This window comes from Deltaproteobacteria bacterium (genome assembly GCA_009692615.1).
In the GTDB taxonomy this organism is placed as follows: Bacteria; Desulfobacterota; Binatia; order UBA9968; family UBA9968; genus DP-20.
Genome location: SHYW01000014.1, coordinates 1 through 56,726, shown reverse-complemented (window position 1 = coordinate 56,726; position 56,726 = coordinate 1). Strand labels below are relative to the sequence as shown.

The following is a 56,726-nucleotide window of genomic DNA, read 5'->3' as shown; positions in this document are numbered from 1 at the left end:
CCGAAGACATTTCACCGCGCTGCCGATTGACGGCGCCGCTGGCGGAAGATCGCCGCTAGATTCCGTCGCAAGAAATTAAATCTTTTGAACAGCGGGTGCGGCGACGCCGCGCGTTTGCCAGTAGTAGACCAGTAGTCCGGCCGCGATGCCGCCTAGACTCACGTAGCGCGTGGCGTCGTTGGCGAAGCCGATGCTGATCAGGCAGAGCAAGATTGGCGCTAGGCTTAGGGCGACCACGCCGGCGATGCCGCATGGGATGCGATACGGGCGGGCCATTTGCGGCTGCTTGATGCGCAGCCAGATGAGGGCGGTGAATTCGATGATCAGCGCCGCGGCGTAAAGAAACATGTCGACTTCGATCAATTCTTGAAAAGAAAACGGAATCAGTAACGCGACACCGATGCTATTGATCAAGATCGCTTTCCACGGTGTGGCGAACTGCGGATGGCGGACAGCGAGGGCGCGCGGCAGCATGGCACGCTCGGCCATGGCGAAGGGCACCCGCGCCGAGGTGCAGAGCAGCGCGTTCAACATACCGGCGGCGCTCACCAGCCCCGTCAAGGTCAGCGCTGTGCCGAGCCATGGGCCGCCGATGGCGGCAGCAACCCTTGGGAAGTCGCCTTCTTTCCATGAATGCGTGTTGGGATCGACGCCGATGGCGACCGCTACCGGCAACAAGTAGGCGGCCGTGACTAACACGACCGTAACGATCATCGCGCGCGGGTAAACGCGTTGGGGATTGGCCACGTCGCCGGCGCAGCAGCCGGCGTTGTCCCAGCCGGAAGTATTCCAAAGCAAGGTGCTGAGCAGCAACGGCCAGTTGGTCTTCACACTATGCTTCAACCACTGGGTCGGATCGACTTGCGGCGCGCCGAGGACGACCATGGCGGCGAAGGGCGCGAGCACGAGCAAGGTGAAGAGCAGCGAACTCACACCGACCAAGCGCGTGCCGCGAATATTCAACCAGGTGACGACAACGATCAGCGCCGCGCCGATGAGCCAGCGTTCGAGGGGCGCCATGTCGCCGCGCAAATAGGCGAGATAGTCGACGAACATGACCGGATAGAGCGCGTTGTCGGCGAAACTACAGAGCCAGCTCAGCCAACCTTCTTGGAAGCCCCAGAATCTGCCGAAGGCTTTCTCGACCCAAATTACATAACCGCCATCTTCCGGCAACGCGGCCGATAGTTCGGCGGTCATCAGCGCGGTGGGGAGACTCCAGAGCCAAGGCAAAAGCAAAATTCCAAGCAGCACCAACAACGGCCCGCCAGCGCCGACGGCGTCTTCCAATCCGTAGGCGCCGCCGGCGACGCAGAAAAACGTCAGCGCTACTAACGTGCCGACGTTGAGCGCGGGCTTTGCGAGGGCTGATGACGATGCGCTACTGGGTAAGGTTTGTGACGGCACGGGTTTGTCGTTGGTGAATCGTTTTGCTTTTGCACCATAGCGACGGCGCGCGGGGTTTGTCAATTTCACGGAGTCGGCAAAAGGTCTTTGTCGGCGCCCAGCAAAGCTGCTAAGCTCCGATCTAACAATTCCTTTTCTTTCAACTACCAAACCATGAGTCCAGCCGCGCCAACGAAACGTCGATCGATCCAGCAGATGCGCACCCAGGTCGTCGACCAAGTTCTCGACCAAGAACTTGACGAGCTTAGCGGGTCGAAACGGCTGCTCCAGTCGTCGCTCAAGATCGGCGTCATGGTGGCGCGGGATTTTTTTCAGCATCTGGTCAAACTGCAAGCGATGGCGCTGGCGTTCAAAACCCTGCTGTCGCTGGCGCCGTTGTTAGCGGTGGTGTTTTCCCTGCTCAAGGGTTTCGGCGTGCACAATCGCATGGAGCCGGCCCTCGCCGAAGCGCTCGAACCGCTGGGCGACAAAGGCCGTGAGATCACCGCCAACTTGATCGGCTTCGTCGACAAGATGAGCGCCAGCGCCTTGGGCAGTGTCGGCTTGATCGCGCTGTTTATCACCGTGCTGTCGCTGATGAGCACCATCGAAGAGGCGTTCAATCACATCTGGCGGGTCAAGTCGCGGCGCAAGCTGGCGCGCCAGTTCAGCGATTACCTGAGTGCGATCTTGGTCGGTCCGGTGCTAGTCTTCGCCGCCGTGACGATCACGGCGACGCTGCAACACAACGCTTTCGTCAGTTCGCTGGTGGAATTGCAAACCTTCGGCAAGGTGGTTCTCGCGCTCTTGCGGTTGGTGCCCTATCTGACGCTGTGGGGCGCCTTCAGCTTCGTCTATATCTTCATTCCCAACACCCAGGTGAAAATTCGCTCGGCGTTGGTCGGCGGCTTGGTCGCCGCGCTGCTCTGGCAGACCGTCGGCTGGGGCTTCGCTCGGTTTGTCGCGACATCGACGCAGTATTATGCGATCTATTCGAGCTTCGCAATTCTCTTGCTGTTTCTTCTCTGGGTCCAGATCGGTTGGGTGATCGTCTTGCTCGGCGCCCAGGTCGCCTATGCGCACCAGCATATTCATTTTTTTCAAGGCGATCGGCTGCTGTTGGCGCAAAGCCCGGCGGGTAGAGAAAAACTCGCGCTTCATACCATGCTGCTCATCGGGCGCAATTTTTATTACGGCATCGATCCCAAGAGCGTCACAGATCTGGCGGCGGATATGCAAATCCCGGCGGGCTTGGTCAAAGAATTTTTGGAAATGTTCGCCGACACCCGGCTGGTTTTGCCGATCGTCGACGGCGAAACTTACGTGCTCGGCCGCGATCCTGAAACCATTTTTATCAAAGAGATTCTCGACTGCGTGCGCCATTCCGGCAAGAAGCTAAAAATCGCCGCCGACCGCAGCGACGCGGAAACCGAAATCAACACGCTGCTCCGTGATGTCGACGACGCGATGACGAAATCGTTGGCGGGAAAAAGTTTGCAAGCGGTGATCCTCAGTTTGCCGGTGCCGGATGCTGACGCCTAGCGCAGCGATTATTCTCTTACCCCTCTTTGGAAAAGAGGGGCCAGGGGAGATTTTCTTACTCACAATTGGCTCCGTCATTCCAAAGGCCGACCGCGGCACGACAACGATAGCAGCCCCGCCCACTCAACCAAATCCCCCTCGGTCCCCCTTTTCCAAAGGGGAAAGGTTCGGAGACTCACTGCGAATTTAATTCTGGCCTGAGAGACTAGCGATTGCGGAACAATCCTTTGAAGAACGAGCCGAAGCCTTTTTCAACAGACTTTGGCAGGGCGGATTCGGCGAGCTTTTCGCTGTTGACGTTCACCGAAGGATTGTCCGCTGGGCCGGTGACTTTGAGCGGCACGACGATTTTTCCTTGCTTGTCTTTCAAGAAGGACGCGGCGCGGGCGCGGCCGGCGCGCGCGGAGGCGCGGGACGAGAGGGCGGTGTTGAGCGCTAGATTCAGCGTCGGTTGTTCGAGCGTCATGGTGCCGGCGCCGTCGACTTCCATTTGCGGATTGATCAAGTAGAGCCGGGAGAAATCGGCGATGCCGTCGTGCAGGGTGAAGTCGGCTTCGAGTTTTTGAAAAGTTGTCGCTTGGCGTTGTTCGTCCTTCGACAATCCGATCATGCCGGTGACGCGCTGGATTTTTTTGATCAGTTCGACGTTGGTCAGTTCGCCGTCGCGGGCGGCGAGTTTGCCGCTGCCTTGTAAGCGGCGCGCGAGCGCACCGCCGCCCAAGGGCAATTTGAGCTTCACATCGCCGCTCAAGCTGCCGTTGCCGGCGCGTTGGCTGCGAAACTTGACGTTCTTCAATTCACTGTGCAATTGGCTGGCGAGGGCGTTGGATGGACCGGCGAGGATCAGGGCGATGTCCATGGCGCCGCTGACTTCGACGCCGCGCGGCGCCAGGCCGGCGTTGGCGAGGATTTGCATAATCGCTTTGGCCTCGACGTTGTCGCCACGCAGGGTCAGATTGACCCGCGGCGTGGTGGCGAGATTGCTCACGGTGCCTTGCACCGGGAAGGTCAGCTCGGAGATTTTTAGCCGGTTGTTTTTCAGTTCGATGAGCGCTTTGTCTTCTTGGTAATCGAGCTCGCCATCGAGGAAAATGTTTTTGACGCCGGGATAGTTGAACGCCAGACGAAACGGAAAGGGCGCCGCGCCGGCGAATTCTTGCAGCGAGAGTTCGATGCCGCGAATCTGCAGCGGCGCGCTGCCGCGGCTGATGACGTTGAGTTCGCCGTCTTGCACGCGCACGCGGTTGGGAATCGCCAGCGGCACCGGCGCGCGGGCGGCGGGTTTGATCGCGTCAGATTTTTTTCGCGCCTCGCGGCGAGTTTCCGTGGGGTTTTTTCTAGCGCCGGCATCGGCGTAGTTGAACGAGCCGTCAGGTTGTTTGAGTAGATTGAACACCGGCTTGACGAGCACCAGCTCAGTGATCTCGAAGCGGCCGCGTAGGAGCGGCCAGAAGCGCAGCTTCAAGCGCAGTTGCTGCGCTGTGAACAGAGTATTGTCGGCCGCCGCCGCGCTGTCGGAGACTTTCAGATTGGACAGCCGGATCGCCGGCGTCGGGACCAGACTCAAGTGCACTTCGCCGACGTCGATGCGGTGGTTGAGCGCCTCTTCGAGTAACGGCAGATAAGTCCGTTTGAACAAACCCAAGTCGACGAAGTGGGGCATCACCAGCAGTACGGCGAGCAAAAAAACCAAGATGCCGAGGCCGATCCAGCCCGCTTTCTTGAGTTTGAGACGGCGCAACGGCGCGGTGATGGGGGGCGATGACACAACTTCAGTCATGGACAAACCTTACGTTGCTTCGAACTATACGACATTGCCGGCGCTTTCCCAACGCCGTTCCTGTAGCCAGGGCACGAACTATTTGTTAGCATGGCGCACGTTGTAGGGTCAGCATCGAATTGGAACTCGCGCTCGAAATTCTCCCTCAAGTTTTGCTTGACGGCATCGTGTTAGGCTTCATGTACGCCCTGATCGCGTTGGGCTACACGATGGTCTACGGAGTTTTGGAATTCATCAATTTTGCCCATAGCGAAATTTTCGTCCTCGGCGCCTTTGTCGGCGTCGAAGTTTTATTGCTGTTGCAAAGCGCCGGTCAGCTCGCGACTTTGCATCCGGCGGTGATTCTTTTTCTGGTCATCGCCACGGCGATGTTCATCAGCGGTCTCGCCGCCATGGCGCTGGAGCGCATCGCCTACCGTCCGCTCATGGGCGGGCCGCGATTGGTCGCGCTGATCTCCGCCATCGGCGCGTCGTTTTTTCTCCAAGACGGTTTGCGCTTGTTCGAAAGCCTGTGGCGCAACACCTTTTATCTCAACTACCCGAGCTTGGATTTTCTCGACAAAAATATTCCGATCGCCGCGGCGCTGGTGATTCCCGTCAAATCGCTGCTGGTGATCGTCACGGCGCTGCTGACGTTGATAGGCCTGCACATCTTCGTCAACAAAACTAAAATGGGCACGGCGATTCGCGCCGTGGCGCAGGATCCCGATACCGCGTCGCTGATGGGCGTGCCGGTCCATCGGGTGATCGCTTTGACTTTCTTCGTCGGCGGCGCGCTCGGCGGTTTGGCCGGTGTGCTGTTCGGCATCCATTACAGCTTGGTCAATCCTTACAGCGGCTTTGTCCCTGGCATGAAAGCGTTCACCGCCGCCGTGCTCGGCGGCATCGGCAACATTCCCGGCGCCATGGTCGGCGGCATGTTGCTCGGCCTGCTTGAAGCTTTCGCGGCGTCGTATCTCTCTTTGCTCACCGACGGCGCCTTCGGCGCGGAGTACAAAGATGTCGTGGCGTTCTTGGTGTTGATCCTGATTTTGATTTTTCGCCCCAAAGGCTTGCTCGGCGAAACCGTGCGGGAGAGCAAGGCATGAGCCCGCCGTGGATACTAGCCGGCTTGTGCGCTTATATCGCCGCGAGCTGTACGCTGGCGTATTTTTTTCCGCAGTCGGTGCTGGCTTTTCTCCTGGTCGAAGCGTCGTTGCTGTTGCTCTACTACGCGCGCGCCAGTGACAAATCAAAAATTATCCTCGGTGCCTTGGTGCTGGTCGTGCTCTTACCGGCGCTCGGAACGGTCAACGCCTACTATTTGGAAGTCGCCGTGCAGATCGGCATCTACGTCGCGTTGGCGTTGGGCCTCAACATCGTCGTCGGCTTCGTTGGCTTGCTCAATCTCGGCTTTGTCGCCTTTTACGCCATCGGCGCCTATCTCTGGGCGGTGTTCGGTTCGCCCCACGCCAATCAATTCATCGCCGGTGGTTTTTTTCCGCTGTCGCCCAATTGGTTTTTCGTCTTTCTGATTTTGAGCATCGTCGTCGGCGCGCTCACCGGCGCATTGCTCGGATTGCCGGTGTTGCGTTTGCGCGGCGATTATCTAGCCATCGTCACCCTCGGTTTCGCCGAAGTGGTGCGCGCTCTGGTCAACAATCTCGACAAGCCGATAAATCTCACCAACGGCCCGCGCGGCATCGCGCCGATCGCCAAGCCGCCGCTGTTTTTCAAGCCGCTATTGGAATACTTCGGCTTAGAAATTGCCGACGCCAAGCTCTATCCGTTGTATTTTTATTTTCTCGTGCTCTTGCTGGTCTTTGTCATCATTGTCGTCACCCGGCGCTTGGAAAATTCGCACATCGGCCGGGCGTGGAAAGCGATCCGCGAAGACGAAATCGCCGCCAACGCCATGGGCGTGCCGGTGGTGCGCATGAAACTGTTGGGCTTCGCGGTCGGTGCGTCCTTCGCCTGCGCAGTCGGCGTCTTGTTCGCCGCCAAGCAGGTGTTTATCAATCCCGAGAGTTTTACTTTCATGGAATCGATCGGCGTGCTCGCCATGGTCATCGTCGGCGGCATGGGCTCGGTGCCCGGCGCGATCCTCGGCGCCACTGGCGTGACGATTCTCAATCTACAGCTACTCAAAGGCTTGTCGATTTGGCTGAACAGCCTGCGCCAATCGGGCGCCGTGCTGTCGCTGCCGTTCTTGGGCGACTTATCGCTCGCCAATCTGCCGGCGCAGTTCGAGCCGGCCAAATACGAGCGTATGGTGTTCGGTTTGATTCTAATTCTCATGATGATCTTTCGCCCGCAAGGAATCCTGCCTCCGAAACAGGAGCAGGGGAAATAGCCAAAGTAAATTCGAAGCACGAAACTCGAAATCCGAAACAATTTCGAATGTTCAAAAAAACACAAAATTCCAAACAACTTCAAATCGGATTCGGCGTTTTGGATTTTCTCCGTTTTTGGGTTTATTTGGTTGCGGTTTGTTTCGGTCCGCGGGGCCGCTTTCGTGCTTCGGATTTCGGATTTAGTTTCAGTGGCGTCCCTTCGACTTGGCTCAGGACATGCTTGGCGCGAAAAACTTTTCCCGAGTCGTTGTGTTCGGGAACCGCGAAGTAGAAGTTAACTATGGCTTTGCTCGAACTACGCGATATCTCAAAACGCTTCGGCGGCCTGCAGGCGTTGGCGCGGGTCAATATGGCAGTCGAAGATGGCATGATCGCGTCGCTCATCGGTCCCAACGGCGCCGGCAAGACTACGCTGTTCAATACTTTAACCGGACTCTATCGGCCGGACGAAGGGGAGATTCGCTTTCAAGAGCGCTCGCTGATCGGCATGAAGCCCGATCGCATCACCGGCGCGGGCATCAGCCGGACGTTTCAAAATATTCGCCTGTTCCGGCAAATGACTGTGCTCGACAATGTGCTGGTGGGCATGCATTCGCGTCTGCACATCAGCCTGGGAGAAATATTTCTCGGCGCGAAAAAATTTCACCTGGGCGAAAAAGATGCGGCGCGCAAAGCCCAGGCGTTGATCGAGCTGGTTGGTTTGAGCGGGCGCGAGTATGAATGGGCACAGCAGCTTTCCTACGGCGAGCAACGCCGCTTGGAGATCGCCAGAGCGCTGGCGGCGGAGCCGCAATTATTATTGCTCGATGAGCCGACCGCCGGTATGAACAGCAGCGAAGCCCAAGCGCTGATGGCGCTATTCAAACAATTGATGGGCAGCCATGTCAAAGCGATTCTCTTGATCGAACACAACATGCGCGTGGTCATGGGTATCTCCGACCGCGTCCACGTGCTCGACTACGGCGAGAAGATCGCCGAGGGCGATCCCGATCAAGTGCGCCGCGACGCGCGCGTCATCGAAGCCTATCTAGGCCACGGGGCTTGGGCCGATAATGCTAAGCGTTAATGACATTCATGTTTACTATGACGCGATTCACGCTTTGAAGGGCGTGTCTTTCGCCGTTGAGAAGGGCGAGCTGGTGACTTTGCTGGGCGGCAACGGCGCGGGCAAAACCACCACCCTGAAAACCTTGTCGGGATTGTTGCGGCCGAGAACCGGCTCGGTGCAGCTCGACGGCGCGCCACTGGAAAACGTCGAAGCCCACGAGATAGTCCGGCGCGGCGTCGCCCATGTGCCCGAGGGGCGAAAAGTTTTTCCACGCTTCACGGTATTGGAAAATTTGCACATCGGCGCTTACACGCGGGCGCGCCATGAACTGAGCGCTGAATTGGATTTCGTCTTCGCAATGTTTCCGCGCTTGCGCGAGCGGCAAAAACAATACGCCGGCACGCTGTCGGGCGGCGAGCAGCAAATGCTCGCCATTGGCCGGGCGCTGATGGCGAAGCCGAAATTACTCTTGCTCGACGAGCCGTCTATGGGACTAGCGCCGAAGATCGTCGAGCAAATTCTTGAGAACATTCAAGCGATCAACAAAGCCGGTGTGACCGTGCTGCTGGTCGAACAGAATGCGGCCATGGCGCTGGCGATTTCGCATCGTGGTTACGTCTTAGAGACCGGCGCGGTGATTCTCGCCGGCACGTCCGCGGAGTTGGCGGGCAACGATCTGGTGCGCCAGGCTTATCTTGGTGGGTGAGATTCGGAATAAGAATTATTAACCGCAAAGAACGCAAAGTACGCAAAGAAAAATTACCATCGCGCTTTCATCAAAATTGTATAACCGTTAGACTCGACGAACGTGCAGTATCAAACTCGACAATTTAATTTTGGCGGCAGCGTCACTCCGGCAGTCAAGTTATTGTTGATCGTCAATGTCGGCGTGTTCGCGATTCAAACTCTCGCCTCGCTGATCGGCAACCATTTAGAATCCCAGCTGACGTTTTACCTGGGGTTGGTGCCGCCGCTGGTTTTACAGAACCTTTATCTCTGGCAGCTGTTCACTTACCAGTTTCTCCACGGCAGCGTGATGCACTGGTTGTTCAACATGCTCGCGGTGTGGATGTTCGGCGCCGATCTGGAACGGCGCTGGGGTCCGAGCTTTTTTCTCCGTTACTATTTCATCTCCGCCATCGGCGGTGGCTTTCTCAACACGGTCTTTTTGCCCAATCAAATGATCCCCAGCATCGGCGCCTCCGCCGGTGTCTACGGCATTCTGCTCGCCTACGGTCTGATCTATCCCAATCGCATCGTTTATTTTTACTTTCTCTTTCCGATCAAGATGAAATATTTCGTCTGGATCATCGGCGCCCTCGCTTTCTACAATTCGATCGGCTCCGGCCAAAGCGGCATCGCCCACCTCGCCCATCTCGGCGGCATGGTGTTCGGCTACCTCTACCTGCGCACTGGCAATCCCTGGGTGAACTTCAAAAACTACCTCGACCGCCGCCGTCTGAGTCGCTTGAAGAAACGCTTCCAGATTCTCCCCGGCGGCAAGGGCGACGACGATGAACCGACGGTGCATTAAATTCTTGATTCTGATTCGATAGGATCTTCGCTCAAATAGTCGAACGATCAAGGCCTCGATTGGCCGGAATCTGCTCGCGGGGGGTGGCGCAGCGTGTTCCTATTGAGTCGAGTGCCTCAGGGAAGAACTGTAGCTAGATTTAACGGCACATTATCGGCATAATAACGGCATTATCTCCGCAACATATTTTCATCCGTACCTGCCATGGTGAAGAAACAAGACGGTTTCCATCCAGGATTTGCTATTACGCCAGCTGTTGCCAACGGTCTCATGCGGATTGAAGCGGTTCGCCAGGCCATCGAAACCCTGCCGATCAATCCTCGCGTGCTAGCCAGTTTGCGCGAGACGGCGCGACTTTTTTCAACGCATTATTCGACCATGATCGAAGGCAACCGGCTGACGCAAGAGCAGGTCGTTAAAGTGATCGAAGCAGATCAAGGCTTCGCCGGCCGCGAGCGCGATCAGGCCGAAGTCAAAGGCTACTACGCCGCGTTGGATGTAGCGGAGCGGATAGCCGAACGGCGCGATAAGATATCGGAATCGATAATCCAGAAACTGCATGCGCTGGTCATGGCGGGCGGCAAAACGCGTGTGAAGCCGACGTCGTATCGCAACGGCCAGAATTTCATTCGGGACAGCCGCTCTGGCGCTATCGTTTACATGCCGCCGGAGGCCAAGGATGTGCCGGAACTGATGGCGCAGTTGGTCGCATGGATCAACCAGAAGGACGACCTGCCCGTGCCGATCACAGCCGGGATCGCGCATTATCAATACGCGACAATTCATCCTTACTACGATGGCAATGGGCGAAGCGCGCGCCTGCTTACGACGCTCATTCTCCACCGCGGCGGCTACGGCCTGAAAGGATTGTATGCGCTCGAGGAATATTACGCCCGCGATCTCAAGGCCTATTATGAAGCCCTGACTGTCGGCACATCGCACAACTACTATTTGGGTCGGGCTGAGGGCGACATCACAAAATGGGTGGCGTACTTTATCGACGGCGTGGCCGACGCTTTTGAGAAAGTGCGCGACCAGGCTGTGCGTGAAGCCCGGCGAGGCGGCAAAGATCAAACGAGAGCCCTGCGCGATTTGGATGCGCGCCAACGCAAGGCGCTGAGCTTATTTGAAAAAAGTAGCGGAATAACCGCCCGCGATATCGCCGAATTGTTCGGCTACAAACCGCGCACGGCGTCACTTCTCTGCCAACGTTGGGTGGAGAGGGGTTTTATAGAAATGACCAATCCGGCGAAAAAATCGCGGAGCTACAAACTCAGTGACAGATATGCGGCGATCGTTGAGGGCGAAAATAAGGAGACAAAAATACCGGAGGGTCGGTAGCGAGAAAGAAAAGATCCCTTTCTGTCCATCGCTTTCGACAATTCGATCGGCTCCGGCCAAAGCGGCATCGCCCACCTCGCCCATCTTGGCGGTATGGTCTTCGGCTATCTCTACCTGCGCACCGGCAGTCCCTGGGTGAACTTCAAAAACTACCTCGACCGCCGCCGTCTCAACCGATTGAAGAAACGTTTCCAAATTGTCCCCGGCGGTAAGAGCGACGACGACGAGCCGACGGTGCATTAGTCCTGCAAAAAACTATTAGCAATAGCGTCGCCGATCGCGCCATAGACAGACGATAGCTTGTCCTACTACAATCAGGACGCCATGCTGCCCTTCGCGATTCAACTCAAAACTGGCGCAGCCGTATATGACCAAGTGCTATCGGCCGTGAAGCGGGCGTTGATTAGCGGTCAACTCAAGCCCGGCGATCGATTCCCTTCGGTTCGGCTGCTCAGCCAAGAGCTGCGCATCAGTCCTAATGTCGCGCATAAGATTGTCAGCACTTTAATAGAAGAGGGTCTGCTGACGGTTCAGCCGGGTGTCGGCACGACGGTGGAAGCAACCAAACCAGCGACAGCGCAACAGAAGCAAGAATTGATCGAGCCAGAAATTGAACGGCTGGTGGTCGACGCTCGTTTGATTTCATTAGAGTTAGAGGATTTGTTGCCGGCGGTAGAAAAGATCTGGCGCCGATCGGTGCGGGAGGAGAATTGACTAACGCCATCGAATCTTCCGGATTAGGAAAATCGTTCGGCGCGAACGCCGCGGTAAAAAGTCTCGACCTCGCGGTGCCCGAAGGGTCGGTCTTCGCGTTTTTCGGTCCCAACGGATCTGGCAAGACGACCACCATCAAGATGGTCATGAACATCATCCGGCCGAGCCAGGGTGAGGCTTCGGTGTTGGGCGTCAAGTCGACCGAGCTCGGCGCTAAAGATTTTGCTCAGATTGGTTATGTGTCGGAGAACCAGGAAATTCCCGAATGGATGACCGTCGGTCGGCTGCTCAACTATTGCAAACCGTTTTACCCGACTTGGGACGATGGGTTTTGCCAACGTTTGCTCAAGCAATATCAATTGCCGCTCGATCGTCCGCTGAAAAGCCTGTCGCGTGGCATGAAGATGAAAGCGACTCTGCTTTCGTCGCTGGTTTATCGCCCGCGCTTGTTGGTTCTCGACGAGCCCTTCAGCGGCCTCGATGTTTTAGTCCGCGACGAGTTTGTCCGCGGCGTCCTCGAACTGTCCGAGCAGGAAAAGTGGACGGTGTTCGTATCGTCTCACGACATCGATGAAGTGGAACGATTGGCCGATTGGGTCGGAATCATGAAGGAGGGCGAGCTGCAACTCTGCGAGCCGGTGGCCGCGCTTCAAGCGCGCTTCCGCAAGATCGACGCAGTGCTAGCGTCGGATGTTACCGATCTCGGCCAAGTCCCCGAGAGCTGGCTGCTAGTGGAACGGGCCGGCCATCGTTTGAGCCTGGTGGCGAGCCAGTATCGCGACGGCGGCACGGAACAAGAACTACGCAGCCGCATCGCCGGCTGCGAACGAATCGACGCCAGTCCAATGTCGTTGCGCGAGATCTTTCTCACCCTGGCACGGACCTATCAGCTGTGAATTTAATCCACCATCAATTTTGCAAGGACTGTTTTCGCCTGCGCGTGCCGGCGGCGTTGTGGCTGCTGATAGTGTTACTTCGCGCCGCGTTGATCACCCCGGGGATCGCCGAGCCGGGGAACGATCCGTTTTTGCAGATGATGTTTCGGACTCTCACCACGCTGGTGCCTTTGCTCCAGACGATTCTCCTTTTGGTGATCGTCCCGCTGCTGCTGCATGAAGAGCCGCTGGTTGGGACCACGGCCTTCTGGTTTACCCGGCCGATCGACGGCTGGATGTTGTTCAAGAGCAAGATGCTCTTCGTCGTCGCGCTGTTGATCCTGCCGCCACTTTTGACCGAACTCGTGGTCTTGGCGGTTCACGGCGCGGGCGCGCAGCAGGTCGCTTTGGCGGTGCCGGAAATCTTGCTTGAGGATGGCAAGTTCTTGGTTTACGTAATCGTGCTCGCGGCGTTGACTCAAACCTTCGCGCGCTACGCGCTACTCGGCGTGTCCGGCTTCGTCGGTTTTTATCTCTTGATCATGGTTGGGGCATTCCTCGCGTGGTACTTCGACTTGCCGGATTTTCTTAAGCGCGGCGGCGGCGCCAACCGCGCCGATTCCGCCTATGTTGTGAGTGCGATTTTTCTGATGACGATGGCAGCGATCATTCTCATCGATCAATACCGAAAGCGGGATACCCGCCGGGCCTGGATGCGAGTTGGCTGCGCCTTTCTGGTTTACTTGGCGCTCGATCATTATTGGCCGGCGACATTTCTCCGTCACCATCAACAGCAGCGCCGTGAGGCCGGCATCGATACTTCACAAGTCAGTGTCGCTATTTCGAACGATCCGAAGTCGCGTCGCGTCAGCGATGTTTTTCGTGTGCGCAGCACCGACGAAGCCAAGAAGTCGATCTCGGGACGGTTGGAAATTGCCGGCTTGCCGCCCGGTTATGTGGCGGAACCTGGCAAGATCATGGCTTTGCTAAAATTTCCCGATGGTAAGAGCGTTGCCCATGAAGGTTTCGAATATTCCCGCTTCGAGCGCAACTGGAATCGCACCGTCATTGAACAAGTGCTTGCCACCGGGAAGATTCTCAACGTGGATAAATCAAAGAATGCGCCAGTCAACCTGCTTTCGGTCAACGACGATCTGTTCGGCAAATATGCCGGCGTCGCTGGAGTGATTGCGGCCGAGGTGGAATTCATTATCAAGCGATATGAGGTTGCCGTCACCTTTCGGCTACAACCGAAGGCGCGTTATGACCGGGGCTCTCAACATGCAGTGATCACCCAAGTGCTCAAGCAGACCGGCGGTGCGACGGTATTGTTGCGCGAATCCGAGATATCGTTATTCTTTGCCGGCGATCGTCGGCATGACGAAATGATGATGAGCTTTCTTGGCCGGCCGATCATGTACATTTTGCGCAACCGAGAAAAGGCCGAAGCCCTTTGGCCGGTGGAGGAACCCGGCCCGGGATTTGCAATTTTCGATTTATTTCAGAAACGACTGCGGACGACGCCGCTAGCGTTGCGCTATTCGGCATTGACGAGCGACGGCCAAAAGCTCACCGAGATCAACGATGCTTGGCTCGCCAACGCCGAGCTGGTTCGCATCGAAGAAAAGGAAGTCGGGCGCTTCAGCAAAACGATCCGGCTCGATGGATTTAGGATGGGCGCTCAATAGATTTTTGACTGCAAAAGTTACTCCGACATCTTTTCCCTCGAAATCAAAAACACCCCGAGGTTCACCCGCAGGATAGCGGCGATTTTGCGCGGGGTGATTTTTTCTACGTCTTTTAATAGCTGGGCGGACAGCTGCAGGATGAACAGCGACGAGCCGTTGATCGGCGGTGTGATCAGCGATGCGCGCTTCATGCTGAGGTTGTGTAAGCGATGGCGATGAGCCGACGGTGCATCAGTCGATTGTGAAATCGGCATTCGTGATTCTGGTCGACCCAAACTTGACAGCGCTTGGCAGTACTGCCAACATACGACGAGCGAAGAGAAGGCGATGCCATTGATTCGACCCATATCTTGGCTTTCCCCAGCGCGCAGGGCATTTGATAATTTTTCTGAAGGCGCACGGGAAACGATGATCGATGCGCTGAGCATTGCTGCCGAAGGTGGCAAGGCTGGGATAGCTAAGCCGATGAAGGGGCTTGGATCAGGCGTGTTTGAAATTGCCTTGGCGTTTCGGGGCGACGCGTTTCGCCTGGTGTATGCGGTGCCACTTGGACATGATCTCTGGGTCGTCCATGCTTTCCAAAAGAAATCGACGCAAGGGATCAAGACGCCCCGGCACGAGATCGAATTGATCAAGGACCGACTGAAAAGGTTGAAGGAGATGCTGTAATGAAAAAGGAACGGCTTGAACTTATCCGGGGCAGTGGAAATGTTTACCGGGATTTGGACATCGCCGATGCTGACGTGCGTCAGTTGAAAGCGATTCTGGCAGCGGAAATCATCAAAGCCCTTGATCGAAAGAGTCTCAGCGTCCGGCAGGCGCAAAGCCTCACCGGAACCGACGCGGGCGACTTCTCGCGCATTCGCAATGCCGATTTCCGACGTATGAGCGTTGAACGGTTGATGGGAATAATCAACCGGCTCGGGGCGCGGATTGAGGTGGCGGTAAAAGTTCGGCGCCGAAACGCGGGTGAGTTTGCCCGCCCGGTTTAGCGGATGGTTTAGCTGTTCCCTTACATCTTTTCCCACGAGATCAAAAACACGCCGACAATCACCAGCAGGATCGCGGTGATCTTTCGTAATGTGATTTTTTCTACGTCTTTTAACAGCAGCGCGGACAGCTGCAGTATGAACAGCGACGAGCCGTCCAAAGAAATCGGAGGCTGTTCTAATTAAGATAAGGCTTGGTGAATAAAGTCTTTTAGCAGAGTCCGATAGGGCGTTCCGAGCTTTCTGGCTCGCGCTTTGGCTTTGGCAAGATCGCTATCGCTCAATTGTAATGTTATCGATTTGGTCTCGGGTTCGAGAACGCTCCATATGCCTCTGACCGCGGTTTCGCGGTCGCGCCCTTCGATCTCCTGCGCCAAGCACGACAGACAAAACCATTTCAGATCCTCGGCTTGATACAGTTCCGAACCGCACTTCTTGCATTTCCTTTTCATTGAATTCCTCCAACAGTTCTTAAATAAACTTCAACGTGCGCTCGTTTCGCGGGATAGGCCGTGACGATAAATACGTAGTTCTTGTCTTTGCCCCATTTGAAGATGACGACGAGGAATCTGCGAGAGCGAGTGTGGCCGATTCCTTTCAAGGCGCCGCCGTAGGCTGGCTGGACCGCCATTCTAAAGCGGAACATTTCCTTAACTTCCCGAACCGCGACATCGGGATGGCGTTTCCTGAAATGAACTTTGCCGTCCTTCTCGCGCGCAAACACAAACTTCACACTAGAATCCTAATTGGGTGATGCCGGTGTGTCAATGAATTTCCGTAATTCCTTGGGTTCACGGGGGCCGAATGTGATTACTAGCCCGACGCCTTGATGTTGCTACATCTTCTCCCACGAAATCAAAAACACGCCGACAATCACCAGCAGGATGGCGGCGACTTTGCGCTGGGTTATTTTTTCTACGTCTTTGAGCAGCAGCGCGGACAGCGGCAGGATGAACAGCGAGGAGCCGTTGATCAGCGGCGAGATCAGCGAGACCCGTTCCATGCTCAGCGCGGTGTAGGCGAAGGCGTAGGAGAGAAAATTCATGAAGCCGGCGGCGGCGAAGAGTTTGTAGCCTTTGGCGGCGGTTTCTTTCACCGGCTTTTTTTCTTCGAACAGCAGATACAAGATCGTCATGGTGATGAACGAGGTGGTTGCCGCGATGGTGGCGCCGAGCAGGGGCGAATGGATTTTCAGCAGGCCGAAGCGGACCATGTTGTCGCGGGCGGCGAATAGAAAGGCGGCGGTCAAGGGAAAGAACAGATCGCGGCTGCGCCAGGTTTTGCTGGCGCCTTTCCAAGTGAGGGAGACGATGCCGGTGACGATGGACAGGGTGCCGAGCAAGTTCGTGGAGGTCGGCCGTTCGCTTAAGAACGTCACGGCGAATAACGTGGCGAACAACGGTGTGCTGTTGGTCAAGCACGAGGTAATCGACGCGCCAAGCCGTTCCATGCCTTTGAAAATAAAAAAGCGTGCCACGCCGGGGACGAAAATGCCGACGAGAACGAAGATCAGGTTCGCCGGAATCCAAAATTCCACCGGGCCGGCGAAAATTAGCACGTAGAGCCAGAGAAACAGCGCGTTGACGCCGAGGTTGGTCAACAGGCCGCGGAAGTAATCGATGGCCAGCACGCCACGATTGATCAAGATCATGGAGACGGCGAACCAGAATGAGCCGAACAGGCCGATGAGGATGGCGAGCATGGAGATTAGCCCCGGACCTTATCTTGGGGCCGGTGCGGATTCAATTCGCCAGTTGCGCTCGCTTGTTTCATCGCAAAATAGCGCAGCGAAGATCTTTTGCCGGCTGTCGTCTAAGAAGTAGCGTTAGCGACAGCTTCGCGTTGCGACCATGAGAGTCAAAATACAACTAAAAAGTAGCCTGACCGTTTTAGCAGTGAGTTTGCTCGTTGCCGCTGTCAGCTGGGCTGGGCCGCAGCATCAGCGCATACGCCCTGGCTTTGTCGCCCTTCCTCCGCTCACTTACTATTACCCGTACGTTTATCAGCGCTGGCCGAGTTATCCATCCGTCGTGGTGATTTCACCTTACGCACCTTTCTATTATACGCCGCCCGCTGTCGTCGTCAGTGCGCCGTTCTTCTGTACTTTTGACAATCACGGCTTTGTCAGCCGTATCGGTTTGCTCGACCATCTGGCGGGTATCCACAAAATTCCCCTCGAAGCGGCCGTGACGCTCTGTCCTAGTGACAGCGCTAGCTGCGTCTTTCCTTCATACTGATTCACTTGCTCGGGCCGCGGCGGTCTTTTTCGCGGCGCGCGCGCCGATACGGGCGATTTCGATTGCACTGCGAAATCGATGTGCTACCAATGAGAAACCGTTGCGGCCGACGCAACTCGCGCAGCATTTATGGCTCAAACAAACTTTTCTCCGGCGGAACTCTACGACGCTTGGCAAGTGCTCTCGCTAGCCGAGCGCGTCGAGGGTTTCGAATTTCTGCCGCGCGACACCGCCGACGACTTTTTTTTGCAGTTGAGCGCGCGCGATCGCGCCGAGCTGGTTCTGGCGTTACCGAGCGGTGAGCGGCGCCTGTGGCTGCGGCTGTTGGCGCCGGACGACGCCGCCGATTTGATCCAAGAAGCGCCCGCCGAAGAGCGCGATCATTTGTTGGGCCTGCTCGACGATCCTACCCGCCGCGAGGTCAAGGGGCTCCTCGACTACGCCGAGGACGAAGCCGGCGGGTTGATGAACACGCGCTATTCGCGCTTGCGCGCCGACATGACCGTCGACGAAGCGATCAGTTATCTCAGGCGCGACGCGCGGGCGCGGGAGCACACGGTTTACTATGTTTATGTCGTCGACAGCGAAGAGCGACTGCTCGGCGTAGCGTCGTTTCGCGACTTGATCGTCGCGCCGGGCGATAAACGGGTGAGCGATGTCATGCGCACGGAAATTATTTCGGCGCGCGACGATATGGATCAGGAAGCGCTCAGCCAACTGTTTATGCGCCATCACTTGCTCATGATGCCCATCGTCGATGCCGAGGGGCGCATCAAAGGCGTGGTCAGCGTCGACGACATCGTCCAAGTGGTGCAAGAAGAGGCCACCGAAGATATTCAAAAGATCGGCGGCGTGGCGTCGCTGCAAGATCCCTATCTCGATGTGCCGTTACCGCAAATGATCCGCAAGCGCGCTGGCTGGCTCGCGGCGCTATTTCTCGGTGAAATGCTTACCGCTACGGCGATGGGACAGTTCGAGGCGGAGATTGCCAAAGCGGTGGTGTTGGCGCTGTTCGTGCCGCTGATCATCAGCAGCGGCGGCAACTCCGGCTCCCAGGCGACCACGCTGGTGATCCGCGCCATGGCGCTCGGCGAAGTGCGGCTGCGCGATTGGTGGCGGGTGATTCGCCGCGAGGTGGTTACGGGTCTGGGCTTAGGATCGATTCTCGCGACCATCGGTCTGACGCGCATCCTACTGTGGCAAGGGCTTTTCAATACATATGGCGAACATTATTTTCTGATCGCGTTGACCGTTTCGCTCAGTCTCGTTGGGGTGGTCATGTGGGGCTCGGTGGCGGGTTCGATTCTGCCGTTTATTTTGCGCCGGCTCGGATTCGATCCCGCCAGCGCGTCGGCGCCGTTCGTGGCGACCTTGGTCGATGTCACTGGTCTGGTTATCTACTTTACCGTTGCCGCCGTGGTTTTGCGCGGCACGCTGCTCTAGCTCAGAATGTTTTTATGGCCGATCTGGTCGCTAAGCTTGCCACCGTCATCGACAGTGCGCGGATTTCCACAGCGGCAGCGCACCTCGACGACTTGTCCTGGGACGCCCTCAGCGAAGGGCGCATGCACCCGCATCATCAGCCGCAACTGGCCAAGCCTCTGTGCGCGGTGGCGCCGGTTTCCACCGATGAGGTGCAGCGGCTGGTGCGCTTCGCCAACGCGGAAAAAATTCCGCTGATTCCCTTCGGCGGCGGGTCGGGGCTGATGGGCGGCGCTTTGTCGACCCGTTCGGCCCTGGTGCTTGATTTGCGCCAGATGAATCGGCTGGTTGAAATCGATACGGTGTCGCGCTCCGCCCGTGTCCAGGCCGGCATCGTCTTAGAAAATCTCGATCACGGATTGAATGCCGTCGATTACATCCTGGGGCACGATCCCTGGACGGTGCCGGTGGCGACTTTGGGCGGGGCGATTTCGACCAATAGTGTTGGCTATCGCGCCGGCATTTACGGTTCCATGGGTCAGCAGGTTTTGGGTTTAGAAGCGGTGCTGCCCAATGGCGAAATCCTGCGCACCCGCGCGGTGGCGAAACATTCGGCCGGCATCGATTTGAATTCTCTCTTGATCGGCGGCGAAGGGTGCTTCGGTGTGATCACCGAGGCGACGATTCGGATCTTTCCCACGCCCGAGGCGCGCTTGATTGGCGGTTTTCACTTTCCGTCCTTCGAAACTGGCTACGCCGCTATCGAGAAAATTTTTCAGCAGCGACTCCGGCCGGCGCTGCTCGACTTCGGCGACGACGAAGAGAAGCACGAGCCCGGCGCGCTGCTTTATTTGGTCTTCGAAGGCAACCAGGCGCTTGTCAGCATCGAAGAAAAATTGGCCGCGGCGATTTGCGCCGCCCACGGCGGGCGGGATTTGCCGCGCGGCGAAGCGGAAAGCTTTTGGCGCGAGCGCCATGAGATCGCCCGGCGCTTCGCGCGCAATCGGCGCCAGCGGCGCGAGCGTGGCCGGGACGGCGTCTATCGCGATTGGATTCACGTCGCGCTGCCGGGCGCGCAAGTATTGGCGTTTCGCAGCGCCGCTCAGGAAGTGGTAAAGCGCCATGGGGTGCGCGTGCAGGAGAGCGGTCTGTGGATTCAACCCGAGCTTTTTTCCATGCGTCTCGGTTGCGAGGAGGAGAGCACGCCGAATGCGCAGCTCGCTTTGGAAGAGGCGATCGAAGAGTTGTTGCGCTTGGTCCAGCGCATGGGCGGTTCGATGGAATATACCCACGGCGTTGGCGTGAAATTGGCGCCGCTGATGGCCGAAGAGCATGGTTACGGCTTGCACGTGATGCGGCAAATTAAACAAAGCCTCGATCCCAACAACATCATGAACCCCGGCAAAATGGGACTCTAGGCCGCGGATTGCTTCGCGGTCGCGCGGGCGTTACAATTTTTTTGCTGGAGGTTTTTCCAGCGCTCTATGCATCGATTTTCGGTTATTCTCGCAATAATTCTTCTCATCGGTTGCGCCACGGTGCCGTACACCGGCCGCAACCAATTTATTCTCGTCAGCGAAGGGCAAGAAGCCGGGCTGGGTGACGACGCCTATCGCCATACGTTGCGCGATAGCGTGGTGACTCGCGATATTGACGCCGAGCGGATCGTCCGGCGGGTCGGTGAAAAGATCGCCGCGGTGGCAAACAAACCGGAATACAATTGGGAGTTTTCGATCATCAACGATCCCGAAACGGTCAATGCCTTCGCTTTGCCCGGCGGCAAAGTCGCGGTCTACACCGGCATCTTCGGCCCGGCTCGTGATGAAGCGGGGTTGGCCGTGGTCATGGGCCACGAAGTCGCCCATGCTTTGGCGCGTCATCCGGCGGAGCGCATGAGCCAAGGCATGCTCTTGCAGTTGGGCGGCGTCGGGCTCGGTGTGGCGTTAGGACGCAATCCCGCGGTCGCCAACCAAGTATTGCAAGCATACGGCATCGGCACCGGCGTCGGTGTCGCATTGCCCTTCGGACGTGCCCAAGAGACCGAAGCCGATCACATCGGTTTAATTCTCATGGCCAAGGCTGGTTACGATCCGCGCGTGGCACTCGATCTATGGGAGCGCATGGAAAAGAAAGCCGGCGCCAAGGGTGCGACACCGGATTTTCTCTCGACGCATCCCGGTTACGAGACGCGCATTCAACAATTGCGTTCGTTCCTACCCGAAGCGCTGAGTTATTATCAGCCGAGTAGCGCGCGTATCGAATCCCTGCCGTCGGCTGAAGCCCTCGACACGGCGGCAGCGAAAACCGAGCGCGAGCTGCTGAAGCGCATGGCGGGTTTGGATCGTTACATCGAAGAGCAAAACGGCGAGCGCGTTGTCGTCGAAGCGCTGGCTTATCAATTGAACATCAGTCCGCAACTTGTGCTTCAAGAACGCCAGCAATTGCGCGTCGGCTACGGCGCCTACGCGGCGCTGCGCGGGGTCGCTTATCTTGGCCGCGGCTCGCTCAGTCGTATCGCCGACGACTTCCAGCGCGGCCGTTCATGGGCGGACGTTGCAAGTAATAACGGCAGCCGCATCAACGACGTGATTAATTGGCTGGCCCAACTGTTTCGCGCCACCGGTGATATCGATCGGCAATTGCGCAACCGCCAACAGCGGCAGAATACGCCGCTTCGTCCTTAGTTTTCCTGCTAGCTTGGCCTTTAACGTCGGCGATTATTACCGCGATTCGACGGTTCCATGGGGCTCGCGCCAGCGCTTTGACTTCGCCGTCGAATCCAGATAGATAATGCACCTGAGGATTTGTTCCCGGGTGTGTAAGAAAACAATCATTAATTATTTTTCATTAGCAGCATTCCAGTTCTAGAAATGCACCCAACGGGGTGCATTTTTTTTGGATGGGGGATTCTAAGTTGCACGCTCAAATCGAAATTCTGGCATCGTTACAAACTGTCGACCGGCAGATCAAAGAGCAAACCGGCATCAAACAGGGCTTGCTCGGCGAACTGGACGTCAAAGGCAAAGATATTCAGGCGAAAAAACGGGAGATCGCGGTTCTGACGGCGTCTGTGGTTGAGAAAGAAAAATTGCGCGTTGCCAAGGACCGAGTTTTTCAAGACGAAGGCAAGAAGGCGATGGACAAGCGGATGCGCATGAACCGCATTAAAAACGTTAAGGAGCTCCAAGCCTTGCAGCGTGAGATCGATCAGATGCGCGAAAACAACGGCGTCCTCGAAGAAGAGCTGATCAAGATCATGCAAGACATCGACGCCGTCAAGGTGCAGATTCAAGCGAAGGAAGCCGAGATGGCCGAGCTGCAAGAGCAGTGGCAAAGACAACAGCAGGAATTGAAATTGCAAATCACCGGTATCGATGAAGCGGTTTCTGAAGCCGCGAACCGGCGCCAAAGCATCGCCGCGCAAGTAACCGGGGATCTAATCTCGCGCTATGAGTTGATCTTCTCGCGTCGTGGCGGCACGGCGGTGGTCGAAGTCGCCGGCGGAATTTGTCAGGGCTGCTACATGAACATCCCGCCGCAGTTGAGCAATGAAATTGTACGCAGCGAGAAAGTTCATCTCTGCCCCAGCTGCCAACGGATTCTTTTCGTCCGACCGATGTCGCAGTAACCGCAACAATCTCGATCGCAGAATCTGCCTCATCGTCGATGCAACATTTTGCGAAGTGAATTCGCCCGCCGAAAAGTTTGCCAATTAGGCTACTGGCGCGGCGAATTAATGTTAGACTCGGTCTTGGGCTAAAGTGGATTAAGCGATCGCTCTCGCGCACGCGCGCAGGGGAGGAAAGTCCGGGCTCCATAGGACAGGGTGGCCGTTAACGGCGGCCCCGAGTGATCGGGGGAAAGTACCACAGAAAACATACCGCCTGCCGCTTCGGCGGCCGGTAAGGTTGAAAAGGCGAGGTAAGAGCTCACCGGTTCACCAGCGATGGTGGACGCTTGGCAAACCCCACCTGGAGCAAGACCGAATAGGAGGGCTGGGCGGTCCGCTCATAGCCCTCGGGTATGGTCGCTCGACTCCACGAGTAATCGCGGAGCAAGATGAATGATCGCGGTGATTCTTATTAAGAGTCATGACAGAACCCGGCTTACCGATCCACTTTAGCCCACATTCCTGCTGTTCGCTCCTTCTTATTATCCGTCACGAGCTCAATCCAGAGTCTTTTTGCACCACTGAGCGAAATTCCTACATTTTTTGATTTCTATCTTCCAAGCTGCCCAGGAAGTAGTCGTCTCGATTGCTTTGATGGCCAGAAGTTGCCGCGCTTTAGTATTACTTCACTCTGCTTCCAGGAAGTTCGAATGATGGGTTAGCTGCTCCCTAAAATCTCGATATAACCTCGCAATTTCCAATCATTTTAGTTGACAGGTGGTATAGAGAAAGTTATAAGTGGCGCTTAGTGGGAAAAAATGGGATAAATAATTTTTTTAAGGTGTAATCGGTCCCGACAAACTATGTTTCGCGGCAGCTTTGAACATACCCTCGATAACAAGGGGCGGCTCAGCATCCCGGTGAAATTCCGTGACGTGCTGGTCGGGAAGAGCGACGACCGTATCGTCATGACAAACTTTTTGATTGGCGGACAACGCTGTCTGGATGTTTATCCCATCGATGCCTGGCTCAAGTTTGAAGAAGAAATCCAGAAGAAACCGAAATTCGATCCGCGCATGGTGCAGTTCCAAAACTATTACTTGGCCTCCGCCTGCGAGTGCAACCTCGATAGCCATGGGCGCATCCTCATTCCTCCGGGACTGCGCAAGTACGCGGACCTCAAGCGCAATGTAATCTTGGTTTCGGCGTTGGAAAAGTTTCGCGTTTGGGATCACGAGGCGTGGAAGAAGATCTTCGTCGAGGCTGAGGACAAGTTGATGCAGGATCCCGATTTTCTCGGTGACTTGGGGCTCTAACACAAATTCGGCGAGGGGCTGACGGCAGCCAGGAGAGTGGCGAATGTTTGCGCGCAAACCGATTCAAGATATTTCGGTAATCGATATCACGGGCGACATCGATTTTCGGGAAATGATTCGAATCAAAGACACCATCGGCTCGCTAATCGAAAAAGAGCGCATCAAGGTCGTGCTCAATCTGCGCTCGGTGGATCACATCAACTATCTCAGCATCGGCGTTCTGCTCGAACGTTTGAAGTTGCTGCGCAATCTCAACGGCGATTTGAAGCTCGCCGGCATGAGTCCGTTTCTGCGCGATATTTTCAAAGTTGTCGGCATGGATCGCTTTTTCGAGGACTACACTTCTCTCGAAGACGCCATCGAAAGTTTCGATGACGATTGGGAGGGTGACGGTACCAGTCACTGAACGGTGTTTGCGCATGTTTCTGTGCTGGCGCGGGAAGTGGGTGAGTTGCTCCGTCCTGAGTCCGGCAAGCGGTTTCTCGATGGCACTCTGGGCGGGGGAGGTCACAGCGAGCAAATATTAATTGCCAGTGAGCCCGATGGCCAAGTACTGGGTTTGGATCGTGACGACGAAGCGTTGGCCGCGGCCAGCGAGCGTTTGAGACGTTTCGGCGCGCGCTTCACGGCGCTCCAAGGGAGCTTTGCCGATACGCGCGAGCTGCTCGCCACGGCCGGTTGGGACATGGTGGACGGAGTGATCTTGGACTTAGGTGTTTCATCCCATCAGATCGATTCTGCCGAGCGCGGTTTTAGTTTTCGCGCCAACGGGAGGCTCGATATGCGCATGGACCGGCGCCAGCCATTGGATGCCGCGGAGGTCGTCAACACCTATAGCGAAGCGTCGCTGGAAAAAATTTTTCGCGATTTTGGTGAGGAGCCGCAAGCCCGGCGGCTGGCCCGGACGGTGGTTGCTGAGCGTCAACTCAAGGCGATTGTCACCACCGAGGAGTTGGCCCAACTAGTCGCCCGGGTGAAGCGCGTTCATAAGCGCGATCATAATCCGGCGACGCAAGTTTTTCAGGCTCTGCGCATCGCCGTTAATGACGAGTTGGACGCGCTCCAAAGGTTTTTAGATTTCGGTTATGAAATTCTCCGGCCCCAGGGGCGGATGGCAATTATCGCGTTTCATTCATTGGAAGATCGTCTGGTGAAAACGACATTTCGCCGTTGGTCTACTGAATGTCTGTGCCCGCCGCGGGTGCTAACCTGTCGCTGCGGTTGGAGCGGCAAAGTTAAACTAGTCACCAAACGGCCGTTGATGGCGTCGGCCGAAGAAGTTAGCGCCAATCCGCGCGCGCGCTCAGCTAAGTTGCGCGTGGTCGAGAGAGTTTAGGAACCGGCATGGCAAGCGCAGTAAGCGCGCAACCGCGCAGGATCGCCAGCGTTAAACGCGAACGGCCACAACGTTCGGCGGCGTCCCGTTGGCGGATTTTTTTCGCCGTGATCTTGGGCGTTAGTTTGATCGGCGTCGTTTTGGCCCATGTCTGGTTACGCCTGCAAGTGGTGCGCATGGGTTACGTGCTCTCGACGTCGAGTAAATTACAGACGCGTCTCGAACAGGAAAATCGTGAATTGAAATTTGAACTAGCAACACTGAATTCGCCGGATAAATTGGAGGCGCTGGCGCGCCAGCGCTTGGGTTTGGCCCCGCCGGAGAAAGGCCAGGTCATCGTTCTGCCATGAGACGAACGCAGCAGCGTCATCACCGCCGGTTGATCGCCGCCAAAATATTATTCCTCTGTCTATTCTTGACGGTCGGTGGGCGGGCGTTTCAGTTGCAAATTCTTCAGGGCGACAAGCTCATGCGGCTGGGCCAGCGCCAGCATCTGAAAGAGTGGATCGTGCAGCCCAAGCGCGGCGCTCTGTTCGACCGTGCCGGCGAACCTTTGGCGCTGAGCATGGAGTCGCAATCGGTCTATGTCCGGCCGCACCGCGTCCAAGATGCCGACAAAGTCAGTCAGAACTTGGCACAGATTCTCGGTCTTCGTCTCGCCGATGTGCAGCAGAAGGTCGCTTCCGAGAAACCCTTCGTCTGGATCAAGCGCCAACTGTCATCGCCGGAGGCGGAAAAAATTCAGGCGCTCAACTTGGACGGTATCGGCATGTTCTATGAGCCCATTCGTCTCTATCCCCAGGGTCAGCTGGCCGGGCAAGTGATCGGCTTTGTCGGCCGCGATTCCGAAGGGCTCGAAGGACTGGAGCTTAAATACAACGATTACATTCGCGGCGAAGCCGGTTCGTCGGTGTCCGAACGGGACGCGCTGGGCCGCCGCGTGTTGGTGCAAGGCATCGAAGGCATACAAATTCCCCCCGGCAGTGACATCCACTTAACCTTGGACACTTCGATTCAGCATATCGCTGAAAAAGAACTCGAAGCTTCGATCGTTAAAAACCGCGCCAAGGCCGGCGTCGCGATCGTCGTCGATCCTCGCACTGGCGAAGTCTTGGCGTTGGCGAACTATCCGTCGTTCGATCCGAACCATTACGCCGAGCAGAGCGCGGCGCAAAAACGCAATCGTGCCGTGACCGACAGCTTCGAACCAGGCTCGACGTTCAAAACCATTCTCGCGGCGACGGCCATCGAAGAAGAAGTGGTCGGCAAGGAAGACTTATTTTACTGCGAAATGGGCAAGTACCACTTTGCCGGTAAAATTATTCACGACACCCATCCCCAGGGCTGGATCTCCTTCGCCAAAATTCTCCAGGTGTCGAGCAATATCGGTTTCACCAAGATCGCCGAGAAGGTCAAGAAGGAACGCTACTTCAAGTACATCGAAAAATTTGGTTTCGGCAAAGTTACCGGCATCGACGTGCCCGGCGAAGTGCCTGGTTTGCTGCGTCGCGTCGACAGCTGGTCGGGCATCGACTTGGCGACACATGCTTTCGGCCAGGGGATCTCGACGACACCGATGCAGATGGTGATGGCCTACGCCGCCATCGCCAACGGCGGCATTCTCATGAAGCCGTTCGTGACCCGGCGCATCGTCAGTCCGAGCGGCCAGGTGTTGCTGGAAAATCAGCCCCATGTGGTGCGCCGAGTGGTTTCGGAAAAAACCGCCAAGCTGCTCGCTTCCATGTTGCGCGATGTCACCACCGAGGGCGGCACCGGCACCATGGCGAATGTCGAGGGCTTCGAAGTGGCGGGTAAAACTGGCACGGCGCAAAAGGCCGATACGACTCATGGCGGCTATTCAAAAAAACGCGTCGGCTCATTTGTCGGCTTCGTTCCCGCCAACGATCCGCGTTTGGTCGCGTTAGTATTGATCGACGAGCCGGAAGCGGCGGTTTATGGCGGCGTGGTGGCGGCGCCGGTGTTTCGTAACATCGCCCAAGCGGCGCTCAGCCGCTACTCGGTGGCGCCGGAAAAGGCCGCCTCGATTTCAGCGGTAACCAAGGGCATCGAACATATTTCGGCACGCTCGCCGACCAAGCGCGCTACGCCCGTCGCGATCAATAGCGGCCCCGGCGCCGTGCCGAATTTCACCGGTTTGAGTTTGCGTGAAGCATTGGAAAAAGCCCAATCGATGAAAGTCAAAGTGCGTTTGCAAGGCAACGGTTACGTCGTCAGGCAGTCGCCGGCCGCCGGCGGCAACTGGAATGACGAGGAAGTTTTAGTGCTCAATTTGCAGGGCTGATGGCGATGCGACTGAAAGAGTTTTTGACGATTGAGGAGGTGGAAGCCGCTGACGGTAATCTGGACCAAGAAGTGAGCGGGCTCACCTACGACTCGCGCGCCGCCGGCAACGGGCAAATGTTTTTCGCCGTGGCCGGCGAAAAAGTTGACGGCCATGATTACATCGCCGCGGCGGTGCACCAGGGAGCGGCGGGGTATGTCTATTCGCGCCCAGGCAGCTGGCCGACAGAGGCCGCGGCGATTAGGGTCGCAGATGTGCGGCGCGCGTTGGGGCTTTGGTCGGCGCATTTTTATCGGCGGCCAAGCAGTAGACTAAAACTCATCGGCGTCACCGGCACCAACGGTAAAACCACCTTGACGTATTTACTCGAGTCGATTCTGAACAGCGCCCAATTGACGCCCGGAGTTCTTGGCACGATCAACTATCGCTATGGTGCTCAAGCGGTGCCGGCGCACCACACGACACCGGAGTCACTCGATATCGAGGAGCTGTTGGCGCAAATGGTCGGTGCCGGCGTGAAAGCGGTGGCGATGGAGGTTTCGTCCCACGCTTTGGTCCAGGAGCGGGTGCGCGGCTTGGAATTCGACATCGGCGTGTTCACCAACCTGTCGCGGGATCATCTCGACTACCACCGCGATATGGACGATTATTTTTTGGCCAAGAGCCGGCTGTTCAGCGACTATTTGGGCGTCAGCCCGAAGCGTAACAAGGCCGCGGTGATTTACGGCGACGATCCGCGCGGTGCTGAACTGGCGCAAATGGCGCGGGCTCACGGTTTAGAAGTTTGGACTTATGGCGCCAATGCGTCTTTCGATGTTCATCCGCTCAACGTCAGCCAAAGCGTCGACGGCCTGCACGGCAAGATTTCCGCGCGCGGAAGGTCCATCGACTGCGACTCGCCGCTCATCGGCGGCGCCAACTTGCAAAACATTCTCGGCGCGGCGGCGGTGGGTTCGGCGCTCGGACTGGACGCCGGCATTGTCGGAGATGGGATTCGCCAACTTAAATTGGTTCCTGGCCGGGTGGAAAAGGTCGGCAATGATCGCGGCATTACGATTCTCGTCGACTACGCGCATACGCCGGACGCGTTGGAAAAAGTTTTAACCGCGGTGCGGCCGTTGACTGGCGGCAGGCTGATCGCGGTGTTCGGTTGCGGCGGCGACCGCGACCGCGGCAAGCGGCCGCTGATGGGCGAGATCGCCGCGCGCTTGAGCGACCGGGTGATGGTCACTTCCGACAATCCGCGCACCGAGGAGCCGCTGGTGATTCTCGACGAGATCGAAGTCGGCGTGAAAAAGACCGGGATGCATCGATTACGGGTTTCGTCAGATGCGCGCGGCTATTCCATGGAAGTTGACCGGCGTTTGGCGATTCGCAGCGCCTTGAGTTGGGCGCAGGCGGGAGATTTAGTTTTGATCGCGGGTAAAGGACACGAGGATTATCAGATTCTCGGCAAACAGAAAATTCATTTCGACGATCGTGAAGTGGCGCGGCAAGAACTTGGCGCGCGCGCGGGAGTGTAGGCGTACGGAGAATGGCGTGGAGTCGAGCAGAAATCTTGGCGGCGACGGCTGGCAAGCTTCAACGGGTGGGCAACAAATCGCGCTTCGGCGAAGTGGTGACCGATTCCACCAAGGTCAAGCCGGGATCGGTTTTTATCGCCCTTAAAGGCGAGCGCTTCGACGGCCATCGCTTTGTCGCCGACGCCGTGGCGCGCGGCGCGGTCTGCGTGATCGTGCACCGGGCGATTGCCGCCCGTTCGCTGGGCACCGTGACGGTGGTAAAAGTGCCGGACACTTTGAGAGCGCTGGGAGCGTTGGCTAATTACCGGCGCCGGCAGTTTTCACCTTTGGTATTGGCGATCACCGGTTCCAACGGCAAGACCACGACCAAAGAGATGCTTGCGGCGATTCTCGAGGAAGCGTCGCTCAAAGGTCAGCGTTTAGAAAAAAAAGTTTTGAAGACCGAAGGCAACTTCAATAATTTAGTCGGGCTGCCCTTGACGCTTCTGCGTTTGCGTAAAAGCGATCGCGTCGCGGTGGTAGAACTCGGCACCAATCATCCCGGCGAGATCGCGCGCTTGGCGCGGATCGCCGACGCCGATTTGGCGCTCGTTACTTCCGTCGCGGCGGCTCATCTCGAAGGCTTGCGCAGCTTGGCCGGCGTGGCGCGGGAAAAGGGCGCGCTGTATCAATGTGTTCGCGCCGATGGCGCCATCGCCGTCAACCTGGACGATCCATGGGTAAAAAAACTAGCGGCGAAATTTCCCGGTAAGAAAATTACTTACGGCAAAGGCGGCGCGCTGCGCGCTAAGAATATTAAATTGCAAGACGCCAAAGGTGTGCAGATCACGCTGCAAGCCGGCGCGCGCGAATGCCAGGTGCGGCTCAACTATCTCGGGCATCATAATGTAAGCAACGCGCTCGGCGCCGCGGCATTGGCGCTCGGCGCCGGCGCGAGTTTGAGCGCCGTGCGCCGGGGTCTCGGCAAGGCGCGCCCCTACGCCATGCGCATGGAGCTGCAACGTTGGCAAGGTGTGGCGATTATCAACGACGCCTACAACGCCAACCCGGCTTCCATGCGGGCGGCGCTACGCACGCTTAGCCAAGTTCCTTGTCGCGGCCAACGGATTGCCGTGTTGGGCGACATGTTCGAGCTCGGCCGCCACAGCGAACGCGAACATCGGCAAATGGGCAAAGCGGCGGCCGAGGCCAAACTGCAATTGCTTTGCTTACTCGGCAAGCAGGTGGACGCGGTGCGCCGCGGCGCTCTGGCCGCGGGAATGGCTGCGGCGAAAATTTTCATCGGCAAAGATCATAGCGACATCGCGGCGCGTTTGCGCGGCAGTCTCAAAACCGGCGACTGGTTGTTGGTCAAAGGTTCGCGCGGCATGAAGATGGAAAAAGTTATCGGCGAATTATCGGGCGGGAAGGCGTAGGGCAGTTGCTTTACTATCTAATATATCCGTTGGCGACGGTTTTTCCCGGCTTTAATGTCTTTCGCTATATTACGTTTCGCGCCGCTATGGCATCGCTGTTGTCGTTGTTGATCTCATTTTTACTCGGTCCCTGGCTGATTCGCAGGTTGACGGAGAAACAGATCGGCCAGCAAATCCGCGACGACGGGCCGGCTACCCACGCGGTCAAAGCGGGCACGCCGACCATGGGCGGCGTGTTGATCATCATCGCTTTGGCGATCTCGACTTTGATGCTGGCCGATATTGGCAATCGCTACGTGATGCTGGCGCTGCTCGCCACCATCGGCGCCGGCGCGGTGGGCTTCGCCGACGACTATTTGAAGCTGACGCGGAAAAACAGCAAAGGTCTGCCGCCGCGGGCCAAGCTGTTGGGCCAATTGCTGGTCGCCTTTGCCGTTGCCGTGGCGCTTTACTATCAGCCGAGATTTAGCACCGAGATCGCCTTTCCATTTATTAAAACCCTGCGCATCGATCTCGGCGTTTTGTACATTCCGTTCGCCATGTTGGTGATCGTCGGCGCTTCCAACGCCGTCAATCTTACCGACGGTTTGGACGGCTTGGCCATCGGCCCAGTGATGGTCGCCGCCGGCACCTATGCGGTGGTCGCCTACGTCACCGGACATTTGAAGCTCGCCGAGTATTTGCAGATTCCCTACGTCGCCGGCGTCGGCGAGTTGAGCGTTTTCTGCGCCGCCGTGGTGGCCGCCGGCTTGGGCTTTCTTTGGTACAACGCGTATCCGGCGCAAATGTTCATGGGCGATGTCGGCTCTTTAGCGCTGGGCGCTGCCCTCGGCGTGGTCGCGGTGATGACCAAGAACGAAATTCTCTTGATTATCGTCGGCGGCGTGTTCGTCATGGAAGCGCTGTCGGTGATTTTCCAAGTGGTTTCCTACAAGCTCAGGCGCAAACGGGTATTTCTGATGGCGCCGATTCATCATCATTATGAACTCAAAGGCTGGAAGGAGCCGCAGATCATCGTGCGCTTTTGGATTATCTCTTTCATCTGCGCGGTGATCGGCTTGAGCACCTTGAAGCTCAGATAAATATGGCGCTTGAAAATGGATCTCAGGGGGAAAAAGTTTTTGCTCATCGGTCTGGCGCGCACCGGCCGGGAGTGCGCCCGTTTTCTCGCCGAGCGGGAGGCCCGCGTGTCGGTTAGCGATGTGCGCAGCGCCGAAGAATTAAACGCGGAAGTGGCGGCCCTGGCCGGCTTGGCGATCGATTATCATTTCGGCGCTGAAGCGACCGCTCAGCTCGATGGCGTGGACTACGTCGTGCCGAGCCCCGGCGTGCCGATGAGCCATTTGCTTTTGCAAACCGCCCAGGCGCGACGGATTTCGGTGTTGAGCGAGATTGAACTGGCGGGCAATTTTTTTCACTCCCCGCTGGTGGCGATCACCGGCACCAACGGCAAGAGTACGACGACGACTTTGATCGGCAAGATGCTCCAAGCCGACGGCCAGAAAACCTTTCTCGGTGGCAATCTGGGCGCGCCATTTATCGGCGCGGTGAATCATGACTGGGATTGGGGCGTGGTGGAGATCAGCAGCTTTCAATTGGAATGGGTCGAAAGCTTTCGTCCGCGCATCGCCTTGCTGCTCAATTTGACCGAGGACCATTTGGATCGTTACACCGGCTTCGCGGAATACTGCCGCGCCAAGGCGCGCATCTTCGCGGCCCAGCAACCGGACGACGTGGCGATTCTCAACCGCGACGATCCTTTGGTGTGGCAGCTTCGAGATCAAATGAAAGCGCGGGTGATATCTTTCGGTTTCGGCGCCGTCGACAGCGGCGTGTTCGCCACGGCGAATGAAATTATTTGGCGCGACGGCGGCGGCGAAGAGAGGTTTTCGCTCGCCGGCGCAAAAATCCATGGCGTGCACAACGTAGAAAATATCATGGCCGCCATCGCGGCCGCAAAAATTGCTGGTGTTTCGCGCCGAGCGATTATGCAAACGCTCGAAGAATTCCCCGGCCTCGAACACCGTCTTGAGTTCGTGCGCGAAAAAGACGGCGTTCGCTACTACAACGATTCCAAAGGCACCAACGTCGGCGCGGTGGTGAAATCCTTGGCGAGTTTTTCCGCGCCGGTGATTTTACTCGCCGGCGGCGTCGATAAAGGCGGCGAGTACGCGCCCCTCGAAGCGATCGTCAAACAAAAAGTGCGTCGCTTGGTTCTGTTCGGCGCGGCGAAACAGACCATCGCCAATGCTTTGGGCAAGCTGACGACGACCGTATTGGTCGACGACATCGGCGCCGCGCTACGCGACGCCGCGGCCCATGGCCAACCGGGCGATGTCGTGTTGTTGTCGCCGGCCTGTTCGAGCTTCGATCAATTTCACAACTACGCCGAGCGCGGCAAGGTTTTTAAAAAATTGGTGCAAGGATTATGAGAGACGGTCTAGCCATCGATAAATGGATGCTCTGCGCGGTCGCCGTGCTGTTGGCCCTGGGCCTCACCATGGTACTGAGCACCAGTTATCTCTATTCCCAGGAGCGTTACGCCGACGGCACTTATTTTTTCCGCAAACAAATGATCGCCATGGGCGTTGGCGCGATTTTGCTGGTGATCTGTTCCATGTTGCCGTCGGAATTTTACCGGCGCATGGCCTATCCGCTGCTCGGCTTGACGCTGCTGATTCTGATCGCGGTATTGATTCCCGGCATCGGCTCTCACCGCGGCGGCGCGCGGCGCTGGATCATGCTGCCGGGTTTCGCCTTTCAGCCCTCGGAATTGGCCAAGTTGGCGATGGTTTTCTATCTCGCTCATTCGATGGCGAAAAAAGAACAGCAGATTCAGACCTTCTCCGTGGGCGTGCTGCCGCACTTGATCGTCTGCGGGATTTTCGCCGGCGTGCTGCTGCTCGAACCGGACTTCGGCAGCGTGCTGATCTTGACCATGCTGCTCTATTTTATGCTCTTCATCGGCGGCGCGCGGCTGAAGCACTTGCTAGCCACTGGCCTGATGGCGCTGCCGGTGTTGATCTATGTCATGACCAAGGCGGAGTACCGTCTGCGCCGGCTGATGAGTTTTCTCGACCCTTGGGCCGACGCGTCGGGCAGCGGCTTTCACGTCGTGCAATCGCTGATCGCTTTCGGTTCGGGGCAAATCGGCGGCCGGGGATTGGGCGAGAGCCGGCAAAAACTTTTTTATCTGCCCGAGGCCCATACCGATTTTATTTACTCGGTGATCGGCGAAGAGCTTGGATTGCTCGGGGCGATTGCGGTTTTGGCTTTGTTCGGCTTGATCATTTGGCGCGGCCTTCAGCTCACCGCCAAGATCGAAGAGCCCTTCGAACAATATTTGGCGTTCGGCCTCACCGTGCTGCTCGGTCTGCAGGCGTTGATTCACATGGGCGTGGTCATGGGATTGATGCCGACCAAGGGATTGGTTTTGCCGTTCATCAGCTACGGCGGTTCGGCGATGGTACTCAACTTGGTGGAGGCGGGCATCTTGCTCGGTCTCTCGCGCCGGAGACTGTAGCATGCGGGTGATTTTCGCCGGTGGGGGCACCGGCGGCCATCTGTTCCCCGGCCTGGCGGTGGCCCGGGAGTTTCAACGGCGCGACGGCGCTGTGGAAATTCTCTTCGTCGGCACCGAACAAGGAATCGAGTTTCGGGTGTTGCCTAAGGAAGGATTCAAACTGGAAACGTTGACGGTGAAAGGCATCAAGGGACGGGGTTTACGCGGCATCGTCGAGGCGCTCTACGACGTGCCGGCGAGTCTTTGGCGCTCGCTCAAAATAATAAATCAGTTTTGTCCTGACTGCATCGTCGGTTTGGGCGGTTATGCGTCGGGGCCGTTGTTGCTCGCTGGGAAACTAAAAAAAATTCGCTGCGCGATCATGGAGCAAAATTTGCGGCCGGGGTTCACCAACAAATTGTTAGCGCGCTGGGTCGACCGGGTCTTTACGGCTTATTCTAAGAGCGCCGATTATCTTCCCGGTGCGCGGGTGATCGAGAGCGGCAATCCGGTGCGCTGGCGTGAATTACCAAAAATTAGCCGCGGCGAAAAATTCTCGCTGCTGATTTTCGGCGGCAGCTTGGGCGCCCGGCGGATCAATTTCGCCTTGGTCGATGCGCTCAAGGAATTGATCGATCTGGGCACGGAAATTTCCATTACCCATCAAACCGGCCAAGCGGATTTTGCGGCGATCCAAAAGGCGTATGGGGCGTTGCCCTTCGAAGCTGAGATCATGCCTTTCATCGATAAGATGGACGAAGCCTACGCGCGCGCCGATTTAGTTATTTGTCGCGCCGGCGCGACCACGTTGGCGGAGCTGACCGCGTTCGGCAAGGCGGCGATTCTCGTGCCCTATCCCTACGCGATCTACGATCATCAGCGCGGCAACGCCCAGGCGCTGCACGAGCGCGGCGCGGCGCAGATGATTCTCGATCAAGATTTGACCGGCACCCGCTTGGCTGAGTGTATTCGCAGTTATTTCACGGATCCCTCGCGTCTTGAAAGAATGGCGGCGGCGGCCCGTGCCATGGGGCGGCCGGACGCGGCGGCGCGCATCGTCGAAGAGTGTTACGCGCTGGTGGGCGGATAATTATTAGTTAGTGAATTTTCATGTTGCAGCAGAAACATAAAATCCATTTCGTCGGCATTGGCGGCATCGGCATGAGCGGCATTGCCGAGGTGTTGGTCAATTTGGGTTATGCCGTCAGCGGCTCCGACTTGCAAGAAAGCGAAGCGACGCGCCGCTTGGCCAAGCTCGGCGCGCGGATTTTTATCGGCCATCAAGAGGAAAATCTCGCCGGCGATCCGTCGGTGGTGGTGATCTCCACGGCGGTAAAATATTCCAATCCCGAAGTGCTTGAAGCGCGCCGGCACCATATCCCGGTGATCCCGCGCGCCGAAATGTTGGCCGAGCTGATGCGCATGAAACACGGCATCGCCGTCGCCGGCAGCCACGGCAAGACCACCACGACATCGATGGTCGCGGCGGTCTTGAGCGCGGCGGGACTCGACCCGACGCTGGTGATCGGCGGCCGGGTACACATGTTCGGCACCAACGCCAAGATGGGCCAAGGAGAAATTCTCGTCGCCGAGGCGGATGAGAGCGACGGCAGTTTTCTTTTGCTCGCGCCGGTGATCGCGGTGGTGACCAACATCGACAAAGAGCATTTAGATTTTCACCAGACCATGGAGCGCTTGAACGAAAGCTTCTTGACCTTCGTCAACAAGATTCCTTTCTACGGTCTGGCGGTGCTGTGCATCGACGATGCTAACGTGCTCGGTCTGTTGCCCAAAGTGCGCAAGCGGTTCGCAACTTATGGGTTATCCGCGGAAGCGGAATTTTCGGCGCGCCGCTTGAAGATGAGCGCCGCCGGCGTCGAGTTCACGGTTCTGCGTCAGGGCAAGGCGCTGGGCAAATTGCACCTGCGCTCGCCGGGCAAACATAGCGCGACCAATGCGCTGGCCGCGGTGGCGGTGGCCTGTGAGTTACAAATTCCCTTCGCCCAGATCGCTCAAGCGCTGGCGGCTTTTACCGGTGTGCACCGGCGCTTCGAGGTGAAAGGCGAGCCGCGCGGTATTCTCGTCATCGACGATTACGGCCATCACCCGACCGAGATTCGCGCCACGATTGGCGCCATCCGCGACAGTTGGAAGCGGCCGTTGACGGTGATTTTTCAGCCGCACCGTTACACCCGGACGCGGGATTTGTTCGACGAATTTCTCACCGCCTTCGAGGGCGCCGATCGTTTGGTGCTGACGGAAATCTATCCGGCCGGCGAAGATCCCATCGACGGCGCCAGCGGCGTCGCGCTTTACCAGGCGATCAAGCGCAAGGGCCACTTAGATGTCGAGTTCATCGCCGACAAGAACCTTATCGTCGAGCAGGTGACGGCGAAGTTAACCCCTGGCGATGTCGCGCTGACCCTCGGCGCCGGCGATATTTATAAAATCGGCGACCGCTTGGTGGAGGCGCTGGGATGAAAGATTGGAGTACGGGAGTGATGGAGTGATGGAGTATTGGGGGGATCCGGGGAGGCCCAGCACTCCAGTACTCCATCACTCCAATTCGATCGTGATGTTTGCGATGAGTAACGAACGAGATGATTCGCCGTTGGCGCGAGAGCTTAGGTCGCTGGCCGGCGTGAAATTGAAACTCGCCGAACCGTTGGCGCGCTACGCCTCGATGAAGATCGGCGGGCCGGCGGATTATTTTATCGAAGTGGAAAATAGCCCGGCGTTGTCCGCGGTCTTGCCGTTGCTTCGTCGCTTTGCCACGCCGGTATGTCTGTTGGGTAACGGCAGCAACGTCTTGATCAGCGACCGTGGCGTACGCGGCGCGGTGATTCATCTTGCCGGCGAATTTAAAAACATTGACTGGCGCGAAGAGGGCGAATTTATTCGCGTCAACGTCGGCGCGGCCTACGCGGTGACGCAATTGGTCCGTGCCGCGGCGCGCAAAGGTTACGCGGGCTTGGAATTCGCCGAAGGGATACCCGGCAGCGTCGGCGGCGCCTTGGTGATGAACGCCGGCGCCTATGGTTCGGAATTTGAAAAAGTCGTCGAGCAGGTGGACGCGGTCGATGCCGAAGGTGCGGAGATTTTATTCTCTCGTGAACAACTGACCTTCACCTATCGGGATTCCCACCTGCCCGTCGGCACGGTGGTCACGCGGGTGACGTTGCGTTTGCGCAAAAGTGAAACCGTTGAAGTGAGTTCGAAGCTGCGCGAGCTGGTGGGCAAGCGCAAAAGCAGTCAGCCGGCGGGCTTTCCCAACTCCGGCTCGATGTTTCGCAATCCGCCGGGGGATTACGCCGGCCGCTTGATCGAAGCCGCGGGACTCAAGGGCAAGCGTGTCGGCCAGGCGCAGATCGCCGAGCGCCACGCCAACTTCATCGTCAATCTTGGCGGCGCGAAGGCTCAAGACGTGCGCCAGTTAATGGAGATGGCGCGCGCCGAAGTGCGAAAGCAGTTTGGCGTGGATCTGATCGCTGAAGTGAAATTGTTAGGCCAGTGGGAAGATTAGGAGTTCACCACAGTGGGCACAGAGCCCCCACCGTCATCCTCCCCTGCCAGCGGGGGAGAAAAGAAGATGGGGAGAATTGGCCGCAAAGAACGCAAAGAGAATTCGCAGAAGGAATTCGCATGTAGTGGCGTATGGCATACGCCCGGTGGCGGTGGGGCGGCGGTCTTGGAGTTTTGGCGAACGACAAAAGATTTTGCGAACGGCAAGCAAACACGATGCAGCTAAAAGTTTATCGTAAGGACAATCGTAAGAAAGATTTCGGCCGCTGGCGCCGTTATCTCGTCCGGGGGGCGATGGGCGCGGCGCTGTTCGTGGTCGGTGTGGTGCTTTACCGGTTGAGCGGGCCGCTGTCGATCGCGGCGGGATCGCTGCGCGAGTTCGTCATCGAGAGCCGTTATTTTTCCGTGCGTGAGATTCAAGTGCGCGCCGGCGGCAGAGTCAGCGGCAACGAAATCGTCGCCGCTGCCGGGCTGAGCCAAGGCATGAATATCTGGAAGATCGATCCAGCGGCGATCGAAACGAAAATTTCGCGCCATCCTTGGGTGCGCCGCGTGTTGGTGCATCGGGAATTTCCCCGCCGGGTCACCATCGACGTGGAAGAGCGCACGCCGCGGGCGATCGTCGCCTTGAACAAACTTTATTACGTCGATGCCGACGGCCTGCTTTTCAAGGAGGTCGACGCCGCCGACGATATGAAATTTCCCATGCTCACCGGCCTGAGCGTCGAACAGTTGAGCGCGCCCGATCAGATCATGCGCAAGCGGATTCAAGAAGCGATGCACCTCGGCGAATTGATGGCCCAGCGCTCCCACGCGTTGTCGGAAATTCATTTCGCCGCGCCCGACCGCTTGGTCGTGTATGCCAGCCATTTCCCCATGGCGCTGCGCATGGGGTGGGGCGATTGGGAAGCTAAGCTGACGCGGCTGGAACGATTGTTGGCGCTTTGGCAGGGGCATGAAGAGCGCTTGGCGTCGTTGGATCTGAGTTTCAGCGATCAAGTCGTGGCGCGGCTGCGCCGGGTGGAGAATTTAAAATAAATTTCTAGAAGTGGGCGATAGAGGATTATGGCGAAGAAGAACAGCATTGTCGTCGGTTTGGATATCGGTACCTCGAAGGTTTGCGCCATCGTTGGCGAGATGACCGATCATGGCGTGGAAATCATCGGTCTCGGAACCCATGCCTCGCAGGGATTGCGCAAGGGCGTGGTGATCAACATCGAGTCGACGGTCAATTCAGTCAAGAAGGCGGTGGAAGAAGCGGCGCTGATGGCCGGCTGCGAAATTCACACGGTTTTCGCGAGCATCTCGGGCGGCCATATCAAAGCCTTCAACAGCCACGGCATCGTCGCTGTGAAAAATAAAGAAGTAACGCAGCGCGACTTGGATCGGGTCATCGACGCGGCCAAGGCGGTGGCGATCCCCATGGATCGCGAAGTGCTGCATGTCTTGCCCCAGGATTACATCATCGACGAGCAGGACGGCATCAAAGAACCCCTCGGCATGTCCGGCGTCCGTCTCGAAGCTAAAGTGCACATCATCACCGGCGCCCTGACCTCGGCGCAAAATATTATCAAATGCTGCAACCGCACCGGGCTTAACGTTGCCGAGATTGTCTTGGCGCCGTTGGCGGCGGCGGAAGCGACCTTGAGCGACGAAGAGCGCGAACTCGGCGTCGTGCTGGTCGATATGGGCGGCGGCACCACCGACATCGCGCTCTATCACGACGGCACGGTGAAACACACGGCGGTGCTCAGCATCGGCGGCAATCACGTCACCAACGACATCGCCGCCGGCCTGCGCACGCCATTCAACGACGCCGAGCGCATCAAGCAGCGTTACGGTTTCGCCAAGGCGACCATGGTGACCGAAGACGAACGGGTCGAGGTGCCGAGCTTAGCCGGCAAAGGTGCCGGCTCGGTGTCGCGGCAAATTCTCTGCGAGATCATCGAACCGCGGCTCGACGAGATTTTTGAATTGATCCAAAAAGAGATCGCTAAGTCGGGCTACGAGGGCGCCTTGGCGTCCGGCGTAGTGATCACCGGCGGCTCCATGCTGCTGCCCGGCGCCGTGGAAATGGCCGAGCGCTCTTTTGGCTTACCGGTGCGGCTCGGATTGCCCGCTCATGTCGGCGGCATTGTCGACGTCGTCGACAGCCCGGCCTACGCCGCCGCGGTGGGTTTGGTGCTGCACGGCATGAAGCGTCAAGAGCGGAGCAGCGTTTACCGGCCGCGCGACGACAAGATTCTCGCCAAGGTCAAGCATCGGATGTCGGATTGGCTCAGTGAATTTTTTTAAATCGTAGAAATAACCTTAAGGAATTTGGGAGGAGGAATAATTATGTTTGAGATAGTGGAGCAAAGTAACAACGTCAACGCGCGCATCAAAGTCATCGGCATCGGTGGCGGCGGCGGCAACGCGGTCAACACGATGATCGGCGGCAAACTTTCCGGCGTCGATTTCATGGTCGCCAACACCGACGCGCAGTCGCTGGAGGCGAGCTTGGCGCCGGTGCGCATTCAACTGGGCTGCCTGGTGACCAAGGGATTGGGCGCGGGGGCCAATCCGGACATCGGCCGGCGCGCGGCGATGGAAGATCAAGAGAAGATCCGCGATTTTCTCCAAGGCTCGGATATGATCTTTATCACCGCGGGCATGGGCGGCGGCACCGGCACCGGCGGCGCTCCGGTGATCGCGCGCGTGGCGCGCGAAGTGGGCGCGCTGACCGTCGGCGTGGTGACCAAACCGTTCATCTTCGAAGGCAAGAAGCGCATGCGCCAAGCCGAAGAGGGCATCGAAGAGTTGAAGGCGAGCGTGGATACTTTGATTGTCATTCCCAATCAGCGCTTGCTCTCGATCGCGGCCAAGACCACGACCATGCTCGAAGCGTTCCACAAAGCCGACGATGTGCTGTTGCAAGCGGTGCGCGGCATTTCCGATTTGATCATTACCCCCGGTTTGATCAATCTCGATTTCGCCGACGTGCGCACGGTGATGGCGGAGATGGGTTTAGCATTGATGGGCGCAGCCTCCGCCTCGGGCGAGAACCGCGCCATCGAAGCGGCGCAAAAAGCGATCTCCAGCCCGCTGCTCGAAGATATCTCGATCCAAGGCGCGCGCGGCGTGTTGATCAACATCACCGGCGGTCCCGATCTCTGCTTGCATGAAGTGAACGAAGCGGCGTCGATGATTCAAGAGGAAGCGCACGAAGACGCCAACATCATCTTTGGCGCGGTGATCGACGAGAACCTCACCGATGAAATTCGCATCACGGTGATCGCCACCGGTTTCGGCATGGCCAAAGAAGAGAAGAAGCCGGCGCCGGCAATGTTGGCGCCCAATGTCGCGAGTATCGTCGCAGCGGCGCCGAAGAACAAAAAAATCGTGCATCTCGGCACCATCGTAGACGACCTCGACACGCCGACCTGGCAGCGCCGCAAACAGGGCAGCGAAGATGTCGAAACGGTTACGTTAAATAAGGGTGGATTTCAGTTCAACGCCAATCAGGAAGAAGACGACAAGTACGACATCCCGACTTTCCTGCGGCGCCAGATGGATTAGTTCGCGATCGAAAAATTCCTCCTCCGGGGGCTCCGACGCTCGCTCTGAACTTCGGCTTAGGGCGAGCGGCTCGTGCTCGTGCAATTCTCTCGCAGCATTTTCCCGCGAAATATTCTATTGGTTATTTGCGGTAGCGTAGCCGCGTGCCGCGGTTGACCGACAGTTCGATTTCTTCTGGCGCGAGTTCGATGGCGAAGAGGGCGCCGGAGATGCGCGAGTTGTTGAGGCTAACGCCGCTCAGATTGGCGGTCGAGAAATCGATGCCGCGCAGGTCGGCGGCGCGAAAGTAACTGTTGCTAAAATCGATGCCCGCGGCGTCCAGGCCGCGCAGGTCCAAGTGGCGAAAGTCGCAGTCTTGAAACTGCACCGTTTCACCCGCTGCCTTGCGCCGGTTGAACTCCTTGACGTTCTCCTCGCGCAGCAACTGAAAGAGCGGCTCTTCGTAGGTAAGCGGTTTGAGTGCCATGTTCGCTATTGCGGCATTCGAGATCCCTCTCTTGTGCCTTCAATAGCTACATCGGCATCAGCGCGAAGTCCTTAAGCGCTTCTCGGCGCGATGTCTTTGGATCGCTAGCTGGATCAGCCGGTCGATGAGCTTGGAGTAGCTGATGCCGCTGGCCTCCCACATTTTCGGGTACATGCTGATCTTGGTGAAACCGGGGATGGTGTTGATCTCGTTGACCAGCACGCGGCCGTTGGCTTGCACGAAAAAATCGATCCGCCCCATGCCTTCACAGCTGAGCGCTTTGTAGGCGCGCAGCGCGATGTCGCGCACCTTCTTGATTATGGCTTTCGGTAGTTTCGCTGGAATTTCCAGGCGCGAGCCTTGGGTGTCGAGATACTTCGCGTCATAAGAGTAAAAGTCGCGATTGACGACGATCTCGCCGGGTAGCGAAGCCATCGGCTCGTCGTTGCCGAGCACCGAGCATTCGATCTCGCGGCCTTTGATAAATTGTTCGATGACGATTTTATTGTCGTAGCGAAAGGCTTCTTTGATCGCCGCGGCGAACTGCGCCGGTTTGCTAACTTTACTAATGCCCACCGACGAGCCCAGGTTCGCCGGCTTGACGAACAGCGGCATGCCGAGAGTTTTGCTTACTTTGGCGAAGCTGATCTTGTCGGACCGGTTGAACGCCAAAAAGTTGCCGATGGGAATATTTGCGTCGCGCAAGAGCCGCTTCATCACGTCTTTGTCCATGCCGACCGCCGAACCCAACACGCTGGCGCCGACGAAGGGCAGATTGGCCAATTTTAATAATCCTTGAACGGTGCCGTCTTCGCCGAAGGGGCCGTGTAAAATTGGAAAGACGACGTCAATGGAACCAAGGGCGCCGAGACCAGCGCCGCCTGGCCGCAGCAGCGGCGTGGCGCTGGCGCCGGGCATGATCGCGGCGGCGTTCTTGGCGTCGCGGTATTCCACTTTCGTTGCGCTTTTGCCGAGCAACAGTTTGGCGCTTTCGTCGAGATGCCAGCGCCCTTGTTTGTCGATGCCGATGGCGACGACCTCGTACTTGTTTTTATCCATCGCATCGACGATGTTGCGCGCCGAGATCAGGGAGATTTCATGCTCGGCGGATTTGCCGCCGAAGAGGATTGCGACGGTTAATTTTTTCTTCATTCGATTGTTTGGGGATAAGCTCGAGGAGGGAAAATAGCGGATCGAGGATCACCGTAAGGCGATCTTCTATCCGCTATCCTCGACCGGCTCGACTCGTTGGTTCGGTTTACGATTTCTTGGGCGGGGCCGCCGGCGCTTGCTGTTCGATAATTTTGGAAATCTTGCCGGGGTAGGACTGCTTGTCGAATTTCAGGACAAAGTATTTGGCTTTGATCGGATCGCCTTTGTTGTCAAATTCGATCGGTCCGGTGACGCCCTTGAAGCCTTTGATGTGACGCACCGCGCTGGACACTTCGGTGCGCGTCGGCCGCTTGCCGCCGTTGGCTTTGATCCAGCCCTCCATGGCTTTGATGCCGACCAGGGTGGCGTCATAGCCGTACAAGCCGAACGCTTCAATATCCTTGCCGAAGCGCTGCTTAAATTTTTTCGCGAAGGCCGCGGTTTCAGGAGTCGCGTCGCGCGGCGGCGCGACGCTGGTGTAGTAGCTGCCGACCGCGGATGCACCGGCGATTTTTACCATTTCTTCCGAGTCGACGCCGTCCGGTCCCATGAAAATCGCTTTGACGCCTTTTTCGCGCATTTGCTTGAGCAGCAAGCCGCCTTGGTGATACACGCCGCCGAAATAAACCAGGTCGGGGTTTTTCGCTTTGAGCGGGTTGATCATCGGCGAGAAATTGGCGCGCTCTTCGGTGCCTTCGAAGCCTAAAACATTCATGCCGAGTTTCTTGGCCTCGTTGCGGAAGGCCTCGGCGACGCCCTGGCCATAGGTCGTCTTGTCGTGAATCACATAAACCGATTTCGCTTTGAGTTCTTGCGCCGCAAAGCGCGCCCCCACCGGACCTTGGACATCGTCGCGGCCGCAGACGCGATTGACGTTCGGATAACCTCGGTCGGTGATTTCAGTCGCGGTGTTCGCCGGCGAGATCATCACCAGCATGGCGTCTTTGTAGACTTCGGATGCCGGCAGCGCGACGCCCGAGTTGAAGTGACCGACGATCACTAGAACTTCGGGATCGGCGACCATGTTGCGCGCGTTGGCGACGCCGACCTCGGCTTTCGCTTGATCGTCTTGGGGCACCAACTCTAAGTCATAGCCGAGCGCTTTAAACGCCTTGACCGCCTCTTCGACGGCCAGTTGAGCGCCGAGTTTGATATGCTCGCCGAGGGCGGCTTGCTCACCGGAAAGCGGCGCCTGCACGGCGATTTTTATTTTACCTTTCTGCGCCCATGAGGCGGAAGGCACAAAGGCAACCAATGCCAATAGGAATGCGAGTGACAGTCGTTTTAACACAGCAAATTTTCTCCTTTGGTTGGAATCGGTTGACGATAACAAATAGTCATCCCGCGCGCCATAGATTTTGCCGTTTAAAGTAGATCATCTAGCGCGTGTTTCGAGCAGGCCGATATGAATCAACTTCCGGTCACCCCGGTTGCGATGCCGCCGAATGTGAGTGCCCGCGGGTCGAGCAAGCCGTCGAGCTCCGCCCGCGACAAGGAGGTTCTCTCCAACGCAACGTCTTTGATTGAGCGCCCTTCGGCGATAGCTTGTTTGGCGATCTCCGCGGCCTTTTCATAGCCGACGATTGGATTGAGCGCGGTCACTAAGACGGGATTTCTCTCGATCGCTGCGGCGATTTGCTCGCGGTTCACGGTAAAACCACCGACGGCTTTGTCCGCCAACGGCTTGCTTACGTTGGCCAAGATGTGCAGGCTTTGCAGCAAATTGTGTGCGATCACCGGCAACATGGTTAACAGCTCGAAGTTGCCGTGACTTGCGGCCATCGTGATCGCGGCGTCGTTACCGACCACCTGGGCCGCAACCATCATGACCGATTCGGATATGACAGGATTTATCTTACTCGGCATTATCGAGCTGCCGGGTTGGAGAGGTGGCAACACAATCTCGCCGAGTCCCGCTTGTGGTCCGGAATTCATCCAGCGCAGATCGTTGGCGATTTTCATCAGCGCAAGCGCCAGAGTTTTTAACTGACCGCTAAGTTCGACGCCGGCGTCTTGCGCCGACTGTGCCGCGAAGTGATTTGCGCTCTCGACAAATTTGATACTTGTCATGAGCGAAATGCGCGCGGCCACGCGCGCGCCAAACTCAGGATGCGCGTTGATCCCAGTGCCCACCGCTGTACCGCCGAGAGCGAGTTCGCCCATTCGTGGCAGTGTCGCGGTTAGCCGCTCGATGGATTGACGAATCTGCGCCGCCCAGCCGCCGATCTGTTGGCTGAGCCGGATCGGCATCGCGTCCATCAAATGAGTCCGCCCGGTTTTGACCACGTCGTCGTTTGCTTCGGCTTTGCGCAAAAGCTCATCGTGTAAATGATGCAGCGCGGGTAGAAGGTTCTCCTGTAATTCGATCATCGAAGCGATGTGCAGGGCTGACGGAATCACATCGTTGGATGACTGGCACATGTTGACGTGGTCGTTGGGATGAACAGTTGTGCTGCCGGCGATTTGCTTCGCGCGGGTGGCGATCACCTCGTTGGCGTTCATGTTGGTCGAGGTGCCCGAGCCGGATTGAAAAATATCGACGGGGAATTGTTCGTCGTGCTGTCCGTTGGCCACTTCCAGAGCCGCATTCTCAATTACCGTTGCCAATCTGGCATCGAGCAATCCCAATTCCGCGTTCACCGCCGCTGACGCCGACTTGATGATGCCCAGAGCGCGTATGCACGAACGCCCAAAGCGCAAGCCGCTGACCGGAAAATTTTCGATCGCTCTTTGAGTTTGCGCCATGTAAAGCGCGTCGGCCGGCACGCGCACTTCGCCGAGGCTGTCCTTTTCGATACGAGCGGATTGGTTATCCATAAGAGTTGCTCCTCTGTCAATTTGTCTGTGCGGCCCCATCGCTCGTAGGCATCATAGCACACGGAATGCCGGTCACCGCCACGGCGAGGCAGGTTGATCGATACGCACCGGCTGCTTACTTGACACTAGCCGCCGACAGCCGCTAGGTTGCCGCCATGATCATCAGCACCGGAGTCGATCTCGCCGAAGTTGACCGCATCCAGGCGGCGCTTGAGCATCCGCGCAGCGGGCGGCGCTTTCGCGATCGCGTTTTCACCGAGAAAGAAATCGCCTACTGCGAGAAGAAGAAGCGTGGCAAGTACGAGAGCTATGCCGGGCGGTTCGCGGCGAAGGAGGCGGTGATGAAGGCGCTCGGACGCGGCTGGGGCTCGAAGGTGCGCTGGCTCGATATCGAAGTGGCGCGGGCGCGCAGCGGCAAGCCGGAGATCGTTTTACATGACAAGACGGCGAAGCTTGCCGAAGAGTTGGGGGTTCGCCGCTGGGCGCTGTCGATCACGCATACCAAGCAGCACGGGCTGGCGTTCGTGATCGCGCAGGATGAATAGAAGAGTAATCACAAATGCCTAGCGCAGGAGAGCCGCAACCAAATTAGAAAAAAACTTTTCACCACGAAGGACACGAAGAGCACGAAGTTCGGAGAATAAATTGTCCGAACCCTTCGTGTCCTTCGTGATCTTCGTGGTGAGATCGGATTTTCCGGTTTCAAGTTATGTAGGATGCGGTGACTAACAGGAACCGCATCATTGGTCTTTCTTCGCGGGCAGCAAAAACAACGCGCCGAGGGCCCATATGCCGCAGAGTAAACCGGCGGCGGTCCAGCCGAGCATGTTGCGGCGGCTGTGGTTGGCGATGACGGCGCATAGGACGGCGTCGAGGATGTGGACGAGCGCGACAGTGGGCAGCAACAGTGCCGGTTCAATGTCGGGCCGTACGATGATCAGTCCGCTGAAGTAGCCTATCAGTTGGTAAAAATCCATGAACCGCTCTTGACGCTCCGTTTGGACAGCTAATATACTTGATCTCCGCGAAATTGGAATATTTTAATGGCGGTAAAAACCATCGAATGGAAGAACGATCGAGTCATCATGCTCGATCAGCGTCTCCTGCCGCACAAAGAGGTGTATAGGGTTTGCCGCGATTACAATCAAGTCGCGGCAGCGATCCGCTCGATGGTGATTCGCGGCGCGCCGGCCATCGGTGTGGCGGCGGCCATGGGGGTGGCGTTGGGCGCGCTTGGGGCGCCTGAGAAAACTTTCGACCGGGAGTTCGAGCGGATCGTTTTGACATTGGGAAAGACCCGGCCGACGGCTGTGAATCTGTTTTGGGCGCTGCGGCGCATGCGCGATGTTTACGCCGCCCAACGCAGCCGCGGTGTGGCAAACGTGCAGCGGGCGCTCAAAGACGAAGCGCAAAAAATTTACCAAGAAGATATCGCCGCCAATCGGCAAATCGGCAAGTTCGGCGCGGCGCTGATGCGCAACGCCAAACGGATCATGACCCACTGCAACGCCGGCGCGTTGGCGACGGCCGGTTACGGCACCGCGCTGGGCGTGCTCCGGGCGCTCAAGGAGTCGGGCAGCAAGTTTGAAGTTATCGTTAACGAAACCCGGCCGTTTCTCCAAGGTACTAGACTGACCGCTTGGGAACTCAAGAAGGAAAAAATTCCCGCGACGCTGATCACCGACAATATGGCCGGTTACATGATGGCGAAAGGTAAAGTCGACGCGGTGGTGGTCGGTTGCGATCGGGTGGCGGCCAATGGCGACGTGGCCAACAAGATCGGCACTTATACGATCGCCGTGCTGGCGCAGCGTCACAAGATTCCTTTTTATGTCGCCGGACCGACGTCGTCCATCGATATCGATTGCCCGACGGGCAACGATATTCCCATCGAGCAGCGCGATCCCACCGAGGTGTCGCATATTTTCGGTAAGCCGCTGGGGCCCAAGGGAATTAAGATATTCAATCCGGCGTTCGACGTCACGCCGCACGAGCTGATCTCGGCTATCATTACGGAAAAGGGAGTGATAAACCCTCCCTATCAACGGAACATTCGCAGTCATGTCAGTCATTGAGAAACACGAAGAACTCGAAGCTTATTTTCAAGAAGCAGGCAAACCGCGCGAGCGGTGGCGGGTCGGCACCGAGTCCGAAAAAGTCGGCGTCGACAAGCACACCGGTCAAGCGATTCCTTACTTCGGTCGGCGCGGCGTCGAATATATTCTGCGCGAATTGATCGACCGCTTCCGCTGGGAACCGATCGAACAAGACGGCCACATCATCGCGCTCAACCGCGAGCGGGCGCAAATCACGCTTGAACCGGGCGGCCAGATCGAGCTCAGCGGCGAGCCCTGCGAAAACATTCACTGCACCTATGGCGAGTTTGCGTTGCACATGCGCGAGCTCTTAGAAGTATGCGAGCCGCTGGGAGTTATTTTTCTCGGCCTCGGTATGCAGCCGGCGAGCAAGCTGGAAGAAATTCAATGGGTGCCCAAGCAACGCTACGGCATCATGGGGCCGTACATGCCGACGGTGGGCACGCTCGGGCAGCGCATGATGAAGCAGACCGCCACGGTGCAGGCCAATATAGATTTCCTCGACGAAAAAGACGCCATGACGAAGTTTCGCACCGGCATGGGGCTTGCGCCGGTGCTGATCGCCATGTTCGCCAACTCACCGATCTGCGACGGGCGCGTGAACGGCTACAAAAGTTTCCGCGAGCATATCTGGACTGATACCGATAAGAGCCGCCAAGGCTTGCTCAAGTTCGCCTTCGCGCCGGAAGCTTGCTTCGGTCATTATGTCGAGTACGCTCTCGACGTGCCGATGTATTTCATCATCCGGCATCACAATTATATTGACATGACCAGCAAGACCTTTCGCCAGTATCTCGAATACGGCCACAACGGCGAGCGGGCGACGATGGAAGATTGGGCCGATCATCTAACCACGTTGTTTCCCGAGACGCGCATCAAGCGCTATATTGAAATTCGGTCCGTCGACAGCCAGGCGCCGGAACTGATGCCGGCGCTGTCGGCGCTAATCAAAGGCACGTTCTACGACAACGATTGCCTGCTCGCGGCGTGGGATTTGGTCAAGAGCTGGAGTTGGGACGAGCGCAATCAGGTATATCTCGACTCTCACGAGAACGCTTTGGCGGCGCGCATTCGGCGCCATGCGCTGCTCGATATCGCAAAGGAATTTCTGGCGATCGCGTCGGAAGGGTTGCGCCGCCAGCATGTTCTCAACGATGCCGGCAACGACGAGACGATTTATCTAAATCCGCTGAGCGATCTGCTCGCTCAAGGCAAATGCCCTGCCGATGTGATCCTCGACAAATGGCACGGCGAGTTGCAGAAGGATCTGCGTAAGTTGATCGCTTATACTGCTTACAAGTTGCCGTAGGGTTGGTTCTTCGGTCGTTCCTGGATTGGCGAACCGAAGAGGGCGGGTCGCGACCCGCCCCTACATCGGATCGCGCGTAAATTAGTCTTCGCCGAAGTTGTCAGTGAGCATTCGTTGGTGGTTCAATTCAATTAGCCGCGCGACGATTTCGTTTTCTCTCATGGCGGTAAATTCTTTTACATAGCGGTGCTTGAGTTCGGTGATCCGGCGCAAACTTTCTTCGACCCGGGCGCGCATCAGCGGATCGTTGGCGGCCTCATCACAGAGAAGTTCAAAAGCTTGAATCGCCTTCTCCAAGTCGTGGCAGAAGAGCAACACGTCGACACCGGCGCGCACGGCTCGGGCGGCAGCTTCTTCGACGCCGTAGTTGTCGGCGATGGCTTGCATCTCCATGTCGTCGCTGAACACGACGCCGTCATAGCCGAATTGATAGCGCAGCAGGCCGGTGACGATGGCTTCGGACAAGGTCGCTGGCAGATTTCGATCTAATGCCGGGTAGAGCACATGGGCGGTCATCAGCGCTTCGATGCAATTACGGCACGCGTGGGCGAAGGGCGGCCATTCCACTGTCTTCAACTCGTCGAACGATTTCCGCACCATTGGCAATTCTAAGTGCGAGTCTTTGTCGGTGTCGCCATGGCCGGGAAAATGTTTGCCGCAGGGGATGATGCCGCCGTCGCGCAATCCTTGCGTCCACGCCGAGGCGATGTCGATGACTCGCGTTGGATCGCGGCCAAAGGCGCGGTCGCCGATGATCGGATTCTGAGGATTGGAATCGACGTCGAGCACCGGCGCGAAGTTGAGATTGACGCCGATGAGCTTCAGCTCTTCTGCCGCGGCGCGGCCGAGGCTGCGTGCAAGTTCAGGATTATTTTTTTCGCCTATGCGCGCTGCGGCTGGAAAGTGAGTGAACGGTGGCGGCAGGCGATGGACGCGGCCGCCTTCTTGATCGATGGCGATGAACGGCGGCGTTTCGCCGGCCGTATCCCATAGGCTTTGGCACAGGCCGCGCATTTGGGCCGGCTCGGCGCAGTTGCGTTTGAACAAGATCGCGCCGCCGAACTGATATTCGGCGCAGATCAATTGCTCATTAACCGTTAGGCTCTCGCCCTGGCAGCCGATGAGAAACATTTGGCCGATTTTCTCGCGCAGCGTCTCCATGGCCGGCCACTATAACATAACCTAGACAAGCTTTCGGTCTCCGTGTAGATTCGTCCGATCCATGGCGAAGGCGAAGTACATAGTCGTCGAGGGGCCGATCGGGGTCGGCAAGTCGAGCTTGGCGAAGATCCTGGCCAACGAGTTCCAAGCCCGGACGATCTTCGAACGGATCGAAGACAATCCGTTCCTGCCGAAGTTTTACAAATCGCGTGAGACCTTTGCCTTCCAAAATCAGACCTTCTTTCTGCTCAACCGCTACCAACAGCAGATGGAGCTGGCCCAGCATGACCTATTCAACCAAAATGTCGTCGCCGATTATCTATTCGCCAAGGATCAGATCTTCGCGACGCTGACATTAAGCGCTGAAGAGCTGAGTCTCTACCAGCAGATTTATGCGTTACTGAACACTCGGGTGGCGAAACCGGACTTGGTCGTCTATCTTCAGGCGCGCCCCGAGGTGCTTTACAAAAGGGTCAAAAAAAGGGATAAAAAATACGAGCGAAGCGTGACCGTCGAGTACCTTACCGAAGTGGCCCAGGCGTATAATCAGTTTTTTTTCCACTACGATGAAACGCCGTTGTTAGTGGTGAACACTTCGGAGATTGATTTCGTGGCGAGCAGCAAGGATCTGGCTGACTTGATCAAAGAGATCAATCATATGGGCTCGGGCACGCAGCACTATATACCGCTTGGATCCAGATAGTCGGACCGAGACGGATGCCAAAAGGCGTTTTCTGAGAAGAGCAGCGGCTCTTCTTCGCCCACGTTGGTCTTCCGGCTTTGCCCGGAGGGCCTTTTGTTTTTTTGGAGGGTAGATCATGGGCGACAAGATCACCGTACCGCATATTTTGAAGATGAAGCAGCGCGGCGAGAAAATCACTTGCTTGACCGCCTACGACTATTCCTTCGCGCGCATCCTCGACGAAGCCGGCGTGGAAATGCTCTTGGTCGGCGACTCGCTCGGCTGCGTGATACAGGGCGGACAAAATACTTTGGCCGTGACCATGGACGAGATGATCTATCACACCCGCACTGTAGTGCGCGGGCGCAAGCGCGCATTGGTAATCGGTGACATGCCGTTCATCTCCTATCAAGTGAGCCGCGAGCAGGCGCTGCAAAATGCCGGGCGCTTTTTCAAAGAAGCCGGCGCGGAAGCGATTAAATTAGAAGGCGGTGTCGCGGTGCGCGACGCGATTCACGCCATCGTCGCCGCCGGCATGCCGGTGATGGGCCATGTCGGTTTGACGCCCCAATCGGTGCACCAGTTTGGCGGCTACAAGATTCAAGGGCGGGAGAAAAATCGCCGCGAAGCGGTCATGCAAGACGCCTTGGCGGTGGAAGAGGCCGGCGCGTTCGCCGTGGTCTTAGAAGGCATGCCGAGCGATCTAGCGCAGGAGATCACCCAGCGCTTGACGATTCCGACCATCGGTATCGGCGCCGGCGGTCACTGCGATGGACAGGTCTTGGTGATCCATGACATGCTCGGTCTGTTCGATGATTTCACGCCCAAGTTTGTCAAACAATTCGCCAACATCAAAAGCGCCGTCAGCGGCGCGGTGAAAAATTTCATCGGCGAGGTGAAGGAGAAAACTTTTCCTGCCGAGGAGCATTCGTTCAAGTAGGAATGAGATTGGAGTGATGGAGTACTGGAGTGTTGGAGTGCTGGGTTGTTCGGATTCCGGAATTATTCAATACTCCATCACTCCAGTTCTCCAATTCATACCCTAAACGTTCATGCAGATCATCGAGCCTATCTCCGACATGCGCGCCTGGAGCGCAGCGCAGCGGCGCGCCGGTCGTCGTGTCATTTTTGTGCCGACCATGGGCTTTCTCCACGAGGGGCATCTTTGTCTGATGCGCGACGCGCGTTTGCGCGGCGATTCTGTCGTCGCGTCGATCTTCGTCAATCCGACCCAATTCGCGCCGGGTGAAGACTTCGCGGCCTATCCGCGCGACTTCGAGCGCGATCGGCAAATGCTCGATGCCGAGGGCGTCGATGTTTTGTTTCATCCGGCGGCTGCGGAAATCTATCCGACCGGAGCCGAGACTTTCGTCCAAGTCGAGAAGTTGAGCCTGCCACTGTGCGGCGCGGTGCGGGCCGGCCACTTTCGCGGCGTGGCAACCGTGGTTGCTAAGTTGTTAAATATCGTCCAGCCGCACACGGCGATTTTTGGCGAGAAAGATTTTCAGCAGCTGCAAGTGATCCGCCGCATGGCGCGCGATTTATTGCTGGACGTGGAAATCGTCGGCCATCCGATCGTGCGCGAAGCGGACGGCTTGGCGATGAGTTCGCGTAATTTCTATTTAACTGCGACCGAACGCCAAGCGGCGGTCTGTTTGTCGCGTGCACTGTGCAAGGCCGAGCGCTTATTGCGTCGCGGCGAAACCGCGGCAACGGCGATTGTTAACTTGGTCAGCGCCGAACTCGCTAAAGAACCGCTCGCCCAAGTTGAATACGTGCAACTGTGCGACGCCGAAACTTTGGACGCTGTTGCCGACGTCCACGCCCCAGCGGTGCTCGCGCTCGCCGTGCGCATCGGCAAGGCGCGCTTGATCGACAATCGCGTGCTCAGACCCTAAGGAATAACTGGCAGTGGCGGAAGAAGTTTCGACAAAAGTAAAAACTCGTTGGCGCGATCGGCTGCAACGCTATTTCCTCGCCGGCTTGTTGGTGTTTTTGCCGGTGGCGATCACGCTATGGTTTATCGGCTGGGTGATCGATTTGTTGGACAGCGTGCTGGCGGTACTGCCGGTGTCGTTTCATCCCAACAGCCACCTGCCGTTTCCGATTCCCAAACTCGGCGCCGTCGTTACGCTGCTGTTGATTCTGTTTCTCGGCATGCTCACGCGCGGCGTGGCGACGCGCCGGTTTCTCGCTGTCTGGGAAAGCGTTTTTGTGCAGATACCGGTTTTTCGCGGCATCTATACCGCCGTGCAGAAACTGGTGCAAACTTTTCTCGGCCCGTCCAACGCCGAGCGCCAGGTGGTGCTGGTCGAATATCCGCGCGTCGGTGTGTTCACCATCGGTTTTGCCATGGGCCGGGCTTGGTCCCATCTGGAGGAAAAACGTAACGCTCAACTGGTCAACGTGTTTGTTCCCACCACGCCCAACCCAACGTCCGGCTTCTACTTGCTATTTCCCATCGATCAAGTCACGCCGCTCAACATGACGATGGAAGAGGCGCTCAAGCTGATTACCTCCAGCGGTCTGATCACGCCGGACGAGAAAAATAAAAATGGCAACTAAAAAGACCGCGGATGCTGTAGAGCAGGTGGTATGCGTCAACCGTCAAGCGCGTCACAATTATTTCATCGACGACACTTACGAAGCGGGCTTGGTGCTGGTCGGCAGCGAAGTGAAGTCGCTGCGCGACGGCAAAGCCAATTTGAGCGACAGCTATGCCAACATTCGCAAAGGCGAAGCCTTCCTAATCAATTTCCACATCAGCCCCTATCCCGGCGCCAACCAGTTCAATCACGAGCCGACGCGCACGCGCAAGCTTCTGCTGCACGCGCGCGAGATCGACAAGCTCACCGGCAAGACCAAAGAACGCGGCTTAACCTTGGTCGCGCTCAAAGTCTATTTTAAAAACGGCCGAGCCAAAATCGAACTCGGCTTGGCGCGCGGTAAAAAGCTCTACGACAAGCGCGAAACCCTCAAGCGCAAAGACGCCGCACGGGAAGTCGAACGGTCGCTGCGGTCCAGACGCTGAGATTGCCGTCCAATTATTCGCATTGCCAGCGCCGACTAGAAACTCCAGAGCCAAAACGCTAGACTGGCTTTCAAGGGGGCGATATGGGATCGACGAGGGCGGGAAGACAAGGTGGCATGCCGGGGTTCTGTTATCCCGTTAAACAAACAGACTGCAATTTAAACGCAGATAATTTTGAATACCAACTAGCTGCTTAAGTGCCGCTAGCGTCTTACCGGTTTTCTCCCGCGGGATCGGATAAGATGTCATTCAGTGGGATGGGCCGATTCTCCTGCCGGAGGGGATGAGGCTGAGATCTAAACCGGATAGTTTCGCGAGACCCAGCCGCTGGGGGCTCGCGGCGCGAAATCAAAACAACGGCTAAGCATGTAGTCATACTTGACGGAAAACCTTCGGACGGGGGTTCAATTCCCCCCGCCTCCACCATTTACCTTTCCAGCCTGGTCCTAAAAAGCCCACAAAGTAGTTGTAATCACAGTAAATACGCTGATATAGTGTCCGGCATGGTCCCATGCCGTCCAATTACAGTTACCCCCATAGTGGGGGTAACTTTGGGGGTAACTGGTAGATCTGGAAAGTGAGTTACCCCCACATGCCGTTGACAGATACCGCTATTCGCTCCGCAAAGCCCCAGGCAAAACCATTCAAGTTGTTCGACGGCGGTGGTCTACATCTGCTAGTCGGCCCCGCTGGCGGCAAATGGTGGCGCTGGAAGTACCGCTTCGGTGGTAAGGCGAAGGGACTTTCCTTCGGCGTCTATCCAGACGTGAGTCTGAAATCGGCACGGGAAAGGCGGGATACAGCCCGACAGCAGCTCGCCGCTGGCGTCGATCCGGGTGCGGCGCGCAAAGCGGAAAAGCAGGCGCAGGCCGGCGCGGAAAGTTTCGAGGCCATCGCGCGGGAGTGGCACGCGAAGTTTTCACCGGGATGGGTAGCGAGTCACGGCGACCGTATTTTACGACGGCTCGAAAAAGACCTGTTTCCGTGGCTAGGCAAGCGGGCCATTGCGGAAATCAAAGCGCCCGAACTTCTGTCAGTGCTGCGCCGGATCGAGAGCCGAGGCGCGCAGGAAACGGCGCACCGGGCGATGCAGAACTGCGGGCAGGTTTTCCGCTACGCAGTAGCGACGGGCCGGGCCGAGCGCGACCCGACGGGCGATCTACGCGGCGCCCTCCCACCACCGAAAGAAAAGCACCACGCCTCCATCATCGAACCGAAGCGTATCGGCGCTTTGCTCCGCGCGATAGATGCCTACGAAGGTTACTTTGCGACGAAATGCGCGCTGAGGCTTGCGCCGCTGGTGTTCGTCCGGCCGGGCGAACTGCGTAAAGGGCAATGGCCGGAGATCGATCTTGAAAAGTCTGAATGGCGCATCCCAGGCGAGCGGATGAAAATGCGCGAGCAGCACATCGTTCCGTTGTCGCACCAGGCCGTTGAGATCCTGCGCGAGCTTGAACCGCTGACGAACCGCCCAATGGCCTCCAGGCCAAACGCTCCGTGCTACGTTTTCCCCAGCGCGCGAACGCGTGAGCGGCCCATGAGCGAAAACGCTGTGCTGGCTGCGCTGCGTCGGATGGGTTATCCGAAAGAAGAGATGACCGGCCACGGTTTCCGCAGTATGGCTTCGACGCTGCTCCATGAACAAGGCTGGAACCATCAAGCGATCGAGCGCCAGCTCGCCCACGCGGAACGCAACGCTGTCAGCGCCGCGTACAATTTCGCTGAGCATCTGCCGGAGCGACGCAAGATGATGCAGGCTTGGGCGGATTATTTGGATGGGCTGAAAGCTGGCGCGGAAGTAATACCACTATTCCGGAAAGCGTAACAAAAACTGATGAAAGGCAGGTGCTTTAAGGACCTAGCGAAGCAAGCGAAATGTCAATCGAGTGGTCCCGTCTTACTCAGCAAAATTGTTTTGCTGCATTTTCAGGAAGTATCCGGTGGCTTGTGTTGGAACGCCATCGCAAACTCAATCAACCAGCTGACTAATAGCAAATGCGCCTCAAACTCGTCTATTTCAGACCGAATATCTCGCGAAATTCGCGTATGTGTCGGTCAGAATTTTCGGCTAAATTCGGCGCAGCCCGAAAGAGTTTCAATCTTTTCGGATCAAGTTTCGGGGTCAAAGGTTCCACTTCAGGATGAGCGGGAATTCTATAAAACGACCGAATTACAGATTGCCCCTCCTTGGAGATCACGAAATCAAACATGAGCTTCGCCGCATTGGGATTTGGAGGACGGACTCCCATAGACACAAGTCGCATGCCGGTCACAATTGGATTGGATGTATCCGCCCAATCAATGGGAGCGCCTTGAGCCTTCATCTTTTCTGCTCGGTGAGCGTAAATTAAGGCCAGCGGGAACTCTCCTGCTGCCATTTGTTGGGCGATAAGAGTGTGACCCTTGCGCCACTGCGGATCTTGCTTGGCAAGGTGCTTCATAAACGCCTTCCCTTTTTCTTCTCCCATAGATGCTAGCATGGCCATGTACCACTCATGGTCTTCTGTATCCAACGCGATATTGCCCTTCCACTTGGGGTTAAGCAAATCTTCCCAATCTTTGGGCGCCTCCTTGGCAGAAACCATCTTTGTTTGATAACCGATGACGTAATGACTGTCATAAAGATCATTCCACTGGCCCTCTGGGTCCTGCGCAGAAGGAGGATAAGGTTTTCTTTCGGGTGAGATGTATTTGCCCAATAGACCTCGTTTGTAAAGCGGCCATATTTCAAAAGCACCATTGTTTACGATGTCATAAAGATATCTGCCGGCCCGTGTTTCCGTCAGAATCTTGTTAGCGACCGCTTCAGTGCTGGAGCGATAAGTCTCGACCTGAATGAAGGGATATTTTTTCTGAAATGCGCCCGAGAGTTGCTTTGTGTCCTCGGCGCTGTTGCCGCTGACCGAAAACTGACCCACTTTAAGGTGTGATGCCGATCCAAAATTGACCCAGGTGTTCTACTTGTCCTGCCTAATTTCTAGGCAGGAGATAAAAAGGGTGATCACCATGGAAATATTGGGCAAGATACGACGGCTTTAT

General features: G+C 57.2%; 56 protein-coding genes and 2 other RNA genes (1 of these 58 running past the window's edge). 45 read left to right on the top strand and 13 right to left on the bottom strand.

The genetic code is table 11. The features are described from left to right. Positions 1 to 59: the 3' portion of a histidine phosphatase family protein gene (locus EXR70_05330; GenBank protein ID MSP37893.1), read on the top strand. 574 nt of this gene lie to the left of the window's left edge; 59 of the gene's 633 nt are visible here — the last part of the coding sequence; its start codon lies off the left edge, out of view; it ends in the stop codon at positions 57 to 59. A gap of 16 nt (positions 60 to 75) precedes the next feature. On the opposite strand, the gene EXR70_05325 is transcribed toward EXR70_05330, so the two are convergent. After that, entirely contained in the window at positions 76 to 1,725 is a 1,650-nt protein-coding gene (locus tag EXR70_05325; protein MSP37892.1) for an APC family permease, read from the bottom strand. On the opposite strand from EXR70_05325, the gene EXR70_05320 reads away from it, so the two are divergent. After that, the gene (locus EXR70_05320; protein ID MSP37891.1) at positions 1,561 to 2,928 is read left to right on the top strand and encodes a YihY/virulence factor BrkB family protein; all 1,368 of its coding nucleotides are present in this window, start codon (positions 1,561 to 1,563) and stop codon (positions 2,926 to 2,928) included. The two genes, EXR70_05325 and EXR70_05320, sit on opposite strands and share 165 nt — an antisense overlap. 205 nt (positions 2,929 to 3,133) lie before the next feature. Here EXR70_05320 and EXR70_05315 read toward each other — a convergent pair whose 3' ends face one another. Continuing rightward, entirely contained in the window at positions 3,134 to 4,708 is a 1,575-nt protein-coding gene (locus EXR70_05315; protein MSP37890.1) for an AsmA family protein, read from the bottom strand. Between the two features lie 179 nt (positions 4,709 to 4,887). Here EXR70_05315 and EXR70_05310 point away from each other — a divergent pair, with 179 nt between their 5' ends. From EXR70_05310 to EXR70_05270, 9 genes are all read left to right on the top strand, one after another. After that, on the top strand, positions 4,888 to 5,796 hold the full coding sequence (locus tag EXR70_05310; protein ID MSP37889.1) for a branched-chain amino acid ABC transporter permease: 909 nt from the start codon (positions 4,888 to 4,890) through the stop codon (positions 5,794 to 5,796). After that, entirely contained in the window at positions 5,793 to 7,040 is a 1,248-nt protein-coding gene (locus EXR70_05305) for a branched-chain amino acid ABC transporter permease (protein MSP37888.1), read from the top strand. Before EXR70_05310 ends, EXR70_05305 begins: the two co-directional genes overlap by 4 nt. A gap of 281 nt (positions 7,041 to 7,321) precedes the next feature. Then, complete coding sequence (locus EXR70_05300; protein ID MSP37887.1) at positions 7,322 to 8,107, top strand: ABC transporter ATP-binding protein; 786 nt, start codon at positions 7,322 to 7,324, stop codon at positions 8,105 to 8,107. Then, complete coding sequence (locus EXR70_05295; protein MSP37886.1) at positions 8,094 to 8,795, top strand: ABC transporter ATP-binding protein; 702 nt, start codon at positions 8,094 to 8,096, stop codon at positions 8,793 to 8,795. Before EXR70_05300 ends, EXR70_05295 begins: the two co-directional genes overlap by 14 nt. A gap of 102 nt (positions 8,796 to 8,897) precedes the next feature. Further along, positions 8,898 to 9,623 carry a rhomboid family intramembrane serine protease gene (locus EXR70_05290; protein ID MSP37885.1) on the top strand — a complete coding sequence of 242 codons (726 nt, stop codon included), beginning with the start codon at positions 8,898 to 8,900 and terminating at the stop codon, positions 9,621 to 9,623. A 204-nt stretch (positions 9,624 to 9,827) separates the two neighbouring features. Further along, a complete protein-coding gene (locus EXR70_05285; protein MSP37884.1) occupies positions 9,828 to 10,964 on the top strand; it encodes a Fic family protein in 1,137 nt (378 codons plus the stop codon). Positions 10,965 to 11,288: 324 nt separating this feature from the next. Further along, the gene (locus EXR70_05280) at positions 11,289 to 11,678 is read left to right on the top strand and encodes a GntR family transcriptional regulator (GenBank protein MSP37883.1); all 390 of its coding nucleotides are present in this window, start codon (positions 11,289 to 11,291) and stop codon (positions 11,676 to 11,678) included. After that, positions 11,675 to 12,574 (top strand): ABC transporter ATP-binding protein, encoded by a 900-nt coding sequence (locus EXR70_05275; GenBank protein ID MSP37882.1) that lies wholly within the window; start codon positions 11,675 to 11,677, stop codon positions 12,572 to 12,574. The genes EXR70_05280 and EXR70_05275 overlap by 4 nt, the downstream gene beginning before the upstream one ends. After that, the gene (locus EXR70_05270; GenBank protein MSP37881.1) at positions 12,571 to 14,241 is read left to right on the top strand and encodes a hypothetical protein; all 1,671 of its coding nucleotides are present in this window, start codon (positions 12,571 to 12,573) and stop codon (positions 14,239 to 14,241) included. Before EXR70_05275 ends, EXR70_05270 begins: the two co-directional genes overlap by 4 nt. A gap of 17 nt (positions 14,242 to 14,258) precedes the next feature. Here EXR70_05270 and EXR70_05265 read toward each other — a convergent pair whose 3' ends face one another. Then, complete coding sequence (locus EXR70_05265; protein ID MSP37880.1) at positions 14,259 to 14,495, bottom strand: hypothetical protein; 237 nt, start codon at positions 14,493 to 14,495, stop codon at positions 14,259 to 14,261. 73 nt (positions 14,496 to 14,568) lie between these two features. Here EXR70_05265 and EXR70_05260 point away from each other — a divergent pair, with 73 nt between their 5' ends. After that, complete coding sequence (locus tag EXR70_05260) at positions 14,569 to 14,910, top strand: type II toxin-antitoxin system RelE/ParE family toxin (GenBank protein ID MSP37879.1); 342 nt, start codon at positions 14,569 to 14,571, stop codon at positions 14,908 to 14,910. Beyond that, positions 14,910 to 15,233, top strand: a complete 324-nt coding sequence (locus tag EXR70_05255; protein ID MSP37878.1) for an XRE family transcriptional regulator — start codon at positions 14,910 to 14,912, stop codon at positions 15,231 to 15,233. The genes EXR70_05260 and EXR70_05255 overlap by 1 nt, the downstream gene beginning before the upstream one ends. Before the next feature lie 179 nt (positions 15,234 to 15,412). Here EXR70_05255 and EXR70_05250 read toward each other — a convergent pair whose 3' ends face one another. The 3 genes from EXR70_05250 to EXR70_05240 form a co-directional block, all read right to left on the bottom strand. Continuing rightward, positions 15,413 to 15,682 carry a hypothetical protein gene (locus EXR70_05250; GenBank protein MSP37877.1) on the bottom strand — a complete coding sequence of 90 codons (270 nt, stop codon included), beginning with the start codon at positions 15,680 to 15,682 and terminating at the stop codon, positions 15,413 to 15,415. Beyond that, positions 15,679 to 15,954, bottom strand: a complete 276-nt coding sequence (locus tag EXR70_05245; GenBank protein MSP37876.1) for a hypothetical protein — start codon at positions 15,952 to 15,954, stop codon at positions 15,679 to 15,681. The genes EXR70_05250 and EXR70_05245 overlap by 4 nt, the downstream gene beginning before the upstream one ends. Before the next feature lie 111 nt (positions 15,955 to 16,065). Continuing rightward, positions 16,066 to 16,932, bottom strand: coding sequence for a DMT family transporter (locus tag EXR70_05240; GenBank protein MSP37875.1), 867 nt, complete (start codon positions 16,930 to 16,932; stop codon positions 16,066 to 16,068). Positions 16,933 to 17,080: 148 nt separating this feature from the next. Between EXR70_05240 and EXR70_05235 the strand changes: the two genes are divergently transcribed. From EXR70_05235 to ftsZ, 22 genes are all read left to right on the top strand, one after another. After that, positions 17,081 to 17,467: a hypothetical protein gene (locus tag EXR70_05235; GenBank protein MSP37874.1), complete on the top strand. Its 387-nt coding sequence runs from the start codon at positions 17,081 to 17,083 to the stop codon at positions 17,465 to 17,467. A gap of 129 nt (positions 17,468 to 17,596) precedes the next feature. Further along, entirely contained in the window at positions 17,597 to 18,910 is a 1,314-nt protein-coding gene (gene mgtE, locus EXR70_05230; GenBank protein ID MSP37873.1) for a magnesium transporter, read from the top strand. 14 nt (positions 18,911 to 18,924) lie between these two features. Continuing rightward, complete coding sequence (locus EXR70_05225; protein ID MSP37872.1) at positions 18,925 to 20,307, top strand: FAD-binding oxidoreductase; 1,383 nt, start codon at positions 18,925 to 18,927, stop codon at positions 20,305 to 20,307. 66 nt (positions 20,308 to 20,373) lie between these two features. After that, the gene (locus EXR70_05220; protein MSP37871.1) at positions 20,374 to 21,573 is read left to right on the top strand and encodes a M48 family peptidase; all 1,200 of its coding nucleotides are present in this window, start codon (positions 20,374 to 20,376) and stop codon (positions 21,571 to 21,573) included. A gap of 215 nt (positions 21,574 to 21,788) precedes the next feature. Next, positions 21,789 to 22,517: a hypothetical protein gene (locus tag EXR70_05215; protein MSP37870.1), complete on the top strand. Its 729-nt coding sequence runs from the start codon at positions 21,789 to 21,791 to the stop codon at positions 22,515 to 22,517. 130 nt (positions 22,518 to 22,647) lie between these two features. Beyond that, positions 22,648 to 23,014: RNase P RNA component class A (gene rnpB, locus EXR70_05210), an RNA gene on the top strand. Positions 23,015 to 23,362: 348 nt separating this feature from the next. Then, positions 23,363 to 23,815 (top strand): division/cell wall cluster transcriptional repressor MraZ, encoded by a 453-nt coding sequence (gene mraZ, locus EXR70_05205; GenBank protein ID MSP37869.1) that lies wholly within the window; start codon positions 23,363 to 23,365, stop codon positions 23,813 to 23,815. 43 nt (positions 23,816 to 23,858) lie between these two features. After that, positions 23,859 to 24,221 carry an anti-sigma factor antagonist gene (locus EXR70_05200; GenBank protein MSP37868.1) on the top strand — a complete coding sequence of 121 codons (363 nt, stop codon included), beginning with the start codon at positions 23,859 to 23,861 and terminating at the stop codon, positions 24,219 to 24,221. Positions 24,222 to 24,224: 3 nt separating this feature from the next. Further along, complete coding sequence (gene rsmH / locus EXR70_05195; GenBank protein ID MSP37867.1) at positions 24,225 to 25,151, top strand: 16S rRNA (cytosine(1402)-N(4))-methyltransferase RsmH; 927 nt, start codon at positions 24,225 to 24,227, stop codon at positions 25,149 to 25,151. 8 nt (positions 25,152 to 25,159) lie between these two features. Continuing rightward, entirely contained in the window at positions 25,160 to 25,501 is a 342-nt protein-coding gene (locus tag EXR70_05190) for a cell division protein FtsL (protein ID MSP37866.1), read from the top strand. Then, positions 25,498 to 27,453 (top strand): PASTA domain-containing protein, encoded by a 1,956-nt coding sequence (locus EXR70_05185; GenBank protein ID MSP37865.1) that lies wholly within the window; start codon positions 25,498 to 25,500, stop codon positions 27,451 to 27,453. The genes EXR70_05190 and EXR70_05185 overlap by 4 nt, the downstream gene beginning before the upstream one ends. Before the next feature lie 5 nt (positions 27,454 to 27,458). Next, positions 27,459 to 28,976, top strand: coding sequence for a UDP-N-acetylmuramoyl-L-alanyl-D-glutamate--2,6-diaminopimelate ligase (locus EXR70_05180; GenBank protein ID MSP37864.1), 1,518 nt, complete (start codon positions 27,459 to 27,461; stop codon positions 28,974 to 28,976). A gap of 11 nt (positions 28,977 to 28,987) precedes the next feature. Next, positions 28,988 to 30,391, top strand: a complete 1,404-nt coding sequence (locus EXR70_05175; GenBank protein MSP37863.1) for a UDP-N-acetylmuramoyl-tripeptide--D-alanyl-D-alanine ligase — start codon at positions 28,988 to 28,990, stop codon at positions 30,389 to 30,391. 5 nt (positions 30,392 to 30,396) lie between these two features. Further along, a complete protein-coding gene (locus EXR70_05170; protein ID MSP37862.1) occupies positions 30,397 to 31,473 on the top strand; it encodes a phospho-N-acetylmuramoyl-pentapeptide-transferase in 1,077 nt (358 codons plus the stop codon). 15 nt (positions 31,474 to 31,488) lie between these two features. Further along, positions 31,489 to 32,823, top strand: coding sequence for a UDP-N-acetylmuramoyl-L-alanine--D-glutamate ligase (gene murD / locus EXR70_05165; protein MSP37861.1), 1,335 nt, complete (start codon positions 31,489 to 31,491; stop codon positions 32,821 to 32,823). Then, positions 32,820 to 33,914, top strand: coding sequence for a putative lipid II flippase FtsW (gene ftsW, locus EXR70_05160; protein ID MSP37860.1), 1,095 nt, complete (start codon positions 32,820 to 32,822; stop codon positions 33,912 to 33,914). The genes murD and ftsW overlap by 4 nt, the downstream gene beginning before the upstream one ends. Position 33,915: 1 nt before the next feature. Next, the gene (murG, locus tag EXR70_05155; protein ID MSP37859.1) at positions 33,916 to 34,983 is read left to right on the top strand and encodes an undecaprenyldiphospho-muramoylpentapeptide beta-N-acetylglucosaminyltransferase; all 1,068 of its coding nucleotides are present in this window, start codon (positions 33,916 to 33,918) and stop codon (positions 34,981 to 34,983) included. Between the two features lie 20 nt (positions 34,984 to 35,003). Then, positions 35,004 to 36,374, top strand: a complete 1,371-nt coding sequence (locus EXR70_05150; protein ID MSP37858.1) for a UDP-N-acetylmuramate--L-alanine ligase — start codon at positions 35,004 to 35,006, stop codon at positions 36,372 to 36,374. A gap of 28 nt (positions 36,375 to 36,402) precedes the next feature. After that, positions 36,403 to 37,416, top strand: a complete 1,014-nt coding sequence (murB, locus tag EXR70_05145) for a UDP-N-acetylmuramate dehydrogenase (GenBank protein ID MSP37857.1) — start codon at positions 36,403 to 36,405, stop codon at positions 37,414 to 37,416. A gap of 131 nt (positions 37,417 to 37,547) precedes the next feature. Next, complete coding sequence (locus tag EXR70_05140) at positions 37,548 to 38,453, top strand: FtsQ-type POTRA domain-containing protein (protein ID MSP37856.1); 906 nt, start codon at positions 37,548 to 37,550, stop codon at positions 38,451 to 38,453. Between the two features lie 27 nt (positions 38,454 to 38,480). Then, complete coding sequence (ftsA, locus tag EXR70_05135; protein ID MSP37855.1) at positions 38,481 to 39,710, top strand: cell division protein FtsA; 1,230 nt, start codon at positions 38,481 to 38,483, stop codon at positions 39,708 to 39,710. 42 nt (positions 39,711 to 39,752) lie between these two features. Next, positions 39,753 to 40,973 carry a cell division protein FtsZ gene (gene ftsZ, locus EXR70_05130; protein MSP37854.1) on the top strand — a complete coding sequence of 407 codons (1,221 nt, stop codon included), beginning with the start codon at positions 39,753 to 39,755 and terminating at the stop codon, positions 40,971 to 40,973. Positions 40,974 to 41,094: 121 nt separating this feature from the next. Here ftsZ and EXR70_05125 read toward each other — a convergent pair whose 3' ends face one another. From EXR70_05125 to EXR70_05110, 4 genes are all read right to left on the bottom strand, one after another. Continuing rightward, complete coding sequence (locus EXR70_05125; GenBank protein ID MSP37853.1) at positions 41,095 to 41,439, bottom strand: hypothetical protein; 345 nt, start codon at positions 41,437 to 41,439, stop codon at positions 41,095 to 41,097. Positions 41,440 to 41,496: 57 nt separating this feature from the next. After that, complete coding sequence (locus tag EXR70_05120; protein ID MSP37852.1) at positions 41,497 to 42,591, bottom strand: D-alanine--D-alanine ligase; 1,095 nt, start codon at positions 42,589 to 42,591, stop codon at positions 41,497 to 41,499. A 106-nt stretch (positions 42,592 to 42,697) separates the two neighbouring features. Then, a complete protein-coding gene (locus EXR70_05115) occupies positions 42,698 to 43,882 on the bottom strand; it encodes a branched-chain amino acid ABC transporter substrate-binding protein (protein MSP37851.1) in 1,185 nt (394 codons plus the stop codon). 119 nt (positions 43,883 to 44,001) lie between these two features. Continuing rightward, positions 44,002 to 45,408 (bottom strand): class II fumarate hydratase, encoded by a 1,407-nt coding sequence (locus EXR70_05110; GenBank protein ID MSP37850.1) that lies wholly within the window; start codon positions 45,406 to 45,408, stop codon positions 44,002 to 44,004. A 155-nt stretch (positions 45,409 to 45,563) separates the two neighbouring features. Between EXR70_05110 and acpS the strand changes: the two genes are divergently transcribed. Beyond that, positions 45,564 to 45,953, top strand: a complete 390-nt coding sequence (gene acpS, locus EXR70_05105) for a holo-[acyl-carrier-protein] synthase (GenBank protein ID MSP37849.1) — start codon at positions 45,564 to 45,566, stop codon at positions 45,951 to 45,953. Positions 45,954 to 46,148: 195 nt separating this feature from the next. Here the strand turns inward: acpS and EXR70_05100 are convergent, their stop codons facing one another. Further along, the gene (locus EXR70_05100) at positions 46,149 to 46,385 is read right to left on the bottom strand and encodes a hypothetical protein (GenBank protein MSP37848.1); all 237 of its coding nucleotides are present in this window, start codon (positions 46,383 to 46,385) and stop codon (positions 46,149 to 46,151) included. Positions 46,386 to 46,451: 66 nt separating this feature from the next. Between EXR70_05100 and mtnA the strand changes: the two genes are divergently transcribed. Next, entirely contained in the window at positions 46,452 to 47,483 is a 1,032-nt protein-coding gene (gene mtnA, locus EXR70_05095; protein MSP37847.1) for an S-methyl-5-thioribose-1-phosphate isomerase, read from the top strand. After that, entirely contained in the window at positions 47,470 to 48,813 is a 1,344-nt protein-coding gene (locus EXR70_05090; GenBank protein MSP37846.1) for a glutamate--cysteine ligase, read from the top strand. The genes mtnA and EXR70_05090 overlap by 14 nt, the downstream gene beginning before the upstream one ends. Before the next feature lie 81 nt (positions 48,814 to 48,894). Here EXR70_05090 and nagZ read toward each other — a convergent pair whose 3' ends face one another. Then, a complete protein-coding gene (gene nagZ / locus EXR70_05085; protein ID MSP37845.1) occupies positions 48,895 to 49,974 on the bottom strand; it encodes a beta-N-acetylhexosaminidase in 1,080 nt (359 codons plus the stop codon). Positions 49,975 to 50,035: 61 nt separating this feature from the next. On the opposite strand from nagZ, the gene EXR70_05080 reads away from it, so the two are divergent. The 7 genes from EXR70_05080 to EXR70_05050 all read left to right on the top strand — a co-directional run bounded on the left by EXR70_05080 (position 50,036) and on the right by EXR70_05050 (position 55,512). Further along, positions 50,036 to 50,677: a deoxynucleoside kinase gene (locus EXR70_05080; protein MSP37844.1), complete on the top strand. Its 642-nt coding sequence runs from the start codon at positions 50,036 to 50,038 to the stop codon at positions 50,675 to 50,677. Between the two features lie 115 nt (positions 50,678 to 50,792). Next, positions 50,793 to 51,596, top strand: coding sequence for a 3-methyl-2-oxobutanoate hydroxymethyltransferase (gene panB / locus EXR70_05075; GenBank protein MSP37843.1), 804 nt, complete (start codon positions 50,793 to 50,795; stop codon positions 51,594 to 51,596). A 112-nt stretch (positions 51,597 to 51,708) separates the two neighbouring features. Further along, on the top strand, positions 51,709 to 52,554 hold the full coding sequence (locus EXR70_05070; protein MSP37842.1) for a pantoate--beta-alanine ligase: 846 nt from the start codon (positions 51,709 to 51,711) through the stop codon (positions 52,552 to 52,554). Between the two features lie 13 nt (positions 52,555 to 52,567). Then, positions 52,568 to 53,221 carry a DUF502 domain-containing protein gene (locus EXR70_05065; GenBank protein ID MSP37841.1) on the top strand — a complete coding sequence of 218 codons (654 nt, stop codon included), beginning with the start codon at positions 52,568 to 52,570 and terminating at the stop codon, positions 53,219 to 53,221. Next, the gene (gene smpB / locus EXR70_05060) at positions 53,211 to 53,687 is read left to right on the top strand and encodes an SsrA-binding protein SmpB (protein ID MSP37840.1); all 477 of its coding nucleotides are present in this window, start codon (positions 53,211 to 53,213) and stop codon (positions 53,685 to 53,687) included. The genes EXR70_05065 and smpB overlap by 11 nt, the downstream gene beginning before the upstream one ends. Before the next feature lie 74 nt (positions 53,688 to 53,761). Beyond that, positions 53,762 to 54,113, top strand: a transfer-messenger RNA (tmRNA) gene (gene ssrA / locus EXR70_05055). Between the two features lie 166 nt (positions 54,114 to 54,279). Beyond that, a complete protein-coding gene (locus EXR70_05050) occupies positions 54,280 to 55,512 on the top strand; it encodes a DUF4102 domain-containing protein (GenBank protein MSP37839.1) in 1,233 nt (410 codons plus the stop codon). 187 nt (positions 55,513 to 55,699) lie between these two features. Here EXR70_05050 and EXR70_05045 read toward each other — a convergent pair whose 3' ends face one another. Next, positions 55,700 to 56,605 (bottom strand): extracellular solute-binding protein, encoded by a 906-nt coding sequence (locus EXR70_05045; protein ID MSP37838.1) that lies wholly within the window; start codon positions 56,603 to 56,605, stop codon positions 55,700 to 55,702. Positions 56,606 to 56,726: the final 121 nt, after the last annotated feature.

Bases quoted from the DNA above. Each gene is read 5' to 3' on its own strand.
- EXR70_05070 (MSP37842.1), top strand. From the start codon at position 51,709: ATGCAGATCATCGAGCCTATCTCCGACATGCGCGCCTGGAGCGCAGCG.
- EXR70_05175 (MSP37863.1), top strand. From the start codon at position 28,988: ATGGCGTGGAGTCGAGCAGAAATCTTGGCGGCGACGGCTGGCAAGCTT.
- EXR70_05265 (MSP37880.1), bottom strand. From the start codon at position 14,495: ATGCCGATTTCACAATCGACTGATGCACCGTCGGCTCATCGCCATCGC.
- nagZ (MSP37845.1), bottom strand. From the start codon at position 49,974: ATGGAGACGCTGCGCGAGAAAATCGGCCAAATGTTTCTCATCGGCTGC.
- mgtE (MSP37873.1), top strand. From the start codon at position 17,597: ATGGCTCAAACAAACTTTTCTCCGGCGGAACTCTACGACGCTTGGCAA.
- smpB (MSP37840.1), top strand. From the start codon at position 53,211: ATGGCAACTAAAAAGACCGCGGATGCTGTAGAGCAGGTGGTATGCGTC.
- ftsW (MSP37860.1), top strand. From the start codon at position 32,820: ATGAGAGACGGTCTAGCCATCGATAAATGGATGCTCTGCGCGGTCGCC.
- EXR70_05200 (MSP37868.1), top strand. From the start codon at position 23,859: ATGTTTGCGCGCAAACCGATTCAAGATATTTCGGTAATCGATATCACG.
- EXR70_05300 (MSP37887.1), top strand. From the start codon at position 7,322: ATGGCTTTGCTCGAACTACGCGATATCTCAAAACGCTTCGGCGGCCTG.
- ftsA (MSP37855.1), top strand. From the start codon at position 38,481: ATGGCGAAGAAGAACAGCATTGTCGTCGGTTTGGATATCGGTACCTCG.
- EXR70_05050 (MSP37839.1), top strand. From the start codon at position 54,280: ATGCCGTTGACAGATACCGCTATTCGCTCCGCAAAGCCCCAGGCAAAA.
- EXR70_05260 (MSP37879.1), top strand. From the start codon at position 14,569: ATGCCATTGATTCGACCCATATCTTGGCTTTCCCCAGCGCGCAGGGCA.
- EXR70_05285 (MSP37884.1), top strand. From the start codon at position 9,828: ATGGTGAAGAAACAAGACGGTTTCCATCCAGGATTTGCTATTACGCCA.
- EXR70_05325 (MSP37892.1), bottom strand. From the start codon at position 1,725: ATGCTGAAAAAAATCCCGCGCCACCATGACGCCGATCTTGAGCGACGA.
- EXR70_05180 (MSP37864.1), top strand. From the start codon at position 27,459: ATGCGACTGAAAGAGTTTTTGACGATTGAGGAGGTGGAAGCCGCTGAC.
- EXR70_05250 (MSP37877.1), bottom strand. From the start codon at position 15,682: ATGAAAAGGAAATGCAAGAAGTGCGGTTCGGAACTGTATCAAGCCGAG.
- acpS (MSP37849.1), top strand. From the start codon at position 45,564: ATGATCATCAGCACCGGAGTCGATCTCGCCGAAGTTGACCGCATCCAG.
- EXR70_05315 (MSP37890.1), bottom strand. From the start codon at position 4,708: ATGACTGAAGTTGTGTCATCGCCCCCCATCACCGCGCCGTTGCGCCGT.
- EXR70_05280 (MSP37883.1), top strand. From the start codon at position 11,289: ATGCTGCCCTTCGCGATTCAACTCAAAACTGGCGCAGCCGTATATGAC.
- EXR70_05150 (MSP37858.1), top strand. From the start codon at position 35,004: ATGTTGCAGCAGAAACATAAAATCCATTTCGTCGGCATTGGCGGCATC.
- EXR70_05125 (MSP37853.1), bottom strand. From the start codon at position 41,439: ATGGCACTCAAACCGCTTACCTACGAAGAGCCGCTCTTTCAGTTGCTG.
- EXR70_05140 (MSP37856.1), top strand. From the start codon at position 37,548: ATGGCATACGCCCGGTGGCGGTGGGGCGGCGGTCTTGGAGTTTTGGCG.
- EXR70_05100 (MSP37848.1), bottom strand. From the start codon at position 46,385: ATGGATTTTTACCAACTGATAGGCTACTTCAGCGGACTGATCATCGTA.
- EXR70_05305 (MSP37888.1), top strand. From the start codon at position 5,793: ATGAGCCCGCCGTGGATACTAGCCGGCTTGTGCGCTTATATCGCCGCG.
- EXR70_05225 (MSP37872.1), top strand. From the start codon at position 18,925: ATGGCCGATCTGGTCGCTAAGCTTGCCACCGTCATCGACAGTGCGCGG.
- EXR70_05190 (MSP37866.1), top strand. From the start codon at position 25,160: ATGGCAAGCGCAGTAAGCGCGCAACCGCGCAGGATCGCCAGCGTTAAA.
- EXR70_05080 (MSP37844.1), top strand. From the start codon at position 50,036: ATGGCGAAGGCGAAGTACATAGTCGTCGAGGGGCCGATCGGGGTCGGC.
- EXR70_05255 (MSP37878.1), top strand. From the start codon at position 14,910: ATGAAAAAGGAACGGCTTGAACTTATCCGGGGCAGTGGAAATGTTTAC.
- murG (MSP37859.1), top strand. From the start codon at position 33,916: ATGCGGGTGATTTTCGCCGGTGGGGGCACCGGCGGCCATCTGTTCCCC.
- EXR70_05090 (MSP37846.1), top strand. From the start codon at position 47,470: ATGTCAGTCATTGAGAAACACGAAGAACTCGAAGCTTATTTTCAAGAA.
- EXR70_05185 (MSP37865.1), top strand. From the start codon at position 25,498: ATGAGACGAACGCAGCAGCGTCATCACCGCCGGTTGATCGCCGCCAAA.
- EXR70_05310 (MSP37889.1), top strand. From the start codon at position 4,888: ATGTACGCCCTGATCGCGTTGGGCTACACGATGGTCTACGGAGTTTTG.
- EXR70_05110 (MSP37850.1), bottom strand. From the start codon at position 45,408: ATGGATAACCAATCCGCTCGTATCGAAAAGGACAGCCTCGGCGAAGTG.
- mtnA (MSP37847.1), top strand. From the start codon at position 46,452: ATGGCGGTAAAAACCATCGAATGGAAGAACGATCGAGTCATCATGCTC.
- EXR70_05235 (MSP37874.1), top strand. From the start codon at position 17,081: ATGAGAGTCAAAATACAACTAAAAAGTAGCCTGACCGTTTTAGCAGTG.
- EXR70_05215 (MSP37870.1), top strand. From the start codon at position 21,789: ATGGGGGATTCTAAGTTGCACGCTCAAATCGAAATTCTGGCATCGTTA.
- EXR70_05240 (MSP37875.1), bottom strand. From the start codon at position 16,932: ATGCTCGCCATCCTCATCGGCCTGTTCGGCTCATTCTGGTTCGCCGTC.
- EXR70_05120 (MSP37852.1), bottom strand. From the start codon at position 42,591: ATGAAGAAAAAATTAACCGTCGCAATCCTCTTCGGCGGCAAATCCGCC.
- murD (MSP37861.1), top strand. From the start codon at position 31,489: ATGGATCTCAGGGGGAAAAAGTTTTTGCTCATCGGTCTGGCGCGCACC.
- panB (MSP37843.1), top strand. From the start codon at position 50,793: ATGGGCGACAAGATCACCGTACCGCATATTTTGAAGATGAAGCAGCGC.
- ftsZ (MSP37854.1), top strand. From the start codon at position 39,753: ATGTTTGAGATAGTGGAGCAAAGTAACAACGTCAACGCGCGCATCAAA.
- murB (MSP37857.1), top strand. From the start codon at position 36,403: ATGGAGTATTGGGGGGATCCGGGGAGGCCCAGCACTCCAGTACTCCAT.
- mraZ (MSP37869.1), top strand. From the start codon at position 23,363: ATGTTTCGCGGCAGCTTTGAACATACCCTCGATAACAAGGGGCGGCTC.
- EXR70_05220 (MSP37871.1), top strand. From the start codon at position 20,374: ATGCATCGATTTTCGGTTATTCTCGCAATAATTCTTCTCATCGGTTGC.
- EXR70_05295 (MSP37886.1), top strand. From the start codon at position 8,094: ATGCTAAGCGTTAATGACATTCATGTTTACTATGACGCGATTCACGCT.
- EXR70_05320 (MSP37891.1), top strand. From the start codon at position 1,561: ATGAGTCCAGCCGCGCCAACGAAACGTCGATCGATCCAGCAGATGCGC.